Source organism: Agromyces arachidis (assembly GCF_052805135.1).
In genome coordinates, this window is record NZ_JBRBDK010000010.1 from 1 (window position 1) to 56982 (window position 56982).

General features: G+C 72.6%; 49 protein-coding genes (1 of these 49 only partly in view). 29 read left to right on the top strand and 20 right to left on the bottom strand.

Annotated features, from left to right (window positions below; all coding sequences use genetic code 11):
* The first annotated feature begins 377 nt into the window (after positions 1–377).
* Together ACUY4T_RS12645 and ACUY4T_RS12650 are read left to right on the top strand one after the other, a co-directional pair.
* Positions 378–896 carry a hypothetical protein gene (locus ACUY4T_RS12645; protein WP_446019316.1) on the top strand — a complete coding sequence of 173 codons (519 nt, stop codon included), beginning with the start codon at positions 378–380 and terminating at the stop codon, positions 894–896.
* Positions 897–941: 45 nt separating this feature from the next.
* Complete coding sequence (locus ACUY4T_RS12650; protein WP_446019317.1) at positions 942–4310, top strand: nSTAND1 domain-containing NTPase; 3369 nt, start codon at positions 942–944, stop codon at positions 4308–4310.
* 52 nt (positions 4311–4362) lie between these two features.
* Here ACUY4T_RS12650 and ACUY4T_RS12655 read toward each other — a convergent pair whose 3' ends face one another.
* The 3 genes from ACUY4T_RS12655 to ACUY4T_RS12665 form a co-directional block, all read right to left on the bottom strand.
* On the bottom strand, positions 4363–5868 hold the full coding sequence (locus ACUY4T_RS12655) for an alanine/glycine:cation symporter family protein (protein ID WP_446019318.1): 1506 nt from the start codon (positions 5866–5868) through the stop codon (positions 4363–4365).
* A gap of 69 nt (positions 5869–5937) precedes the next feature.
* Complete coding sequence (locus ACUY4T_RS12660; RefSeq protein WP_446019319.1) at positions 5938–7077, bottom strand: glycosyltransferase; 1140 nt, start codon at positions 7075–7077, stop codon at positions 5938–5940.
* Positions 7078–7088: 11 nt separating this feature from the next.
* Entirely contained in the window at positions 7089–7691 is a 603-nt protein-coding gene (locus ACUY4T_RS12665) for a TetR/AcrR family transcriptional regulator (protein ID WP_446019320.1), read from the bottom strand.
* Between the two features lie 161 nt (positions 7692–7852).
* On the opposite strand from ACUY4T_RS12665, the gene nusA reads away from it, so the two are divergent.
* The 4 genes from nusA to rbfA all read left to right on the top strand — a co-directional run bounded on the left by nusA (position 7853) and on the right by rbfA (position 12569).
* The gene (gene nusA, locus ACUY4T_RS12670; protein WP_446019321.1) at positions 7853–8851 is read left to right on the top strand and encodes a transcription termination factor NusA; all 999 of its coding nucleotides are present in this window, start codon (positions 7853–7855) and stop codon (positions 8849–8851) included.
* A 54-nt stretch (positions 8852–8905) separates the two neighbouring features.
* The gene (locus ACUY4T_RS12675) at positions 8906–9151 is read left to right on the top strand and encodes a YlxR family protein (RefSeq protein ID WP_446019322.1); all 246 of its coding nucleotides are present in this window, start codon (positions 8906–8908) and stop codon (positions 9149–9151) included.
* Between the two features lie 88 nt (positions 9152–9239).
* On the top strand, positions 9240–12014 hold the full coding sequence (gene infB / locus ACUY4T_RS12680; protein WP_446019323.1) for a translation initiation factor IF-2: 2775 nt from the start codon (positions 9240–9242) through the stop codon (positions 12012–12014).
* 78 nt (positions 12015–12092) lie between these two features.
* Entirely contained in the window at positions 12093–12569 is a 477-nt protein-coding gene (rbfA, locus tag ACUY4T_RS12685) for a 30S ribosome-binding factor RbfA (protein ID WP_446019324.1), read from the top strand.
* A gap of 5 nt (positions 12570–12574) precedes the next feature.
* Here rbfA and ACUY4T_RS12690 read toward each other — a convergent pair whose 3' ends face one another.
* The gene (locus ACUY4T_RS12690; protein ID WP_446019325.1) at positions 12575–13510 is read right to left on the bottom strand and encodes a LysR family transcriptional regulator; all 936 of its coding nucleotides are present in this window, start codon (positions 13508–13510) and stop codon (positions 12575–12577) included.
* Between the two features lie 128 nt (positions 13511–13638).
* Between ACUY4T_RS12690 and ACUY4T_RS12695 the strand changes: the two genes are divergently transcribed.
* The 3 genes from ACUY4T_RS12695 (at position 13639) to ACUY4T_RS12705 (ending at position 18248) form a co-directional block, all read left to right on the top strand.
* Positions 13639–15003, top strand: a complete 1365-nt coding sequence (locus tag ACUY4T_RS12695) for an MFS transporter (protein ID WP_446019326.1) — start codon at positions 13639–13641, stop codon at positions 15001–15003.
* Positions 15004–15132: 129 nt separating this feature from the next.
* The gene (locus tag ACUY4T_RS12700) at positions 15133–16848 is read left to right on the top strand and encodes an NAD(P)/FAD-dependent oxidoreductase (RefSeq protein WP_446019327.1); all 1716 of its coding nucleotides are present in this window, start codon (positions 15133–15135) and stop codon (positions 16846–16848) included.
* The gene (locus ACUY4T_RS12705) at positions 16845–18248 is read left to right on the top strand and encodes an adenylate/guanylate cyclase domain-containing protein (protein ID WP_446019328.1); all 1404 of its coding nucleotides are present in this window, start codon (positions 16845–16847) and stop codon (positions 18246–18248) included. Before ACUY4T_RS12700 ends, ACUY4T_RS12705 begins: the two co-directional genes overlap by 4 nt.
* A 25-nt stretch (positions 18249–18273) precedes the next feature.
* On the opposite strand, the gene ACUY4T_RS12710 is transcribed toward ACUY4T_RS12705, so the two are convergent.
* A complete protein-coding gene (locus ACUY4T_RS12710) occupies positions 18274–19179 on the bottom strand; it encodes an iron-sulfur binding domain-containing protein (protein ID WP_446019329.1) in 906 nt (301 codons plus the stop codon).
* 4 nt (positions 19180–19183) lie between these two features.
* Positions 19184–20194 (bottom strand): ketopantoate reductase family protein, encoded by a 1011-nt coding sequence (locus tag ACUY4T_RS12715; protein ID WP_446019330.1) that lies wholly within the window; start codon positions 20192–20194, stop codon positions 19184–19186.
* A gap of 55 nt (positions 20195–20249) precedes the next feature.
* Between ACUY4T_RS12715 and truB the strand changes: the two genes are divergently transcribed.
* The 4 genes from truB to ACUY4T_RS12735 are packed head-to-tail and all read left to right on the top strand — an operon-like array spanning position 20250 to position 22967.
* Positions 20250–21146: a tRNA pseudouridine(55) synthase TruB gene (gene truB, locus ACUY4T_RS12720; RefSeq protein WP_446019331.1), complete on the top strand. Its 897-nt coding sequence runs from the start codon at positions 20250–20252 to the stop codon at positions 21144–21146.
* Entirely contained in the window at positions 21143–21511 is a 369-nt protein-coding gene (locus ACUY4T_RS12725; protein WP_446019332.1) for a hypothetical protein, read from the top strand. The genes truB and ACUY4T_RS12725 overlap by 4 nt, the downstream gene beginning before the upstream one ends.
* Positions 21512–21537: 26 nt before the next feature.
* On the top strand, positions 21538–22041 hold the full coding sequence (locus tag ACUY4T_RS12730) for a hypothetical protein (protein ID WP_446019333.1): 504 nt from the start codon (positions 21538–21540) through the stop codon (positions 22039–22041).
* On the top strand, positions 22038–22967 hold the full coding sequence (locus ACUY4T_RS12735) for a bifunctional riboflavin kinase/FAD synthetase (RefSeq protein ID WP_446019334.1): 930 nt from the start codon (positions 22038–22040) through the stop codon (positions 22965–22967). Before ACUY4T_RS12730 ends, ACUY4T_RS12735 begins: the two co-directional genes overlap by 4 nt.
* A gap of 19 nt (positions 22968–22986) precedes the next feature.
* On the opposite strand, the gene ACUY4T_RS12740 is transcribed toward ACUY4T_RS12735, so the two are convergent.
* Positions 22987–23670 (bottom strand): hypothetical protein, encoded by a 684-nt coding sequence (locus tag ACUY4T_RS12740; RefSeq protein ID WP_446019335.1) that lies wholly within the window; start codon positions 23668–23670, stop codon positions 22987–22989.
* Positions 23671–23755: 85 nt separating this feature from the next.
* Positions 23756–25219 (bottom strand): DHA2 family efflux MFS transporter permease subunit, encoded by a 1464-nt coding sequence (locus tag ACUY4T_RS12745; protein ID WP_446019336.1) that lies wholly within the window; start codon positions 25217–25219, stop codon positions 23756–23758.
* 76 nt (positions 25220–25295) lie between these two features.
* Between ACUY4T_RS12745 and ACUY4T_RS12750 the strand changes: the two genes are divergently transcribed.
* A complete protein-coding gene (locus ACUY4T_RS12750) occupies positions 25296–25883 on the top strand; it encodes a TetR/AcrR family transcriptional regulator (protein WP_446019337.1) in 588 nt (195 codons plus the stop codon).
* A gap of 18 nt (positions 25884–25901) precedes the next feature.
* On the opposite strand, the gene ACUY4T_RS12755 is transcribed toward ACUY4T_RS12750, so the two are convergent.
* On the bottom strand, positions 25902–26489 hold the full coding sequence (locus ACUY4T_RS12755; protein ID WP_446019338.1) for a GNAT family N-acetyltransferase: 588 nt from the start codon (positions 26487–26489) through the stop codon (positions 25902–25904).
* Between the two features lie 116 nt (positions 26490–26605).
* Between ACUY4T_RS12755 and ACUY4T_RS12760 the strand changes: the two genes are divergently transcribed.
* The 6 genes from ACUY4T_RS12760 (at position 26606) to ACUY4T_RS12785 (ending at position 33664) form a co-directional block, all read left to right on the top strand.
* A complete protein-coding gene (locus ACUY4T_RS12760) occupies positions 26606–27550 on the top strand; it encodes a sugar-binding transcriptional regulator (protein WP_446019339.1) in 945 nt (314 codons plus the stop codon).
* Positions 27551–27591: 41 nt separating this feature from the next.
* Positions 27592–28599: a deoxyribose-phosphate aldolase gene (gene deoC / locus ACUY4T_RS12765; RefSeq protein ID WP_446019340.1), complete on the top strand. Its 1008-nt coding sequence runs from the start codon at positions 27592–27594 to the stop codon at positions 28597–28599.
* Positions 28600–28616: 17 nt separating this feature from the next.
* A complete protein-coding gene (locus ACUY4T_RS12770) occupies positions 28617–30173 on the top strand; it encodes an aldehyde dehydrogenase family protein (protein ID WP_446019341.1) in 1557 nt (518 codons plus the stop codon).
* The gene (locus ACUY4T_RS12775; protein WP_446019342.1) at positions 30170–31030 is read left to right on the top strand and encodes an aldehyde dehydrogenase family protein; all 861 of its coding nucleotides are present in this window, start codon (positions 30170–30172) and stop codon (positions 31028–31030) included. The genes ACUY4T_RS12770 and ACUY4T_RS12775 overlap by 4 nt, the downstream gene beginning before the upstream one ends.
* A 67-nt stretch (positions 31031–31097) precedes the next feature.
* Positions 31098–32627: an SDR family oxidoreductase gene (locus tag ACUY4T_RS12780; RefSeq protein WP_446019343.1), complete on the top strand. Its 1530-nt coding sequence runs from the start codon at positions 31098–31100 to the stop codon at positions 32625–32627.
* A gap of 65 nt (positions 32628–32692) precedes the next feature.
* Positions 32693–33664: a glycerophosphodiester phosphodiesterase gene (locus ACUY4T_RS12785; RefSeq protein WP_446019344.1), complete on the top strand. Its 972-nt coding sequence runs from the start codon at positions 32693–32695 to the stop codon at positions 33662–33664.
* A gap of 13 nt (positions 33665–33677) precedes the next feature.
* Here ACUY4T_RS12785 and ACUY4T_RS12790 read toward each other — a convergent pair whose 3' ends face one another.
* Positions 33678–34226 carry an O-acetyl-ADP-ribose deacetylase gene (locus ACUY4T_RS12790; protein WP_446019345.1) on the bottom strand — a complete coding sequence of 183 codons (549 nt, stop codon included), beginning with the start codon at positions 34224–34226 and terminating at the stop codon, positions 33678–33680.
* A 3-nt stretch (positions 34227–34229) separates the two neighbouring features.
* Positions 34230–34508, bottom strand: coding sequence for a metal-sensitive transcriptional regulator (locus tag ACUY4T_RS12795; protein ID WP_446019346.1), 279 nt, complete (start codon positions 34506–34508; stop codon positions 34230–34232).
* A gap of 114 nt (positions 34509–34622) precedes the next feature.
* Here ACUY4T_RS12795 and ACUY4T_RS12800 point away from each other — a divergent pair, with 114 nt between their 5' ends.
* On the top strand, positions 34623–36539 hold the full coding sequence (locus tag ACUY4T_RS12800) for a DUF2207 family protein (RefSeq protein WP_446019347.1): 1917 nt from the start codon (positions 34623–34625) through the stop codon (positions 36537–36539).
* Positions 36540–36563: 24 nt separating this feature from the next.
* Here the strand turns inward: ACUY4T_RS12800 and ACUY4T_RS12805 are convergent, their stop codons facing one another.
* A complete protein-coding gene (locus ACUY4T_RS12805; RefSeq protein ID WP_446019348.1) occupies positions 36564–36776 on the bottom strand; it encodes a hypothetical protein in 213 nt (70 codons plus the stop codon).
* A 302-nt stretch (positions 36777–37078) separates the two neighbouring features.
* On the opposite strand from ACUY4T_RS12805, the gene ACUY4T_RS12810 reads away from it, so the two are divergent.
* From ACUY4T_RS12810 to ACUY4T_RS12825, 4 genes are all read left to right on the top strand, one after another.
* On the top strand, positions 37079–39202 hold the full coding sequence (locus ACUY4T_RS12810) for a DEAD/DEAH box helicase (protein ID WP_446019349.1): 2124 nt from the start codon (positions 37079–37081) through the stop codon (positions 39200–39202).
* 132 nt (positions 39203–39334) lie between these two features.
* Positions 39335–40366 (top strand): 6-phosphofructokinase, encoded by a 1032-nt coding sequence (locus tag ACUY4T_RS12815; RefSeq protein WP_446019350.1) that lies wholly within the window; start codon positions 39335–39337, stop codon positions 40364–40366.
* Between the two features lie 4 nt (positions 40367–40370).
* Entirely contained in the window at positions 40371–40868 is a 498-nt protein-coding gene (locus tag ACUY4T_RS12820; RefSeq protein ID WP_446019351.1) for an 8-oxo-dGTP diphosphatase, read from the top strand.
* A gap of 129 nt (positions 40869–40997) precedes the next feature.
* Positions 40998–42473, top strand: coding sequence for an NCS2 family permease (locus ACUY4T_RS12825; RefSeq protein ID WP_446019352.1), 1476 nt, complete (start codon positions 40998–41000; stop codon positions 42471–42473).
* A gap of 75 nt (positions 42474–42548) precedes the next feature.
* Here the strand turns inward: ACUY4T_RS12825 and ACUY4T_RS12830 are convergent, their stop codons facing one another.
* Complete coding sequence (locus ACUY4T_RS12830; protein WP_446019353.1) at positions 42549–43895, bottom strand: uracil-xanthine permease family protein; 1347 nt, start codon at positions 43893–43895, stop codon at positions 42549–42551.
* Between the two features lie 154 nt (positions 43896–44049).
* On the opposite strand from ACUY4T_RS12830, the gene ACUY4T_RS12835 reads away from it, so the two are divergent.
* Both ACUY4T_RS12835 and ACUY4T_RS12840 read left to right on the top strand, forming a co-directional pair.
* Positions 44050–44421 (top strand): DUF4190 domain-containing protein, encoded by a 372-nt coding sequence (locus tag ACUY4T_RS12835; protein ID WP_446019354.1) that lies wholly within the window; start codon positions 44050–44052, stop codon positions 44419–44421.
* A 104-nt stretch (positions 44422–44525) separates the two neighbouring features.
* Positions 44526–45902, top strand: coding sequence for an adenylate/guanylate cyclase domain-containing protein (locus tag ACUY4T_RS12840; protein WP_446019355.1), 1377 nt, complete (start codon positions 44526–44528; stop codon positions 45900–45902).
* Between the two features lie 7 nt (positions 45903–45909).
* On the opposite strand, the gene ACUY4T_RS12845 is transcribed toward ACUY4T_RS12840, so the two are convergent.
* The 5 genes from ACUY4T_RS12845 to ACUY4T_RS12865 are packed head-to-tail and all read right to left on the bottom strand — an operon-like array spanning position 45910 to position 51014.
* Positions 45910–46707, bottom strand: coding sequence for a FadR/GntR family transcriptional regulator (locus ACUY4T_RS12845; RefSeq protein ID WP_446019356.1), 798 nt, complete (start codon positions 46705–46707; stop codon positions 45910–45912).
* Between the two features lie 9 nt (positions 46708–46716).
* The gene (locus tag ACUY4T_RS12850; RefSeq protein ID WP_446019357.1) at positions 46717–47508 is read right to left on the bottom strand and encodes a 3-oxoacyl-ACP reductase; all 792 of its coding nucleotides are present in this window, start codon (positions 47506–47508) and stop codon (positions 46717–46719) included.
* 14 nt (positions 47509–47522) lie between these two features.
* On the bottom strand, positions 47523–48884 hold the full coding sequence (locus tag ACUY4T_RS12855; protein ID WP_446019358.1) for an aldehyde dehydrogenase family protein: 1362 nt from the start codon (positions 48882–48884) through the stop codon (positions 47523–47525).
* A complete protein-coding gene (locus tag ACUY4T_RS12860; protein WP_446019359.1) occupies positions 48881–49666 on the bottom strand; it encodes a gamma-glutamyl-gamma-aminobutyrate hydrolase family protein in 786 nt (261 codons plus the stop codon). The genes ACUY4T_RS12855 and ACUY4T_RS12860 overlap by 4 nt, the downstream gene beginning before the upstream one ends.
* Complete coding sequence (locus ACUY4T_RS12865) at positions 49647–51014, bottom strand: glutamine synthetase family protein (protein ID WP_446019360.1); 1368 nt, start codon at positions 51012–51014, stop codon at positions 49647–49649. The genes ACUY4T_RS12860 and ACUY4T_RS12865 overlap by 20 nt, the downstream gene beginning before the upstream one ends.
* A gap of 222 nt (positions 51015–51236) precedes the next feature.
* Here ACUY4T_RS12865 and ACUY4T_RS12870 point away from each other — a divergent pair, with 222 nt between their 5' ends.
* Together ACUY4T_RS12870 and ACUY4T_RS12875 are read left to right on the top strand one after the other, a co-directional pair.
* Positions 51237–52808, top strand: coding sequence for an amino acid permease (locus tag ACUY4T_RS12870; RefSeq protein WP_446019361.1), 1572 nt, complete (start codon positions 51237–51239; stop codon positions 52806–52808).
* A 144-nt stretch (positions 52809–52952) separates the two neighbouring features.
* Entirely contained in the window at positions 52953–54485 is a 1533-nt protein-coding gene (locus tag ACUY4T_RS12875; RefSeq protein ID WP_446019362.1) for an aspartate ammonia-lyase, read from the top strand.
* Between the two features lie 18 nt (positions 54486–54503).
* On the opposite strand, the gene ACUY4T_RS12880 is transcribed toward ACUY4T_RS12875, so the two are convergent.
* Both ACUY4T_RS12880 and ACUY4T_RS12885 read right to left on the bottom strand, forming a co-directional pair.
* Complete coding sequence (locus ACUY4T_RS12880; RefSeq protein ID WP_446019363.1) at positions 54504–55379, bottom strand: fumarylacetoacetate hydrolase family protein; 876 nt, start codon at positions 55377–55379, stop codon at positions 54504–54506.
* 112 nt (positions 55380–55491) lie between these two features.
* On the bottom strand, positions 55492–56982 hold the 3' portion of the coding sequence (locus tag ACUY4T_RS12885; protein ID WP_446019364.1) for a DNA-3-methyladenine glycosylase 2 family protein. 51 nt of this gene lie beyond the right edge of the window; the window shows 1491 of its 1542 coding nt (coding positions 52–1542); its start codon lies off the right edge, out of view — the gene reads right to left on this strand; its stop codon occupies positions 55492–55494.

The following is a 56982-nucleotide window of genomic DNA, read 5'->3' on the forward strand; positions in this document are numbered from 1 at the left end:
CAGAGGTGGTCCACAACCCAATCATCGGACGCTCGCGCCGCGGTATTCGGAGCGGAGCTTTCGTAACCACCCCCCCTGCCGCCGCCTCCCGTCCAATCCTCCGGGGGGTGTTGCACCTGTCCCATTCCTTCTTCTCCCCCCCCCCCTCCTTTTTCCTTCCTCTCGTTCCTTCCCTTCTCCCTCCGTGTTGGGGGGGGGGTGTCCCCACCCCCCCCCCCCCCCCCCCGGCGCGCGCCGGATATTCGCTCGACCCGCACGGATAGCGAACGGATAGTGCCCTCCGGGAGCCTCGGAACCTGAGGCGGGGAACGCGCCGCGCTCCCCGCCGAGGGCGACGATCATCCGCCGCCCGCTGCGGAGTTCGAGAGGTGGAGAGAATGATGTTCGAAGCGACCACTGATCGCCGGGCCGTGCATCGCGGCATCGCCGGAGCCGCGATGGCGGCCGCGCTGCTGCTCGTCGGGTGCGCCTCGGGGGATGACCGCGACCAGCCCACGACGACTGCCGCCGCCGGGTCCGAGCCCGCCGGGGAGGCGGCGTGGGACGACCCGATCTGGGAGGCGTACGGCGAGGAGGGCGAGAACGTCGAGGAGATCGACGGCGTCGCCGAGGACTTCCCCGCGCAGTTCCCGCTCCCGGACGGGGAACTCGTCTACTCCGGCGTGGCTCCCGGGGTCTGGGACATGATCTTCGAGACCGACGACCCCGAGCCGCAGGCGGCGCAGTTGGCCGAACGGATCGGCGAGATCGTCCCGCAGGTCTGGAACGGCGACCTCCGTGGCGGCGATGAGGGCGAGAGCTGGGGCTTCGTCGACGACGACTTCGTCGTCGCGCTCGAGATGCGACCCGGCCCCAACCCGCCTCCGATGGTCGCGATCACCGTCCTCGAGCGATGACCTCGGCCCGTTGACGCGCTGGGCGGACAGGCCGACACTGCCATCATGACCGTGTGCGTGCTCGGTCCCCTCGACACCGGCGGGCCGGCGCTCAGCCCGAGGGAGCGGATCATCCTGTCCGCCCTGGTCGTGCGGCGCGCGCGGCCGGTGTCGCCGGACGAGCTGGCCGACGCGTGCTGGGGTGAGCGGCTCCCGAAGACCTGGACGCAACAGGTCCACAACGCGATCGCGAGGATCCGCTCGCGCCTCGGCAGGGACGCCGTGATCACGGTCGGAGGCGGCTACCGGCTGGGCGTCCCGGATGGCGCCGTCGACGCCGTGACGTTCGAACACGAGGTGGCGCGGGCGCGACGCTTCGGGCTGGAGGGCGCCCCTGATCGTGCCGCCGCGGCCTATCGCCGCGCACTCGACCTGTGGCGAGGCGATCCGTACCAGGACGTCGCCGAGTGGCCTCCCGCGCGCGCCGAGGCGATGCGCCTCGCCGAGATCCACGCCGACGTCGAGGAGGAACTGCTCGACGCTCGGCTCCGTCTCGGTGAAGCCGCGGAGGTCATCCCCGACGCCGAGCGGATGGTGCGGGAGGCGCCGTTGCGCGAGCACCGCTGGGCCGTGCTCGCCCTCGCGAACTACCGGGCCGGGCGCCAGGCAGAGGCGATCGGGGTCCTCCGCTCCGCACGCGGGCGTATCGTGGAGGAGCTGGGGCTCAACCTCGGCGACGAGCTGCGCGGCCTGGAGGTCGACATCCTCCGCCACGATCCCGCACTCGACCCGGATGCCGTGCCCCCGGGCGGGCGTCCGGCCGGCTCGGACGAGTCGTGCCCGTACCGCGGCCTCGCCCCGTACGACGTCGACGATGCCGCGATGTTCTTCGGACGCGATCCCGACATCAGGACGATCCTCGCCCGCATCCGACCCGGAGCGGTCGTCACGCTCGTGGGGCCGAGCGGGTCGGGCAAGTCCTCGGTGCTGCGTGCCGGCGTGGTGCCGCGGCTGCGCGACCAGGGCCGGCGCGTGGTCATCATCACCCCCGACGAGCCGGGCCTCGCAGAGCTCCGCGACGTGGTGTCGGGCGGTCCCGCGACGCTCGCGATGGATCAGTCGGAGGAGCTGCTCGAACTGCCGGACGACGAACTGCGCGAGCTCGGAGCGGAACTGCGCGCGTGGCTCGACGCCGGCGGAAGCATGGTCCTCACGCTCCGGTCGGACTTCCTGGATCGCGCCAGTGCGCTCCCGGTGATCGGCACCGCGCTCGGTCAGGACGTCTACGCGCTCGCGCCGCTGGACGCGGACGGACTCCGCCTCGCGTGCACGGGGCCTGCCGAGGCCGCGGGACTCTCGCTCGAGGCCGGATTGGTCGAGGTCATCCTTCGCGACGCCGGGAACCGATCCGGCATCCTTCCGGCGCTCTCCCACGCGCTCGCGGCGACGTGGGGGCGTCGCGACGGTGCGACCCTCACGGTCGAGGGGTACGTCGCCGCCGGAGGGATCGCCGGTGCGATCGCCCGTTCCGCCGAGCAGGTCTACGATGCCCTCGGCACGGAGGGCCGATCGGTCTGCCGCTCGCTCATGATGCGACTGGTCGAGCGCACGCCCGAGGGTGCGACCGTCCGTCGCCGGATGCCGCTGGGACTGCTCACCGACGGCGCCGCGCGACGCGCCGTCGCCGAGTCCCTGGTCGCGGCCCGACTCGTCACCATCGACCGCGACTCCGCGATCATCGCCCACGAGGCCGTCGGGCGGGCTTGGCCGAGGCTGGACGCCTGGCTCGACGAGGATGCGGGCGACGCACGGATGCTGCGTCGGACCGAGGCGGCCGCGGCCGCCTGGGATGCCGCAGGGCGACCCGACGACGAGCTCATGCGCGGAGCGAGCCTGCAGGCGACCGTCGAATGGCGGGAGCGCGCCGCTCCCGGGCTCACGAGCGTGGAGTCCGACTACGTCGCGGCGTCGCTCGCCGCGCACCGCGACGAGGTCCGGGACCTGGAGGCGCGTGCGGAACGGGAGCGGGTCATCAACCGCAGGCTGCGCCTCGCACTCCTGGTGGCCGCGGTCCTCGCGGTGGTGGCGGTCGTCGCCTCCGGCGTGGCGGTCGTCCGGAGTGCTGACGCGGAAGCTGCGGCGGAGGAGGCGCGCATCGAGGCACTGACGTCCGCGGCGTCCAGCACGGCAACCGGCCGGGAGACCGCGGCGCTCCTGGCCGTGGAGGTCCACCGGCGCTGGCCAGACGATCCGCGCGCGCGTACGGCCCTCGACGCGGCCCTCGGGCAGGCCGGCGGGCTGGTGCGCACGGTTCGGTTCCCCGATGCCGCGGACCTCGCCGCCGCGGTCGTGCCCGGGACCCGGACGATGCTCGTCGTCGTCGATCCGGACTCCGACGGCGATCCGGACGGCCCCGCACCCGACGCGAGGATCATCGACCTCACCACAGGCGAGGTCGTGCGCGAGCTCGACCCGGAGCTGCCGGCGCTCACGGCCGACGAGATCCGCGTCCCGGCTCGAACGGGCGCGCCGCATCGCGAGGTGATCGTCAGCGCGGACGGGGCGACGGCGCTGATCCACACGCGACGTTCGTCGTCGGCAGCGCCGGGATCCTGCTGCGAGAGCCATCTCGTCGGGGTTCGCCTGCGGGAGAGCGGCTTCGCCCTCGACGCGATCACGTTCGACCGGGAGATCGCCCAGCGTCCGGTGTTCTCGCCCGACGGCCGCACCGCATACCTCCTGTTCCGGGATGCGGTCGATCCGGCGGTGATCGACCTCAGGACCGGGCGTGTGGTCGGTGCTCCCGATGGGAGGGCGTCATCCGGCGACGAGGTCGCGCTGCAGCGCATCGACGTCGTCGACGGCCGTGTGTACGGCGGCGCTCGCGATCACCTCCGCGTCTACGACGCGGACACGCTGGCCCTCGTCGATGCCATCGACCTGCCCGTCGGGAGCAGCTCCGCATCCATGACCACTCGGCTCGTCGCGTCCGATCGGGCGGGCGGGCTGCTCGCGATGTCCTCCGCGCGTGCTGCGCGCATCGGCCTCCCGGCCGGCGACGTGATCTGGGTGCGGGCGGATCTGCACTGCTCGACGCTGCTCGTCACGGCGTCGTCGGAACTCCTGTGCGCCGCCTCCGATGGCATCTGGACGCGCAGCCTCGAGACGGGGGAGGCGCTCCGCCGCATCCTCGAGCCGCTTCCCTCGCACCGGTCGACCATGGAGTGGGTCGGGAGCGCGTCCGAGGTCGTGACGGTGACCGGTGATCCCGCCATGCTCCAGCGATGGCGGCCGAGCGGCGAGTTCGCCGTCCGCGACCTCGAGGGATTGCGCGACGCGGCGTGCGCGGTCGCGTCGCGCCAACTGACTGCTGCGGAGTGGACGGACCACTTCGGCGACGAGCCCTACCGCCCCACCTGCCCCGACCTTCCGTGACATCCCGCTCGGTCATGCTGAGCAATATCCGGCGCCGGGGGCGGGTCGGGACTCAGTCCTCGTGGTGCAGGTGGTCGCGGTGCTTCTCGGCCTGGTGCTTCGCCGTCGGCACGTCGATCGGGCCGGTGACCGAACGCTCGTCGACCCAGCACTCGATGCCCGTGACATCCGGGAGCAGGTCTCGCGTGAAGACGGGATCGCGACCCTGCCGGCGCTGGTGCGTGTAGTCGCGGAGCAGGCGGAACGCGATGCCGGAGAGCAGGGCGATCGCGACGAGGTTCACGAGCGCCATGAGGCCCATGACCCCGTCGGCGGTGTTCCAGACCAGGTCGGATGCGGCCACCGAGCCGACGAAGATCGCGACGACGACGAGCGAACGGTAGGTCGTGAGCAGCCACGGCTTGGGCGAGATGAACTCGATGTTGGACTCGCCGTAGTAGTAGTTGCCGAGGATCGAGCTGAACGCGAGCAGGAAGACGACGATCGTGAGCAGGATGCTCGCCCACGGCCCGAGGTTCGCCACCATGGCGTCCTGCGTGAGCCCGATGCCGCGCTCGGCGTTCGCGAGGTCGGGGTTCGACACGAGGATGATGAACGCGGTGATCGTGCAGACCAGGAAGGTGTCGAAGTAGACGCCGAGGGTCTGCACGAGGCCCTGCTTCACCGGGTGCGTGACGGCCGCGCTCGCGCCGGCGTTCGGCGCCGAGCCGAGGCCGGCCTCGTTCGAGAACATGCCGCGCTTGACGCCCGTGAGGATGATCGTGCCGAGCGTCGCGCCGACGACCTCGTTGAACCCGAACGCCTCGGTGAAGATCGAGGCGAACACCTCGGGCAGCCGGGTGATGTTCATCGCCACGATGACGAGCCCGACGAGCAGGTAGATGAGCGCCATGAGCGGCACGACCGCCTGGGTGACGTGCGCGATGCGGCGGACGCCGCCGAAGACGACCAGACCGGTGAGCACGGCCAGCGTCGCGCCCGCGACCCACGCGATCCAGGCCGCGCCGCCCTCCGGCGCGACCGCGCCCGTCAGCGAGGCGCTGATCGTGTTCGCCTGCAGCGACGAGAACGCGAACGGGAAGCAGACGATGAGGATCACCGCGAAGAGGATGCCGGCCCAGCGCGCCTTCAGGCCGCGCTCGATGTAGTACGCGGGTCCGCCGCGGAAGCCGTCCTTGTCGCGCACCTTGAAGAGCTGGCCGAGGCTGGACTCGACGAACGCGGAGGCGCCGCCGATGAAGGCCATGAGCCACATCCAGAAGATCGCGCCCGGCCCGCCGATCGCGATCGCGGTGCCGACGCCGGCGATGTTGCCCACGCCGACGCGCGACGCCGCGGAGATCGTGAACGCCTGGAACGCGGACACCGACTGCGGCTCGCCCGACTCGTCGCGCGGTGTCTTGTCGGTGAGGGTCCGGAACATCTCGGGGATGAGGCGGAACTGCACGACGCCGGATCGCACCGTGAAGTAGAGGCCGAGCAGCACCACGACGGGCAGCACGATCCAGGTCCAGAGCGTGTCGCCCGCGGCGAGCACGAGATCGTTGAACGGATCCATGTGCTCAGCATGCCAGCGATGGCGTCGAACGGTGCGGCGGATCCCGGCGTCCGCGCGCCGCGGCCGCGCTCAGTCTCGACCGGCCCGGTCGACCGAGCGGGCGCGGACGAGCCGCTCGATCGCGTCGGCGGCGGCGCCGGCGGCATCCGTCGCCCGCAGCCGGGCGCCCAGCGTGCTCGCGGCCGCGCGCGTGCGCGAATCGGCGAGGAGCGCGGTCACGGCGGCGGCGATGCGCTCGGTCGGGGCCGTGCGGGGGAGCGCGGCGCCGACGCCCGCTCGCTCGACGGCTCGAGCGACCATCGGCTGGTCGAGCAGCGGGTGCATCGGCAGGATCAGCACGGGCAGGCCGTGCGCGAGCGCGCGGAACGCGGTCGAGTGGCCGCCGTGCCCGATGACGATGGATGCCTCGGGGAAGACCTCGCCGTGATCGACGCGCTCGCGCAGGTCGACGTTCGGCGGGAGCCGCAGGTCGCGGTCCGGGCGCAGGCCGCCGAGCGTGATCATGCCGCGGACCGGCAGCGAGCCGAGCGCCGACGCGACGCGCTGGTACACGTCGGTCTGGCCCGGGAACCACGTCGTGCTGAGGCTCACGACGACCAGCGGCGGGAGCGCGGGATCCGGCGCGGCGGGCACGCCCGTCTCGAGCGCGCCGACCCACTCGGCCGCCCGGGACGACGCCGTGCGGCGCGCGGATGCCGGGTCCAGGGCGACGTCGGAGACGACGATGCGGCCGGCGGCACGGGCCCACTCCGTGAGCGGGTCGGCACCGCGCAGGCGGGAGGCGAGCCCGACGGGCCCGCGTCGGTACGACCGGTCCCAGTACTCCAGGAACGTGTGGAAGAGCACGGCCGTCGCGGCCCCGGCGGACTGCGCGCCGCGGACCGAGGAAGACATGAGGCAATCGACGATCGCGGCGGTGGCACCGGATGCCGCGACCGCGTCGCCCACCTCGCGCTCGAGGTCGCGGTCGGCGGCGAGGCGGACGGCCTGCCCGACCGCGGTGGGGACCGAGCGGCGGACGCTCGAGTCGTAGAACGACGCCGACTCGAGCGGACGGAAGGCGTGGCCGGCGCGGGCGACGGCGTCGGCCTGCCGGGGGTGCCCGAGCACTTCGACGTCGTTCCCGCGGCGGACCAGCTCGGTGGCGATGCGCAGCGCGGGCGGGGTGTTGCCGCCCGCGTCGACGGTGACGACGGCGATGGTGGACATGGCGGCTCCCTTCAGCCGGTGCGGGCGTCGAGCCGGTCGACGACCGACCCGACGAGCGCGATCATGCGGGCGAGCGTCTCGTCGCGGGAACGCCCGGCGTCGCGCCGCCAGAGCTTCCAGGCGTAGACGTCGGTGGCGGCCACGAGCAGGTCGACGGCCTCCTCGCGTCGCGGCGGTGCGAGGAGGCCGAGCTCGCGCGCGAAGGCCCGGACGACCCAGTCGCGGTGGAGACGGCGTCCGAGGTCCGTGACGCGCGCGGCCAGCGGCTCCCACCCCTCCTGCCCGAGCAGCAGGAGCACGCCGTCGCCGCGTGCCTCGTAGTGGTCGATGAGCGCGGCGATCGTCGCCGGCACGTCGTCGGGATCGACGGCCCGCTCGGCGAGCACCTCGGGCGTCGTCCGGTCGAGGACGGCGGCGAAGAGCTCGTCGCGCGAGCCGAAGGTCCGGAGCACGGTCTGCACGGAGACGCCGGCGCGCTCGGCGACCGCCGGCAGCGTGCATGCGGCGAGCGGGCGCTCGGCCGCCAGTGCGACGAGGGCGTCGAGGATGCGGCGGCGCGTCTGCTCCACCTGCTCGGCGCGAGCGCGCATCGTGTACGTCCTCGTAGTTTTCATGACAACAACCATTAACGTTGAATCCTCATTCCGTGTCAATGGGCATTCACGTCGAATTGCCGATGGCGGGCGCGATGACTTCGGTCGCCGCGGCATCCGCTAACCTTGAGTGTTCCGCCCGGGTGGGGAGCGGACCTGAGAGCTGAATAGAGGAGGCCGGAATGGACATCGACCTCAGCGTGCTCCGCATGATGGAGCGCGAGAAGGAGATCCCGTTCGACGAACTGGTGCAGATCATCGAGCAGGCGATCCTGATGGCCTACCTCAAGCACACCAACCCCGCCCAGCACGGGCACGCGAACCCGAAGGGCGCCCGCGCCCACCTCGACCGCAAGACCGGGCACGTGTCGATCTACGTCCCCGAGTACGACGAGGAGGGGAACGTCATCGGCGAAGCCGAGGACTCCCCGAGCGACTTCGGCCGCATCGCGGCGTTCGCCGCCAAGCAGGTCATCAACCAGCGCCTCCGCGACCTCGCCGACGACGCCGTGCTCGGCGAGTTCCGCGGGCGCGAGGGCGACATCGTGGCCGGCGTCATCCAGCAGGGCCCGAACCCGCGGATGGTGCACATCGACCTCGGCACCGTCGAGGCGATCCTGCCCCCTGAGGAGCAGGTGCCGGGCGAGGAGTACCCGCACGGCCAGCGCATCCGCGTGTACGTCACGAGCGTGGCGAAGGGGGCGAAGGGGCCGTCGATCACCGTCTCGCGGACGCACCCGGCGCTCGTCCGCAAGCTGTTCGCCCTCGAGGTCCCCGAGATCGCCTCCGGCGTCGTCGAGATCGTCTCGCTCGCGCGCGAGGCCGGTCACCGCACGAAGATCGCCGTGCGCGCGACCCAGCCGGGCGTCAACGCCAAGGGCGCCTGCATCGGCGAGCTCGGGCAGCGTGTGCGGGCCGTGACGGCCGAGCTCGGCAGCGAGAAGATCGACATCGTCGACTGGAACGACGACCTCGCCACCTTCGTCGCCTCGGCGCTCTCGCCCGCGAAGGTGACGAACGCGTACGTCATCGACGAGGGCACCCGCGCGGTGCGCGCGCTCGTGCCCGACTACCAGCTCTCGCTCGCGATCGGCAAGGAGGGGCAGAACGCCCGCCTCGCCGCCAAGCTCACCGGTGCGAAGATCGACATCCAGCCGGACTCGATCCTCGACCAGGCGTGACGCACGGCCCCGTCGCCCGGGCCTGTCCGGAGACGCACAGGCCGGAGGTGTAGGATGGATCCCGTCAGAACGTGCATCGGATGCCGTTCACGCGCTCCGCGAGCCTCACTCCTGAGGGTCGTCGCCCAGCAATCCCGAGTCGTCGCCGATCCATCGGCGGTGCTTCCCGGGCGCGGCGCGTGGCTCCATCCGACGCTCGAGTGCCTCCGACTCGCCCAGCGGCGACGCGCCTTCGGGCGTGCGCTCCGCGTGAGCGGCGAGCTGGACACATCCGATGTAGAGAACAGGCTGAACGGCTAATGGACAACTCATGAGCGGCTCGAAATGAGACCCGTCCGCCATTGATGGTCCGCCCCTGTCCCGGGGTCGGACCCGGAACAGGAGAGAAGTGGCTGCCAAACCACGCGTACACGAGATCGCCAGCGAGCTCGGCGTCGACAGCAAGGTCGCGCTCGAGAAGCTGAAGGAGATGGGCGAATACGTCAAGGGCCCGTCGTCCTCGATCGAACCCCCCGTCGCACGTCGCCTCCGGGCCGCCCTCGAGGGCGCCGGCGCGGCGAGCAAGCCCGCAGCGGGGCCCAAGCCCGCCGCGGCCAAGCCGGGTCCCAAGCCCGGCCCGAAGCCGGCGGCAGCGCCGGCTCCCGAGGCGCCCAAGGCCGAGGCTCCGCTGTCGGTCGCCGAGCGCCAGGCGGCGGCCGAGAAGGCCGCGGCCGACAAGGCGGCCGCGGAGAAGGCCGCGGCGAAGGCCCCTGCCGAGAAGCCGGCCGAGGACGGCTCGTCCGACGCCGCGAAGTCCGGGCCCAAGCCCGCCGACGTCGCGCGCCCCGGCGCCCCCAAGCCCGGGCAGAACATCCCCCGCCCGGCGCCGCGCCCCGGCGCGCCCCGCCCCGGCAACAACCCCTTCTCGAGCTCGCAGGGCATGGGCCAGCGGCAGGGTCAGCCCCGCCCGGGCAACAACCCGTTCTCGAGCTCGCAGGGCATGGGCCAGCGCCCGACGCCCGGCAACATCCCGCGGCCCCAGCCGCCGCGTCCCGGTGCCCCGCGTCCCGGTGCTCCGCGTCCCGGCGGCGCCGGTCGCCCCGGCGGCGGCGGCTTCCAGCGTCCCGGCGGCGGCGGCGGTGCCCGTCCCGGCGGCGGCGGCGGCTTCCGTCCGGGCGGCGCGCCCGGCGGCGGCTTCGGCGGCCCCCGGCCCGCGGGCGGCGGCGGTCGCGGTCGCGGCCCCGGCGGCGGCACGGCCGGCGCGTTCGGTCGTGGCGGCGGCAAGAGCAAGGCCCGCAAGTCGAAGCGGACGAAGCGGCAGGAATTCGAGATGCGGGAGGCCCCGTCGCTCGGCGGCGTGAGCGTCCCGCGCGGCGACGGCAACACCGTCATCCGCCTGCGCCGCGGCGCGTCGATCTCCGACTTCGCCGACAAGATCGACGCGAACCCCGGTTCGCTCGTCACGGTGCTCTTCCACCTCGGTGAGATGGCGACCGCGACGGAGTCGCTCGACGAGGCCACCTTCGAGGTGCTCGGCGCCGAGCTCGGCTACAAGATCCAGGTCGTCTCCCCGGAGGACGAGGACCGCGAGCTGCTCGAGGGCTTCGACATCGACCTCGACCAGGAGCTCGAGGACGAGAGCGACGAGGACCTCATGCCGCGTCCGCCGGTCGTGACCGTCATGGGTCACGTCGACCACGGTAAGACGCGACTGCTCGACGCCGTCCGCAACGCGAACGTCGTCGCGGGCGAGGCCGGCGGCATCACTCAGCACATCGGTGCGTACCAGGTGCACACCCAGCACGATGGGCTGGACCGCGCGATCACCTTCATCGACACCCCGGGTCACGAGGCGTTCACCGCCATGCGTGCCCGAGGCGCCCAGGTGACCGACATCGCGATCCTCGTGGTCGCGGCCGACGACGGCATCATGCCGCAGACGGTCGAGGCGCTGAACCACGCCCAGTCGGCCAACGTGCCGATCGTGGTCGCCGTGAACAAGATCGACAAGCCCGACGCCAACCCGGCCAAGGTGCGCCAGCAGCTCACCGAGTTCGGCCTCGTCGCCGAGGAGTACGGCGGCGACGTGATGTTCGTCGACGTCTCGGCGCGCGAGAACATCGGCATCCAGAATCTGCTGGACGCGGTGCTCCTCACCGCCGACGCCGGGCTCGACCTGCGCGCGAACCCCGACAAGGACGCCCGAGGCGTGGCCATCGAGGCCAAGCTCGACAAGGGCCGCGGCGCCGTCGCGACCGTGCTCATCCAGTCGGGCACGCTCAAGGTCGGCGACGCGATCGTCGCCGGCACGGCCTACGGCCGCGTCCGCGCGATGAGCGACGAGAACGGCGAGCCCGTGACCGCCGCGACGCCGTCGCGGCCGGTCCAGGTGCAGGGCCTCTCGAGCGTCCCGCGCGCCGGTGACACCTTCCTCGTCACCGAGGAGGACCGCACCGCACGCCAGATCGCCGAGAAGCGCGAGGCCGCCGAGCGGAACGCCCAGCTGGCCAAGGCCCGCAAGCGCATCTCGCTCGAGGACTTCACGCGTGCGCTGGAGGAGGGCAAGGTCGAGGCGCTCAACCTCATCATCAAGGGCGACGTGTCGGGTGCCGTGGAGGCGCTCGAGGAGTCGCTGATGAAGATCGAGGTCGACGACTCGGTCCAGCTCCGCATCCTCCACCGCGGCGTGGGCGCCGTCACCGAGAGCGACATCGACCTCGCCACGATCGACAACGCGATCGTGATCGGGTTCAACGTCCGCCCCGACGTGAAGGCGCGCGAGCGCGCCGCCCGCGAGGGCGTCGACGTGCGCTTCTACAACGTCATCTACAACGCGATCGACGACATCGAGAACTCGCTGAAGGGCATGCTCAAGCCCGAGTTCGAAGAGGTGCAGTCGGGTGTCGCCGAGATCCGCGAGGTGTTCCGCTCCTCGAAGTTCGGCAACATCGCCGGTGTCATCGTGCGGTCGGGGACGATCACGCGCAACGCCAAGGCTCGCGTCATCCGCGACGGCGTCGTGGTCGGCGACAACCTGGCCATCGAGTCGCTGCGTCGGTTCAAGGACGACGTCACGGAGGTCCGTACGGACTTCGAGGCCGGAATCGGCCTCGGCAAGTACAACGACATCCAGGTCGGCGACGAGATCGAGACGACCGAGATGCGCGAGAAGCCGCGGGCCTAGCCGCCTCCGGTACGGGGCTCCGCTCGTCCATGATGAGCGGAGCCCCGCCTCCCTCCACACCACGAAAGGCAGGCAGCCATGGCAGATCCGCAACGGGCCCGCAAACTGGCCGACCGCATCAAGGAGATCGTCGCCAAGCGACTCGACAAGGGCCTGCGCGACCCGCGGCTCGGGTTCGTCACGATCACCGACGTCCGGGTGACGGGTGACCTGCAGCACGCGAGCATCTTCTACACGGTGTACGGCACCGAGGAGGAGCGCCGCGACTCGGCGCTCGCCCTCAAGGCCGCCACCGGGATGCTCCGCAGCGAGGTCGGCCGCAACATCACGGCACGGCTCACGCCGACCCTCGAGTTCATCGCCGACGCCATCCCCGAGAACGCCGAGCACATCGAGGAGCTCCTCCGGGAGGCCCGCAAGCGCGACGCCGACACGTCGACCCTCGCCGCGTCCGCGCAGTACGCCGGCGACGCCGACCCGTACGTGACGCCCCGCGATCTCGATGACGCCGACGACGACGAGCAGGAACCGCGCGGCGCAGGCGCAGCCGGCTGATCGATTCAGCTCTCCGCACCGGTCGAGGCCGCCGTGCGCCCGAGGAGGGCGTCGGCGGCCTCCGCCATCCGGGCTCGGAGCGCCGCGATGAACGCGAGCGCGGTCGGCTGGCGCAGGGCCTCGGGCCGGCACACGAGCCAGTACGGCAGGCGCTCCTCGACCCGGTCCGGGAACAGCCGCACGAGGTCGTCGTGCGCATCCGCGAGGAACGCGGGAAGCAGCCCGAAGCCGGCGCCCGCGCGCGTGGCATCGACGTGCACGTACACGTTGGTGCTGGAGACCGCGTCGACCATGCCGCGCGTCGAACGCCGCGCCTCGTCGAGGGCGTCGACCTGCAGCATCGATTCGATGAAGTACACGAGCGGCTCGCCGACGAGTTCGGCGGGACTCCCGGGGACGCCGCGTCGCGCCAGGAACGACCGGCTCGCGTACAGGCCGAGCACGTAGTCGCCGAGGTGGATGGCCTCCGCACGCTGCACGTGGGGTCGGCCGACGACGACCTCGAGGTCGACGCCCACGCGCTGCTGGGCGGCGCGGCGCTGCGCCGTGACGACCTCCAGCGAGACATCCGGATGCCGCTCGCGGAGCGCCGCCATCGCCGGTGCGGCGATGAACCCGCTGAACCCGTCGGTCGCCGACAGGCGCACGATGCCGGCGAGCGCGGGGGCGCCGTCGGGGGAGAGGCGCCGCATCGCGCGTTCGACGTCCTCGGCCGCCGCGATCGCGTGATCCCCGAGGGGTGTGAGCACCCATCCCGCCGCGCCGCGGGCGAGCACCCGCCCGCCGAGCGCCTGCTCGAGCGCCTCGATGCGCCGGGCGATCGTGGTGTGGTTCAGCCCGAGCCGATCGGCGGCGCCCGTGTAGCGCCCCTCGCGGGCGACCGCGAGCAGGACGATGAGGTCGTCTGCGCTCGGTGCGCGGCGTGGAGGCGTGGGCGGCACGATCTGCAGTTTCGCACATCTTGGTCGCAGATCTCGGCATTGGAATGCAGAACACTGCACGACAAACTCGGGCGTTGACGCGAGCGCGTCCGACGTCCCCACGTCGATTCCATGCAAAGGAGCATCGAATGACCCAGGCACCCGACCGGGTGACGACCGAAGCCGCCCCCACCTCCGGGCTCCGCCGCGTCGTCACCGCCTCGATGGCCGGCACCGTCGTCGAGTGGTACGAGTTCTTCCTCTACGCCTCGGCCGCGACCCTCGTGTTCGGCACGGTCTTCTTCCCGCCGTCCGACGACCCGTACGCCGGCATCATCGCCGCGTTCCTCACCTACGCGGTCGGCTTCATCGCCCGGCCGCTCGGCGGGATCGTCTTCGGGCACCTCGGCGACAAGTACGGCCGCAAGACGCTGCTGCAGTTCAGCATCATCCTGATCGGCGTCGCGACCTTCCTCATCGGCTGCCTGCCGACCTATGCGCAGATCGGACTCGCCGCACCGGCGCTGCTGGTCCTGCTCCGGTTCCTCCAGGGCTTCGCGCTCGGCGGCGAATGGGGCGGCGCCGTCCTCCTCGTGGCCGAGCACAGCCCGTCGGAGCGCCGCGGATTCTGGGCGAGCTGGCCGCAGGCCGCCGTGCCGGTCGGCAACCTGCTCGCGACCCTCGTGCTCTTCGTGCTGAGCTCGACGCTCTCCGACGAGGCGTTCCTCGGCTGGGGCTGGCGCGTCGCGTTCTGGCTCTCCGCCGTGATCGTGCTCATCGGCTGGTACATCCGCACCAAGGTCACCGACGCGCCGATCTTCCTCGAGATGCAGGCCGAGCGCGAGGAAGCCAAGGCCACCAGCTACGGCGTGCTCGAGGTCATCAAGCGCTACCCCCGCGGCGTCCTCACCGCGATGGGCCTGCGCGTCGCGGAGAACATCCTCTACTACGTCGTCGTCACGTTCTCGATCGTCTACCTCACGCAGGTCGTGAAGGAGGGCACCGCGAACACGCTGCTCATCCTGGTCGCCGCGCACGTCGTGCACTTCGTGGCGATCCCGATCGCGGGCAACCTCTCCGACCGCTTCGGCCGGAAGCCCGTGTACGCGGCAGGCGCCGTCCTCGGCGCGACCTGGGGGTTCTTCGCCTTCCCGCTGATGAACACCGGGAACCCGGTCATCATCTGGGCCGCCATCGCCCTCGGCCTCGTGTTCCACGCGCTCATGTACGCGGCGCAGCCGGCGATCATGGCCGAGATGTTCCCGACCCGCATGCGCTACTCGGGGGTCTCGCTCGGCTACCAGGTCACCTCGATCTTCGCGGGTTCGCTCGCCCCGATCATCGCCACGGCCCTCCTCGGGCAGTACGGGTCGAGCGTGCCGATCGCGATCTACGTCGCGGTCGCATGCGCGATCACGCTCGTGGCGGTCGTCGCGGCCCGCGAGACGCGCGGCCTCGACCTCCGCGAGCTCGACCGGGCCGATCGGGAGAAGGTGCTCGCCGGATCCGACTGACGGTCCCCGGCGACTTGGCGGACGGATGCCGCGCGCCGGCCCCGCGGCATCCGTCCGACCCTGTCGCGCCCCGGCGGCGCGGCGGTACACTGCCTCCGTTCGCTGCCCGGTGCAGTCGAGGGAGGGCGCATGCCGGTCGTCGCACCACCCGTCATCCTCGTGGTCGCCCGCGACCCGGACGTCCGCTCGGCGATCGTCGCCGAACTCGCGCGCAGGTACGGCTCGGATTACCGCATCGACGAGGTCCCCGACGAGCACGCCGCGGCCGACCGGATGCGGGCGCTGGCCGACGAGGCCGGGCAGCTCGCACTCGTCCTGGCCGACCGCGCGGGCGACGTGGGCGGGCGCAGCGTCTTCGCGGTCGCGCGTTCGTGGTTCCCCGACGTGCGGCGCGGCCGGCTCATCGAATGGGGACAGTGGGGTGATCCGGGAGTGCGGGAGGAGATCCTCGCGCTCATGGCGGCGGGCGAGCTCGAGTACTACGTGATCCGGCCCTGGCACTCGCCCGACGAGTACTTCCACCGCACCATCACCGAGTTCCTGCTCGAATGGGAGCGTTCGATCGGCGTGCGGCCGCGCGAGGTCACCGTGATCGGCCGTTCCGGGCTCGCGCGGACCCATGAGCTGCGGAGCCTGCTCGCGCGCGGCGGCGTGCCGCACGACTGGCTGGAACCGACGGACCCGCGGGCGGGGGAACGGCTCGAGCGCGCGGGCATCCGGGAGGTGCCCGAGGTGCCGGTCGTGGTGATGCTCGACGGCCGGGCGCTCGTCGATCCGGGCAACGCCGAGCTCGCCGCCGCCTACGGGCTCGACACGTCGGTGGATGCGGACGGCACGGCCGACCTCGTCGTGGTCGGCGCCGGCCCTGCGGGCCTCGCCGCCGCGGTCTACGCCGCGTCGGAGGGGCTGGACGTGCTCGTGGTGGAACGCGAGTCGATCGGCGGCCAGGCGGGCTCCAGCTCGCTGATCCGGAACTACCTCGGGTTCTCGCGCGGCATCTCCGGGTCGGAGCTCGCGCAGCGCGCCTACCAGCAGGCATGGGTGTTCGGTGCGCGGTTCGCGCACGCGCGCGAGGTCGTCGGACTCGAACGCGAGGGCGACGGGTTCACGGTGCGCATCGCGCCCGACCTCTCCGTGCGATGCCGCAGCGTCGTGCTCGCGACGGGCGTGTCGTACCGGCGGCTCGGCGTGCCCGAGCTCGAGGGGTTCGAGGGAGCCGGCGTGTTCTACGGCGCATCCGCGATCGAGGCGCAGGGCATGGCCGGCAAGCGGGTGTTCGTGGTGGGCGGGGGCAACTCCGCGGGTCAGGCGGCGCTGCACCTGGCCCGCTACGCGGAATCCGTCACGCTGCTCGTGCGGGGCACCTCGCTCGCAGCCAGCATGTCGCAGTACCTCATCGACCAGCTCGCCGCGCAGGGGGTGGCGGTGCGTTCGCGCGTCGAGGTCGTCGGTGGCGGCGGCGAGGGCGCCCTCGAGCGCGTCGTCCTGCGCGACCGCGACACCGGCGACACGACCGAGGAGGCGTGCGGCGGCCTGTTCGTGCTCATCGGGGCCGCACCGCGCACCGGGTGGCTGCCGCCCGACGTGCTGCGCGATCGCTGGGGCTACGTGCTCACGGGCGCCGACGTCATCGAGGAGGGCGGCCGGCGCGCCTGGCCGCTCGAACGCGAGCCCGCCCCCCACGAGACGAGCCTGCCGGGGGTGTTCGCCGTCGGCGACGCGCGGCGCGGATCGGTCAAGCGCGTCGCCTCCGCGGTCGGTGAGGGGTCGGTCGTGGTGTCGTCCGTGCACAGCCATCTCGCCACTGCCGCGGAGGCCGGCCGGGAGGGGGACGCGCCGCGATGACGCGCATCGCGCCGGGCATCGGGCCGGTGGCGCCGCCGCCGTCGCCGGCTCGCGTCGCGCTCGTCGTCGCGATCCTCGCCGTGCCGTTGCTCGGGCTCTGGCTGCTCGTCGCGCGGCCGGCCCTCGACCTCGAGTGGGAGCACCAGCCCGCGCACTTCTGGATCGTCCTCGCGGCCGGGGCGATCAACGCGGCACTCGCGTGGGCGGTCGGGTCGGCGGCGCGGCTGCGGCGCGACGCGCGCCTCGTCCTGGTGTCGCTCTCCTTCTTCGCCGCGGCGGGGTTCCTGGCGCTGCACGCGCTCGCCACTCCGGGCGTGCTGCTCGAGGGGTCGAACACGGGCTTCGCCCTCGCGACCCCCGTCGGGCTCACGGTCGCCGCGGCGTTCGCGGCGTGGTCGAGCTTCGACCTCGACGGAGCGCGCGGCTCGCGAGTCGTCCGGCTCGCGCCGTGGCTCGTGGGCGGGCTCGTCGCGCTCATGCTCGCCTGGGCCGCCGTGTCGCTCCTGCGTCTCGGCCCGCTCGACGACGCGGCGCCTCCCGAGCGGATGACGGTGCCCTTCACCGTGCTCGCGGCGGCCGGGCTCGCGGGGTACGGCGTCGCGGTCGTCCGCTACCTGCGGATGCCGCGGCATGCCGCCTCGCCGCTGCCGCTCGCGTTCGCGGCGGCGTTCACGCTGCTCGCCGAGGCGGAGGTCGCGGTCGTGCTGGGCCGCAACTGGCACCTGTCCTGGTGGGAATGGCACGTGCTGATGCTCGCCGCCTTCGTCATCATCGCGGTGGCGGCCCAGCGGTCGTGGCGGGAGGAGCGCTGGGCCGGCCTCTACACGCGGGACACCGCGGCGGGCGAACGCGACGTCTCGGTGCTGTTCGCCGACCTCGCCGGCTTCACGCGCTTCTCGGAGTCGCACTACCCCGCCGAGGTCACGGCCATGCTGAACACCTACTTCACCGACGCGATCCCGCCGCTCGTCGAGCGGTTCGGCGGTCGGGTCGACCGGCTGATCGGCGATGCCGTGATGGCGGTGTTCGAGACGGATGCCGCGTCCGGCGCGTCGCATGCGCACCGCGCCGCCAGCGCCGCCCTCGCCCTGCAGCAGGCCACCGGCGCGGTCGCCGCCGAGCATCCCGACTGGCCGCGCTTCCGGGTCGGCGTGAACTCGGGGACCGCGAACGTCGGGATCCTCGGCACCGGCGGCGGACGCACCTACACGGTCATCGGCGACACCGTGAACGTGGCGTCGCGCATCGAGCATCGCGCCCCCGTCGGAGGCGTCGCGATCGCCGAGGCGACCCGCACGCGCCTCGGTGCCGCGGCGGTGACGGAGCCGCTGGGGGCGCTGCGGGTCGACGGGCGCGAGGCCGCGGTCGAGGCGCACCTGCTCGTGGCGCTCACCGGCTGAGCGGCCGCGTTCCGGCGTCGCGCCCTCAGGCGTGCGGCAGCGCGTACCCGTCGCGGGAGTCGACCGCGAGTCCGTCGGCGACGAGCCCGTCGAGCGCACGACGGAACCGGTCGGGATCCTCCGGCAGCACCGTCGCCAACTCGCGCGCGGGCACCGGCCGATGCGCCGCGCGCAGCTCGCGCATCACGAGGCCCCGCGCCTCGCGGTCGCTGCCCGCGAACCGAGCCTGCCGGGCACGGCGCGGGCCGTCGTACGCCGGGTAGCCGGCCGCGCGCCAGGCGCACGCACGGGCGATGGGGCATTCCTCGCATCGCGGTGCACGGGCCGTGCAGACAGTCGCGCCGAGCTCCATCGCGCCGGCGTTGAAGCGGCGGGCCGCTTCGCGATCGGCGGGCAGCAGGCGCGCCATGGCGGCGAGGTCGCGGCCGGTGGCGGGCGGTCCCGCCTCGGCGAGTCCGTCGACGGCGCGGGCGATCACCCGACGCGTGTTCGTGTCGACCACCGGATGCCGCTCGCCGAACGCGAACGCCGCGATCGCCCGCGCCGTGTAGGGACCGACGCCCTGGAGCGCGAGCAGCGCGTCGAGGTCGCGCGGCACCTCGCCGCCGTGCCGCTCCACGATCTCGGTCGCCGCGCGATGCAGCCACAGCGCGCGTCGCGGGTAGCCCAGCCGGTCCCAGGCGCGGACCGCCTCGGCCGGGGGCTCCGCAGCGAGGTCCGCGGGCGTCGGCCATCGTTCGATCCACTCCTGCCAACGGGGCTGCACGCGCGAGACCTGCGTCTGCTGCAGCATGAACTCGCTCACGAGCACCGCCCACGGCGACACGTCGGCGGCACGCCACGGCAGCGGCCGCGCGGCCTCGGCGAACCAGTCGATCACGGCCGGTGCGAGGTCGGTGCCGTGGTCGGCGGACGGGTCGGGCTGCGTCATCCGCTCAACCCGAACGCAGCGGCCCGGCGAGGATCGCGGTCACGCGCTCGTCCGGAAGCGGCGCGCCGGTGCGCTCCACCTCGTGCACGAGCGCCACGAGCGCCCGGTTCACGGGCGCGTCCGTTCCCGCAGCCTCGGCCTCGCGGACCACGGCGCCGTTGAGGAAGTCGACCTCGGTCGACTGGCCGCGTCGCAGGCTCTGCTGCGTCGACCCGAGGTTGGGCACGTTCCCCATCCGCACCCGCATCGACCAGGGGAGCACCTGCCCGATCCGGAGCGGCAGGCGGGCGAAGAGGCGCAGCCGCCGGTCGCCGAGGCCCTGCAGCGAGCCGAAGCGGATGCCGCGGGCCGCGCCCACGCGGACCGTCTCGCGCATCGACGCCGCCACCACCAGGCGCAGGGCCGGATCGTCCACGACCTCCTGCACGCTGCGACCGACGATCGCCGGCACCGCGTTCAGCATGTTGACGACGAGCTTCGTCCACTGCGCGCCGCGGAAGTTCGCGATCGCGACCATCGGCGCGGCCTCCGAGAGCACGGCTGCGACGTGGCGGACCTCGTCGTCGGGCTCGCCGGAGCCGCGACCCACGTAGCTCGCGGCGGTCGTGGTCACCCGCACCGCGCCGGGCTCGGTGTAGTTCGCGGCGATGATCGACAGCATCCCGAGGCACGACGAACGCGGCAGCATCCGCTCGGCCGTCGCGACGCCCTCGAGGCCGTTCTGCACCACCACGACGGTGACCCCGTCGACGAGGTCGGCGTTGGCCGCGAGCGCCGATTCGGCGTCCTGCGCCTTCGTGCACACCAGGACGAGGTCGGGGCGTACCGACAGCCGCTCCCCGGCTGCCGGGTGCACGTGCGCGTCGCCGTACCCGCCCGACAGCCGGATGCCTCCCGAACGGATCGCCTCGAGCCCCGCGCCGCGGGCGGTCACCTCCACGTCGTGGCCCGCCCGCGCCAGCAGTGCCGCGAAGGTCCCGCCGAGCGCGCCGGCGCCGATGATGCCGATCCTCACCGGTCCAGCGTAGGACGCGCGGAGGCGGCATCCGCGCGCTGTTAGCCTGTACGGCGTGAACAGCGGCATCCTCCTCGTCGACAAGCCGCAGGGGATGACCAGCCACGACGTCGTCGCCCGCATCCGCCGTCTCGCGGGAACGCGCAAGGTCGGGCACGCCGGCACCCTCGATCCCATGGCGACCGGGCTGCTCGTCATCGGCGTCGACTCCGCGACGCGCCTCCTGCACCACCTCGTCGGCCTCGACAAGGAGTACGTCGCGACCGTGCGGCTCGGGTGGGGCACGACGACCGACGACGCCGAGGGCGAGTCGCTGCCCGCGTCGTCCGCCGAGGCCGTCTCCGCGATCACGCGCGACGCCGTCGCCCGGCGGATGGGCGAGCTCACGGGCGTGATCGAGCAGGTGCCGAGCGCGGTGAGCGCCGTGAAGGTCGACGGCAAGCGGGCGTACCAGCGCGTGCGCGACGGCGAGCAGGTGGAGCTGAAGGCGCGCACGGTCACCGTCTCGGCGTTCGACCTGCTCGACCTGCGCCAGGGCGACGGATGGCTCGACCTCGACGTGCGCGTCGCCTGCTCGTCGGGCACGTACGTGCGGGCCCTCGCACGCGACCTGGGTGCCGCGCTCGGCGTCGGCGGGCACCTCACCGCCCTGCGCCGCACCCGCATCGGGCGTTTCGACGTGGCCGAGGCGGGCGAGCTCGACGGCTTCGACGTCGCCGCGCGGCGGCTCACCTCCGCGGATGCCGCCCGGCGGGTCCTCCCCGTCGTCGTCGTCGACGCCGACGCCACCCGAGACCTCCGTCACGGGAAGCGCATCGCCGCACCCGACGACGTCCCCGGGTCGGGGCCCCTGGCCGCGGTCGGGCCGGGCGACGTCCTCGTCGCGATCGTCGAGCGTCGCGGACCCCAGCTGAAGGTCGTGACCGGGTTCCCCGCCGAGGAGGGCGCATGATCGAGTGGTTCGCCTACGTCCAGGTCGCCGTGGCGGTGATCGGCGGATCGCTGTGCGTGGTGCTCGGACTCGCGAAGCGCGTGCCGAACGACCTCGTCCTCGGCGCGCTCGCGGTCGTCGAGGTCCTCCTGGTGGCCCAGGTGGTCGTCGCGATCGTCGCACCGGCGGTCGGCAACCCGCCGACGGGGAGCCTGCTCGAGTTCTGGGTCTACCTCGTCAGCGCCCTGCTGCTCCCGCCCGCCGCGGCGCTCTGGGCCCTGCTCGACCGCACCAGGTGGGCCACGGTGGTCTGCGGGGTGGCCGCGCTCGCCGTGGCCGTCATGGTGTACCGGATGCTGCAGATCTGGACGGTGCAGCAGGCCTGATGTTCCGTCTGGGAGAATCGACGCACATGAGCGACGCACGCACCGAACCCGAGCCCGCCGCGACGCCGGGCCGCCTGAGCGGCATCGGCCGCGTCCTCGTGGCGGTGTACGCGGTGCTCGCGCTCGCCGCGACAGGGCGCAGCTTCGTGCAGATCGTCCAGCGGTTCGACGAGGCGCCGCTCGCCTATTCGCTCTCGGCGCTCGCCGCCGTCGTGTACATCGTGGCGACGGTGGCGCTGCTGCGACGGGGCCGCGGCTGGTACCGGGTCGCGTGGGGGACCATCGTGTTCGAGTTCGCCGGGGTCGTGATCGTGGGCGCGCTGAGCGTGATGCGTCCCGACCTGTTCCCGGCCGACACCGTGTGGTCGTGGTTCGGGCGAGGCTACCTGTTCATCCCGCTGGTGCTGCCGCTGCTCGGGATGTGGTGGCTCGCCACGCATCCGCCGGAGGTCGGTGCGGAGCCCGCCGGCCGTGCGACCTCGGCTGACGCGCGTGCCGCCGAGGCCCCGGGCGGGGAGGACCGCTCGTGAGGACCTTCGACGGCCTCGGCGCCGTTCCGCCCGGATTCGGGCCGTCGGCGGTGACCATCGGCAAGTTCGACGGCGTGCACCAGGGCCATCGCGCGGTCATCGCCGCGCTCCGGGCGATCGCCGAGGAGCGGGGCCTTGCCGCCGTGGCGATCACCTTCGACCGGCACCCGGCGGCGTTCCACGCCCCGGACCGCTGCCCTCCGCAGCTGATCAGCACGCGTCAGAAGCTGGAGCTGCTCGCCACGACCGGCCTGGACGCCACGGTGCTGCTGCACTACGACGCCGCGCTCGCCGCGCACACCGCCGACGCGTTCGCGCGGCGCTACCTCGCGGACGCCCTGCAGGCTCGCGTGCTGCTCGTCGGGCACGACTTCCGGTACGGCGCCGGCAACGAGGGGGACGTCGACCTCCTCCGGCGGCAGGGCGGGGAGCTCGGCTTCGAGGTGGTGGTCGTCGACGACGTGGTGCCCGAGGGCGGTCGACGGGTGTCGTCGACGTGGATCCGCGAACTGCTCGAGGCCGGCGAGGTCGAGCACGCGGCCGAGCTGCTCGGGCACGTGCCGACCGTGAGCGGCCTGGTGGTGCACGGGTTCAAGCGCGGCCGCGAGCTCGGATACCCGACCGCGAACCTCGCACCCGACGCGGAGGGGTTCATCCCGGGCGACGGCGTGTACGCCGGCTGGCTCATCGACGGGGGCGTGCGGTATCCGGCGGCCATCTCCGTCGGCAACAACCCGACGTTCGAGGGCGTCGCGCAGCGGCAGGTCGAGGCCTACGTGCTCGACCGCGACCTCGACCTGTACGACCACGTGATCGGCATCGAGTTCGCCCACCGCGTCCGCGGGATGGAGAAGTTCGACGGCATCGACGCGCTGATCGCCCAGATGGGGCGCGACGTGGAGCGCGTGCGCGAGCTCGTGGCCTGATCCCGGAGGGCGCAGGGGCCTAGGCCCCGCGCCCCGCGCCGGGCGCCTCGTCGTCCCGGGGCGGGTGCGGCGCGACGTCGCCGATGCCGAGGAGGAACCGCAGCAGCCCCGCCGCGGTGTCGACCAGCGGCGTGCCGTGGCCGAACTCCCACCCGGCATCCGTCGCCCGCAGGCGGTGGCCGGAGATCACCGCGCGGATCTCGGTCGGCGCGGCGGCCGCGCGGCGCAGCGCCACCGCGCCCGACGCGCGCGCCGAGATCGGCACGGCGACGTTGATCGCGTCGCCGATGAGCAGGGCGGCGACGACGGCGTCGTCGAGCTCGGCGATCGCGGTCGGCTTCGGGCGCTCGCGGATGACGTCGGCCCGTGCCGCGATCGCGGCCGCGCCCTCCTCGGGGCCGCCCAGGCGGGCGAGCTCGGCGAGCCGCCGCGCCTCGCCGCCCCGCGCGATCCGTCCGGCCGCGTCGAGCGCGCGTCGGGTGCGCGTGCGGCCGAAGTCCGCGACGAGCTCGGACGCCACATCGGCGACGCTCCAGCCGGGGCGCGCGGTGGGGGAGGCCCAGGCGTCGTCGTCGCACGCGCCGAGGACGGCGGACAGTGCCGTGAGCACCTCGGTCGTCTCGGCGCGACGGTCGGCGGTCACGCCGGACTCGTCGACGTCGGGGCGCCGGCTGAGCGGGAGGTAGCGCGAGAGGTCGGCCACGCGACCAGCCTAGACTCGCCCGCGCCGGATGCCGCGTCGGGCGTCGGGGCGGGGCTGCCGTTCGAGCGCCTCGCCCCGACGCCGATCATGCAGCTGCGCCGGCGCCGACCGGAGCCGGCTGCCCGGCCGTGGATGCCCGGCCGTCGGCTGCCGGCGCGTTCGCCTCGCCCTCGCGCATCGCGCGCCCGTCGGGCAGGAGGAAGGCGAGCATGAACGCGGCAGCGAGCACGGCGGCGCCCGTCGCGATGGCCGGGACGGCCGCGTCGACGTAGTCGACGGGGGTGAGTCGACCGCCCGCGCCGGTGAAGACCGCCGTGAGGACGGCGATGCCGAGCGCCCCGCCCACCTCGCGCAGGGTCGAGTTGGTGCCGGTGGCCTTCGCGTGGTGCCGTTCCGGCATGCGCGCGAGGACCGCGGTCGCCATCGGGGCGAACACCAGGCCCATGCCGATGCCGGCGAGCACGAACGGCGGGATCAGCGAACCGTACGCGACGTCGGCGGACAGGATCGCCGCCATCCAGAACAGGGCGGCGGACTGTGCTCCGAGGCCGACGACCATGAGGGCCCGCGTGCCGACCCGGGGTGCGATGAATCCCGCGATCGGCGCGGCGACCATCGGTGCGATGGTCCACGGCGTGGTCATCAGCCCCGCTTCGAGGGGGGTGCGGCCCTGGACCACCTGCAGGAACTGCACGAGCAGGAAGATGGAGCCGAACATCCCGAAGCTGAAGGTCAGGCCGACGGCGTTCGCGACGCTGAAGCTGCGGTCGCGGAAGAGCGACAGCGGCAGCACCGGCGAGGGCGTCCGCGCCTCCCACGCCGTGAATGCGACGAGCAGGACCGCGCCGACGCCGAGGGAGGCGACGACCTCGGCGCTCGTCCAACCCGCCTCGTTGCCGCGCACGATCCCGAAGACGAGGCCGAGCACGCCGAGGCCGGCGAGCGCGACGCCCGGGAGGTCGAGTGGTCGGCGCTCGCCGCGAGCGTCGCGCAGGACGGTGAGGGCGAGGGGGATCGCGACCAGGCCGATCGGGACGTTGATCCAGAAGATCGACTGCCAGTTCCAGCCCTCGATGATCAGTCCGCCGACGAGCGGGCCGAGCGCCACGCCGAGCCCGGAGACGCCGCCCCAGATGCCGATCGCGGCCGGCCGGAGCCTCGTCGGCACCGCGCCGGCGAGGAGCGTCAGGGAGAGCGGCATGATCGCCGCGGCACCGAGCCCCTGGACGGCGCGCGCGCCGATGACCATCCACGGCTCCGTGCTGAGTGCCGTGAGGATGCTCGCGACGCTGAACACCGCGATGCCCGCGACGAAGACCGTGCGACGTCCGACGCGGTCGCCGAGCGCCGCCGTCGGCAGGATGAAGGTCGCGAACGCCAGCGTGAACGCGTTGAGGAACCACTGCAGTTCCTCGATGGTCGCACCGAGGTCGACGGCCATGACGGGCAGCGCGTTGGTGATGACGAGGTTGTCGAGGGTCGCCATGAACATCGGAAGCGACGTGGCGACGAGGACGAGCCAGACGGGGGCCCTTCGGACGGTTGACATGGGATCTCCTGCTCGGACATGAAGTAATCGAATGATTACAAGAGCAATGTAGTAATCGACTGATAACATGTCAAGCATGGCCACCCGAACCGAGCGCATTCCCGCCGAGCAGCGGCGCGAGCAGATCCTGGACGCCGCGATCGCCGTGTTCGGCGAGCACGGGTACGCCGGAGCGACGACCGACCGGGTGGCGCGCGCCGCCGGGATCAGCCAGCCCTACGTGGTCCGGCTCTTCGGCACCAAGGAGCAGCTCTTCATCGCCACGCTGCGGCACACGCTCGATCGACTGCTCGCGACCTTCCGGGCTGCGCTGGCCGACGACGACGGATCGAGCGCCGAGCATCGGCTCGGCGAGGCCTACCTCCGCCTCGTCGAGGACCGCGGCCTCCTGCTCACGCTCCTGCACGGGTACCTGATGGGCGGCGACCCCGCGATCGGCCCGGTCGCGCGCGACGGGTTCCTCCAGGTGTTCAGGCTGCTCCGGGACGAGGCCCGGTTCGCGCCCGACCAGATCCACCGGTTCCTGGCCGACGGGATGCTCATCAACACGCTGCTCGCCACCGGCATCGGCCTGGACGCCGCGAGCGATGGAGACGCCGCCGACCTCATGGCGTGCACCTTCGGCGATCGAGTCGGCGAGGTGCTGGCGCGCGCCTCCGCGTGACCGTCCGAGGTCGGCCGATCAGGCGGTCGTCCCGGGTCGCCACAGCATGACGACGTCGTGGTCGGAGCGGCGCAGCTCGGTGAAGCCCTTGCGCGAGTAGAGGTGCCGCGCGCGATTGCCCGTCTCGACGCTCAGGCTCACGCCGGGCAGGCCCCGGTCGGCGGCGCGTTCGAGCACCGCGTCGACCAGGCGGCCGCCGAGGCCCGCGCCGCGTTCGTCGGAGCGGACCCAGATCGAGAACTCGGGAACGTCGTCGGACACGTAGCCGTACCCCGGATCGTCCGCCGTGAGCCCCACGAGCCACGCCACCCCGATCGGATCCCGACCGCGCATGGCCACGATGCCGAGGTCGTCCCCGGCGGGGAACCCCGTGAAGTAGTGGGAGAAGCGCCGCTCCGACATCACGTCGCCCATCGTGAAGCGCTCGCTCACCCAGTTGACGTTCTCCAGGGTCGCGCGTGCGAGCAGTGCCCGGTCCTCCGGGCCCGCATCACGCAGGCTCACGGCCCCGCGGGTCCCCGACGAGCGCCCGCCGGCGCCGGTCGCCCCTGCGGCCCCGAGCGGCGCTCCGTCGGCTGCGGTCTCGGGGGAGTCGGGGCTGTGCATCGGACCAGCATAGGGGCGCGCCACTCGACACGACCTGCTCATATGAGCAGGATGGCCCGCGCTTGTTGCCGCGCGCGCGGTGCGGCCGTACGCTGGAGGGCGGCGGAAGGAGACGAATGGACGAGACCGACGAACTCCTCTCGATCCGTGCGGCCGAGCTCTACTACGAAGAGAACAAGACCCAGGACGAGATCGGCCAGGCCCTCCGGCTCACGCGCTGGAAGGTCGGGCGCCTGCTCGCCCAGGCCAAGCAGCGGGGATTCATCCGCATCGAGATCCTGCATCCCCGCGCCCGGCGCCTGCCGATCGAACGACGGCTGCGCGAGGAACGCGGCCTCGACGACGCGATCGTGGTCTCGTCGGCCGGTGTGAACTCGCCCGACGAGCTGCAGGCGCGCACCGCCCAGGCGGCCGCCGACTACCTCACCGCGCTCCGCCCCGTCCCGCGCACCCTCGGCGTCAGCTGGGGGCGCACGCTGTTCGAGATCTCCCAGCACCTCCGCAACGGGTGGGCGACGGGCGTGAACGTCGTGCAGATCAACGGGGGCGTCAGCCTCAACCGACGCGCGGGCACGGCTGCGGCCACCGCCGTGGCGATCGCGCAGAAGGGCGGCGGGAACGCCACGCTCCTGCCGAGCCCGGCCATCCTCGAGCACCTCGCGACCAAGCAGGCCATCGAGTCCGACCGGGTCGTGGCCGGAGTCATCGATCTCGCGCGCTCGGCCGACGCGTACCTCTTCAGCGCCGGCCCGGCCGACCACACCTCGGTCCACATCGAGAGCGGCTACCTCACGGGTCCCGACGTCGACCTCCTCGTGCAGAAGGGCGCCGTCGGCGATGTCGTGGGGCGCTACATCGACGCCGACGGCAACATCGTCGACCCCGCGCTCGACGCGCGCACGGTCGGGCTGACGCTCGAGGAGCTCCGTGAGGGACGCCTCCGCATCGCCGTGATCGCCGGCCGGTCCAAGCACCCCGTCGCCGACGCGGTCGTCCGGTCGGGCCTCTGCTCGGTCCTCGTCACCGACGAGGCGACCGCGCTCCACCTCCTCGACGGATGAGCCGCGCAGCGGCATCCGTCACGACTGAAAGCCAGGAACACATGTCAGGCACCTCACTGGTCACCGCCCGGGAGCGCGCGCTCGCCGTGCTCGGCGGCGAGCCCGACGACGCGACCCTCCGTCGGTACCTCCACGGCATCCCCGGGGTCGACGCGGTCGGCCTCGAGCAACGCGCCGCGGCCCTCGGCACCCGTTCGATCAAGACGAGCTCCAAGAAGTGGGCCCTCGACAAGATCATCTCGCTCATCGACCTCACCACGCTCGAGGGCGCCGACACCCCCGGCAAGGTGCGCTCGCTCGTGGCGAAGGCCATGGTGCCCGACCCGACGGATCCGACGACGCCGCGCGTCGCCGCCGTCTGCGTCTACGGCGACATGGTCCCGCACGCGACCGAGGCGCTCGGGTCCCTGCACGGCGACCCCGACGACGGCCGCATCGCGGTCGCCGCGGTCGCCACCGCCTTCCCGTCGGGCCGCTCGTCGCTCGAGATCAAGCTCGCCGACACCGCCGAGGCGGTCGCCAACGGCGCCGACGAGATCGACATGGTCATCGACCGCGGGGCGTTCCTCGCCGGCCGGTACGGGCTCGTCTTCGACCAGATCGCCGCGGTGAAGGAGGCGTGCCGTCGCCCCGACGGCACGAGCGCGTCGCTCAAGGTGATCCTCGAGACCGGCGAGCTCGTGACCTACGACAACGTCCGCCGCGCCTCGTGGCTCTCGATCCTGGCCGGCGGCGACTTCATCAAGACCTCCACCGGTAAGGTGCAGCCGGCCGCGACCCTGCCGGTCACGCTCCTGATGCTCGAGGTCGTGCGCGACTGGCACCGGATGACGGGCCAGCGCATCGGCGTGAAGCCCGCGGGCGGCATCCGCGCGTCGAAGGACGCGATCAAGTACCTCGTCACCGTCGCCGAGACGGTGGGCGAGGAATGGCTGCAGCCGCACCTGTTCCGGTTCGGCGCGTCGAGCCTCCTGAACGACGTGCTCCTGCAGCGCCAGAAGATGACGACCGGCCACTACTCCGGCCCCGACTACGTCACGATCGACTGAGACGAGAACACCGCATCATGAGCTTCCTCGAATACGCACCCGCCCCCGAGTCGCGGGCGATCCTGTCGCTCCGCGACAGCTACGGCCTCTTCATCGACGGCGAGTTCGTCGACGGCCGCGGCACCCCGTTCACGACGTCGTCGCCCGCGACGGAGGAGCGCATCGCGACCATCGCGAACGCGAACGCCGCCGACGTCGACGCCGCGGTCGCCGCCGCGCGCCGCGCCTACGACCGCACCTGGTCGCGCATGTCGGGCCGCGATCGCGGCAAGTACCTCTTCCGGATCGCGCGCCTCGTCCAGGAGCGCGCCCGAGAGCTGGCCGTGGCCGAGTCGCTCGACAACGGCAAGCCGATCAAGGAATCGCGCGACGTCGACGTGCCGCTGGTCGCCGCCTGGTTCTTCTACTACGCCGGCTGGGCCGACAAGCTCGACCACGCGGGCCTCGGGGCGAACCCCCGCGCGCTCGGCGTCGCCGCGCAGGTCATCCCGTGGAACTTCCCGCTGCTGATGCTGGCCTGGAAGATCGCCCCGGCGCTCGCCGCGGGCAACACGGTGGTGCTGAAGCCCGCCGAGACGACCCCGCTCACGGCACTGCTGTTCGCCGAGATCGTCCAGCAGGCGGACCTCCCGCCCGGCGTGGTGAACATCGTCACGGGCGCCGGCGACACCGGTGCGGCGCTCGTCGCGCACGACGGCGTCGACAAGGTCGCCTTCACGGGCTCGACCGCGGTGGGCCGCGCGATCGCCAAGCAGGTGGCCGGCACGAGCAAGAAGGTCACGCTCGAGCTCGGCGGCAAGGCCGCCAACATCGTCTTCGACGACGCGCCGATCGACCAGGCGGTCGAGGGCATCGTCAACGGCATCTTCTTCAACCAGGGTCACGTGTGCTGCGCCGGCAGCCGCCTGCTCGTGCAGGAGTCGATCCACGACGAGGTCGTGGATCGCCTGAAGGACCGCCTGTCGACGCTGCGCCTCGGCGACCCGCTCGACAAGAACACCGACATCGGTGCGATCAACTCGGCCGAGCAGCTCGAGCGCATCAACGAGCTGTCCCAGGCCGGCGTCGACGAGGGCGCCGACCGCTGGAGCGCGCCGTGCGAGATCCCCGAGAACGGGTTCTGGTACGCGCCGACGATCTTCACCAACGTGCAGACCTCGAACCGGATCGCCCGCGAGGAGATCTTCGGCCCGGTGCTCTCGGTGCTCACCTTCCGCACGCCGCAGGAGGCCATCGCCAAGGCGAACAACACGCCCTACGGGCTGTCGGCCGGGATCTGGACCGACAAGGGCAGCCGCATCCTCGCGGTCGCCGACCAGCTCCGCGCCGGCGTGATCTGGGCCAACACGTTCAACCGCTTCGACCCGGCGAGCCCCTTCGGCGGGTACAAGGAGTCCGGCTACGGCCGCGAGGGCGGCCGTCACGGTCTCGGCGCCTACCTCGCTCCCGCGACGACGGCCACGGCCGGCCGCGCTGCGCCGCGGGCCGTCGAAGCCGCCGCACAGGCGGAGGAGAAGCCCGCCCGTCGCACCCGCCGAACGACCAAGCCCGCGAAGAAGGGAGCCGCGAAGTGAGCCGCCTCGCCGTGCCCAAGACCTACAAGCTGTTCATCGGCGGGGCGTTCCCCCGCAGCGAGTCGGGCCGCACCTACGAGGTGCGGAGCGCCGACGGCGCCTTCCTCGCCAACGCGGCGAAGGCGTCCCGCAAGGACGCCCGCGACGCGGTCGTCGCCGCGCGCGGCGCCGTGGGCGGGTGGGCGGGAGCCACCGCCTACAACCGCGGCCAGGTGCTCTACCGCATCGCCGAGCTCCTCGAGGGGCGGCGGGCGCAGTTCATCGCCGAGATCGAGGAGGCCGAGGGGGCGACCCGCGCCCAGGCGGCCGCCCAGGTCGACGAGGCCATCGACCGCTGGGTCTGGTATGCCGGCTGGGCCGACAAGTTCGCCCAGGTCGCGGGCAACGCCAACCCCGTCGCCGGACCGTACTTCAACATCTCGGTGCCCGAGCCGACCGGCGTCGTGGCGATCGTCGCCCCGCAGGACTCGTCGCTCGTCGGCCTCGTCTCCGCGGTGGCGCCGGCGCTCGTCGCGGGCAACGCGGTCGTGGTCGTGGCGAGCGAGGCCTACCCGCTCTCGGCCATCTCGCTCGCCGAGGTGCTGGCCACGAGCGACGTGCCGAAGGGTGTGGTGAACGTGCTCACCGGTTCCCCCGCCGAGATCGCGCCCTGGCTCGCGAGCCACGCCGACGTGAACGCGATCGACCTGGTCGGCGCCGGCGAGCTCGACTGGATCGACCTCGAGATCGCGGCGGCCGACACGCTGAAGCGCGTGCTCCGCCCCGAGGGCGGAGTGGATGCCGCGGCGCCCGCGCTCGACCGGATCGCCGCGTTCACCGAGACGAAGACGGTGTGGCACACCAAGAGCCTGCGCTGAGCGCTCGTTCGGAGGATTCACAGCCATGGCCCGGCCCCACCCGCATCGCGCGGGCTAGGGTCGGGCCATGCGCATCCTGGTGACCGGAGCGACGGGGTACATCGGCGGACGGCTCGTGCCCCGCCTCATCGACGAGGGCCACGAGGTCCGCGTCCTCGTGCGCCGGCCGGAGCGGTTGCGCGACGTGCCCTGGGCGGCCGGGGTCGACGTCGTGGACGGCGACCTGACGGATCGGTCGGCGGTCGACCGAGCCACCCGCGACATCGACGTCGTGTACTACCTCGTGCACTCGATGGGCGGCCGCGGCGACTTCGAGGACACCGAACTCCGGATCGCGCGCAACGTCGCCGCGGCGTCGAAGGCGAACGGCGTGCGACGCATCGTGTACCTCGGCGGCCTGCACCCCGCCGACGGAACCCTCTCGCGGCACCTGCGCTCCCGCGTCCGGGTCGGGGAGATCCTCCTCGGCTCCGGTGTCCCGACGATCGTCCTGCAGGCCGGCGTGATCATCGGCTCGGGCTCCACGTCGTTCGAGATGATCCGGCACCTCACCGAGGTGCTGCCGTACATGCCCGCCCCGCGGTGGGTGCGCAACTTCATCCAGCCGATCGCGGTGCGCGACGTGCTCTTCTACCTGATCCGCGCCGCGGACGTGCCGCCGGAGGTGAACCGCGCGTTCGACATCGGCGGCCCGGACGTGCTCAGGTACGGCCAGCTCATGAACGGCTACGCCGTCGAGGCGGGCCTGCGGCAGCGGCCCATCGCGGCGCTGCCGGTCCTCACCCCGTGGCTCGCGGGCCAGTGGGTGAACCTCGTCACGCCGATCCCGAGGCAGCTCGCGGTCCCCATCATCGAGTCCCTCCAGTTCGACTGCGTGATGCGCGAGCACGACATCGACGCCGTGATCCCGCCCCCGCCCGAGGGGCTCGTCGGCTACCGTCGCTCGGTCCGTCTGGCTCTCGAGAAGGAGCGGGCGGGCGAGGTGGAGACCAGCTGGCGCAACTCGGAGGTCGAGGGCGCGCCGAGCGACCCGCTGCCGAGCGACCCGGACTGGTCGGGCCACACGGTCTACGTCGACGAACGCGAGCGTCATGCCGACGCCACGGTCGACGACCTCTGGTCGGTCATCGAGGGGGTCGGCGGTGAGAACGGGTGGTACTCCTTCCCGCTCGCCTGGGCCGTGCGCGGCTGGATCGACAAGCTCTTCGGCGGTGTCGGCCTGCGGCGCGGCCGGCGGGACCCCGACACGCTCCACCCGGGCGACGCCGTGGACTTCTGGCGCGTCGAGGCGCTCGAGCGCCCGGCGTTCCTCCGCCTGCGCGCCGAGATGCGGGTGCCCGGCCGCGCCTGGCTCGAGATGTCGGCCGCGCCCGAGGGGCGGGGGTCGCGGTACCGCCAGCGGGCGGTGTTCTTCCCGAAGGGGCTCGCGGGGCGTCTCTACTGGTGGTCGATCGTCCCGATCCACGGCGTGGTGTTCGCCGGCATGGCCAACCGGATCACCGCGGAGGCGGAGGCCCTGCGGCGGGAACGCCCGTCGGCCGGTGGGGAGCCCGCCGACGAGGCGACACGTCAGCGGGAGACGGTAACGAAACGGTAACGGCGTTGCTAGAGTGACCGGCACGGCACGCGCAACGGTGCGCGGGGCCGAGGAAGGTCACCCCAGTGCGCCACGCCCCCCACGCGCTCGATGCCCCCGCCGCGCCCGCCGATCCGCGTCGATCCGACCCGAGGCCGTCCCGCCGCCTGCCGATCCCGGTGCGACCGCCGCGGCGCGGCATCCGGATCTCACTCGCCGCCGCGGGCATCGCCGCGACCGCGTCGCTGCTGTGGACCGCCGCCACCCCCGGAGACGTCTACGCGATCGACGTCTTCGGCGCCTTGCGCCAGCCGGGGGAGGCCGCCGTGATCATCGGCCACCGAGGCGACCGCTCCCTCGCGCCCGAGAACACGATGCCCTCGCTCGAACTGGCCATGGACGGGCTGGCGTACGTCGAGACCGACGTCCGGCTCAGCCGGGACGGCGTCCCGGTGCTCTTCCACGACACCGACCTCGAACGCGTCGCCGGTCGCAGCGGCCGAGTGGAGGACCTCGCGCTCGCCGAGCTCGAGCGGCTCGACGTGGGTGCGTGGTACGGCGACGAGTTCGCCGGACTCTCGATCCCCACGCTGGACGCCTTCCTCGCCGCCCTCGCCGAACGCGACGACGCCCGCGCCCTCGTCGAGCTCAAGGCGGCCTGGTCGCCCGACGAGGTGCGGCGGGTGCTCGACCTGGTGGAGCTGCACGGACTGCGCGGCAGGGTGGTCCTGCAGAGCTTCAGCATCGAGACGCTGCAGTCCATCCGGCAGGTCGCGCCGACCACGCCGCGGATCATGCTCATCCGCGAACTGCCCGGCGATCCCGTGCCGCTTGCCGAGCGGCTGGGCGTCCTCGGCTTCGGCACCACCGCGGCATCCGTCACCGCGGCACCGGATGCGGTCGACGCGGCGCACGCCGCGGGCATCGCCGTGCTCTGCTACACGCTGAACACGCAGGACACCTGGGCGCAGGTGCGGGAACTCGGCGTCGACGGCATCATCACCGACCAGCCGAGCGACCTCGACGCGTGGATCGCGACGACCGCGCCCGGCACCTGAGCGACGGCCGGGCTCAGCCGGCGACCGCCCGGACGCCCAGGCGGGCGGCGGCGGCCGCGAACCGGTCGTGCATGGCGTCGGAGAACAGCACGAAGCGGATCAGCGACGGTGCGGCGTGGGCTCCCGCGGCCGTCTCCAGCGCGACCTCCGCGGCGTCGTCCGGTGGCCAGCCGTAGACGCCGGCCGAGATCGCGGGGAACGCCACCGACGCGGCGCCGAGCCCCGCGGCCACTCCCAGCGCGTTCCGGTACGCGGCCCCGAGGAGCTCCCGGCGCCGGCGCGCCTCGGGGCCGTCGCCCGGCCAGACCGGGCCGACCGCGTGGATCACCCAGCGCGCGGGGAGCCTGCCCGCCGTCGTGGCCACCGCCTCCCCGGTGGGCAGCCCGTCGGGGAGCGACGACGCGCGCAGTGCGCGGCACTCGGCGAGGATGTCGGGCCCGCCGGCCCGGTGGATCGCGCCGTCCACGCCGCCGCCGCCGAGCAGCGACGAGTTCGCGGCGTTCACGATGGCGTCGACGCGCTCCAGCGTGAGGTCGCCGGTGACGAGCTCGATGCGCGCCATCCGTCAGCTGCGGTTGTTCGAGAGCTCGAAGATGCGGACCAGTTCGGCCACCGCCTCCTCGCGCCGGTCGCCGCCCTCCTCGTACATGTGCGACACGTGGGTGCGCAGGTGGTTCTCGACGAGGAGCTTGTTCAGCGACCCGAGCGACTTCTGCACCGCGAGCGACAGCGTGATGATGTCGACGCAGTAGTCCTCGTTCTCGATCATCTTCTCGATGCCGCGCAGCTGGCCCTCGATGATCTTCGTCCGGTGCAGGGCGCGCTTCTTGATGTCGTCGATCACCCTGCAAGGATACGCCCGCGCCGCGATACCCCCGCCCGTATCCACCCTCGCGCGTCGCGCACGGCGCCCCGCGAAACGGATGACGCGCGACCCGGGGTTCGCTACCGTGATCCCATGGTCGTGACCTCGCACGGGCGACGGGCGCGGCGACGCGCGGTCGCCGCGCTCGCGGCGCTCGTCGGCGTCGTCGTCCTCGCCGGTGCCGCGCCCGCCGCCGTCGCGTCGTCCGCCGCCGAGGCGGGGGAGCGCGTCCGGGCCGCGCCGCCGGCGGTGCAGGCCGTGCCGGCCGACGTGAACGACTTCACGTTCGCCCGGTTCGACGCGATCTACGAGCTCGACCGCGACGCCGAGCGCCGATCCGAACTGCTCACGACCGAGACGCTCGTCGCGGTGTTCCCCGAGTACGACCAGAACCGCGGCATCCGGCGCGCGATCCCGCGAACGTACGACGGCCACCCGACCGACATCCGCATCCTCTCGGTGACCGACGAGACGGGCGCGGCCCGCGGCTTCGAGGTGGAGCGGAGCGAGGACGGCGTGTTCGAGCTCGTCACGATCGCGGCCGACGACTTCGTGCACGGCGAGCAGACGTACGTGATCGAGTACCACCAGCGCAACGTCACGTTCGACCCCGACGACGCGACGATCCAGGAGTTCTACTGGGACGTCAACGGCACCGGCTGGGCGCAGCCGTTCGGCGTGGTGCGCGGCGAGCTCCGGCTCGGCTCGGGGCTCGCCGACGCCCTGACAGGTGATGCGGCCTGCTACCGGGGGTACCAGGGTTCCGCCACGCCCTGCGAGGAACTGCAGGTCGACCCGGCGGCCGAGGCCGCGCTCATCGCGCAGGCCACCGCGCTCGGGCCCTACGAGAACCTGACCCTGGCGATCGGCTTCGCACCCGGCACCTTCGAGCCGCGCGACGAGAGCTTCACCTCGTCACCCGCCGCGATGGGGTCGGCGGCGGCGGCGCTGACCGCGCTCACGCTCGCGATCCTCGCCGGCGTCTTCCGCGCGACGCGCTGGCGCGACCATCCCGGCCGCGGGATCATCGTCGCCGAGTACGAGCCGCCGGAGCGTCCCTCGCTCATGGAGGCCGCCGACCTCGTCCGGGCGCCCGGGAAGGGGATCACGGCCACGATCCTCGCCGAGGCGGTCGCCGGCCGGGTGCGGGTGGTCGAGACGGGCCGCCGGCGGTACGCGGTCGAGCTCGTGGGATCCTTCGACGGGGCCGACCGCGATGCCGCACGCGTCCTCTCGGCGCTGTTCGGACCGATCCCGATCCTCGGGGCGCGCCGCGACCTCAAGTCGCGCGATTCGAGCCTCGGCGTGTCGCTCGCGGGCCTGCGGTCCGGGGTGCACTCGCGGGTCGTCAGGGAGGGACTGCGGCACCGGACCGATCGACGGCTCCGCGCGCTGCTCGCCGTGCTCGCCATCGCGGCCTCGGCGCTGGCCGGCCTGCTCGGCATCATGGCCCTGGACGCGAACATGGGCGGAGGCTGGCCCTGGCTGACGATCCTCGGATCGGGGGTCGCGGCGTTCATCGCGGTGGCGCTGGTGGTCGGCGTGCGGCCGCTCACCGAACGGGGCCGCGCGCTCCGCGACCACCTCGAGGGACTCCGCGAGTACATCCGCCTCGCCGAGGCGGATCGCCTCCGGATGCTGCAGAGCCCGAGCGGCGCCGAACGGGTGCCCGCCTCGCAGCCGGCGACCGCGACGACGGCGGCGGCCGCCGACCCCGACGCGGTGCTGCGCATCACCGAGCGGCTCCTGCCCTACGCCGTGCTCTTCGGGCAGGAGCGCGAGTGGAGCGACGAACTGGCGCACCTGTACGCCCAGCGCGGCGAGGAGCCCCGCTGGTACTCGGGGCGCAGCGGGTTCGACGCGGCCGTGTTCGCCGCCGGCATCAACTCGTTCTCGAGCGCCTCGAGCTCCAGCTGGTCGGGCTCGTCGTCGAGTTCGTCGTCGAGCGGATCCGGCGGGGGCGGATCCAGCGGCGGCGGCGGAGGCGGAGGCGGTGGCGGCGGCGTCTGACCGGGGTCGGGCGTCACGCCGGTGCTACTCGTCCGTCTCGGCGGCGCGCTCCTCGGGGAGGACCACCCGGCGCTCCTCGTCGATGCCGACGACGTCGTCGCCCGCATCGTCGCCGACCGGACGGCCGTCGGCATCGACCTCGGCGGTCGCGGACTCCGCCGGGATCTCGCCGTCCTGCGCCACCTCGAACTCGTGGTCCTCGGCGAAGGCTCCGCCGATCCCAGTCGTCTCGTCCATGCGACGAGCCTAGCCCCGCCCGCCATCCGCCCGACAGGCCGGAAGGCCCGCCGTCGACGGGGATCCGAACCGCGCGGCCGGGCGCCGTTGGCGCGGCGGGCGTCGCACCGCGTACAATGGCCCAGGCGCCCGACGAATCCGTTCTTCGGTCCGACGGCTGGGGGAACTCGCCCCGCCCTGCTCGGCTCCCGGATTCGGCGCACCGCGACGACGGCCTCGACGATCGATCCCGTCGCGGCGGTGCCGGCCACCGATGGGTGGCAGGGGAGCCCGTTCGCATCGGGCCCAGACAGGGGAGGACCATGGCCCAGACGAGGCAGCGGCAGCGCACGCGCTCGCGTGACGACGACGCGCCCATCATCCCGATCCTCGCGCGCAAGGTGCGCGAGGTCGAGCAGAAGGCACAGAAGAACAAGCTGGGGCCCACCAACCGCACCAAGTTCCAGGTGATCGCGCTCCTCATGCGCGAGGAGCGCGCGCGGGTGAAGGGCGACGCCGAGATCGGCGACGGTGCGCGCGCCGAGCTGCTGAAGCGCCTCGACGGCATCGCCCAGATCCTCGCGAAGACGGCGGCCCGGGACACGAGCCTCATCACGCTGCTCGAGCCCGACGCGTCGATCTCGACGGTCGCGCAGCGGTTCCGCCGCGACTGGCTGCTCGAGTCCGGCGCCGAGCTCAGCGAGGACGAGCTGATCATCGTCCGCGAGCCCGAGGCCAAGCCGGAACTCGCGCAGAACCAGGTCATCCCGCCGTCCGTGAAGTCGCGCCAGCTGGCCAGCCCCTTCCTCGCTCCGGACTTCTCCAGGGCGGCGCAGTCGACGGTCCCCGTGCGGCGCCTCGCGAACTGGGAACTGCTCGGGCCGCTGTTCAAGTCCTTCGAGGCGGGATCGGGCGGACAGGCCGCCTCGATGGACCTCCCCGAGGCGCCCCGCGTCGACCGGCTGGCGCCCCGCGGGCTCGAGCTCATGCCGCACCAGGCGCGATTCATCGAGGCCGCCCGCCAGGGTCACCGCCGCTTCCTGCTCGCCGACGAGCCCGGACTCGGCAAGACCGCCCAGTCGGTGCTCGCGGCCTCGGTCGCCGGCGCCTACCCGCTTCTGGCCGTCGTCCCGAACGTCGTCAAGATGAACTGGGCGCGCGAGGTGGAGCGCTGGACTCCGCATCGGCGCGCGACGGTCATCCACGGCGACGGCGACAGCGTCGACGCGTTCGCCGACGTCATCGTCGTGAACTACGACGTGCTCGACCGCCACATGGCGTGGCTGTCGACGATGGGCTTCCGCGGCATGGTCGTCGACGAGGCGCACTTCATCAAGAACCTGCAGTCGCAGCGCTCCCGCAACGTCCTGGCGCTCGCCGACCGGATCCGCCGCAACGTCCCGGGCGGCGACCCGCTGCTCCTGGCCCTCACCGGCACCCCCCTCATCAACGACGTCGACGACTTCCGCGCGATCTGGCAGTTCCTCGGATGGATCGACGGCGACCGGCCGTCGCCGGAGCTGCTCGGCCGCCTCGAGGAGACCGGGCTGACGCCCGCCGACCACGGTTTCTACGCCGAGGCCCGCCGTATCGTGATCGACCTCGGCATCGTGCGGCGCCGCAAGGTCGACGTGGCCGCAGACCTGCCCGACAAGCGCATCGCCGACCTCCCCGTGGAGCTCGACGACGAGCTGGGCCGGTCCATCCGTGCCGCCGAGCGCGAACTCGGCAACCGCCTCGCGAGCCGGTTCCGTGCGCTCGTCGAGTCGCGCAAGCTCCGCGTGGGCGACCTCGACGAGCTCGATCGCGACCAGTTCATCCGTGCGGTCGCCCTGTCCGAGCTGGAGGAGTCGAAGTCGGCGAAGTCCGGCGAGAACGTGTTCACCATGGTGCGTCGCATCGGGCAGGCGAAGGCCGGCCTCGCGGCGGACTACGCCGCGCAGCTCGCGCGGTCGGCCGGCAAGGTCGTGTTCTTCGCCAAGCACATCGACGTCATGGACCAGGCCGAGGCGTCGTTCGCGGCCCGCGAGCTGCGCTCCGTCTCGATCCGCGGCGACCAGAGCGCCGTGGCGCGCCAGCAGGCGATCGACGCGTTCAACTCCGACCCCGACGTCTCGGTCGCGGTGTGCTCGCTCACGGCGGCGGGCGTCGGCGTGAACCTCCAGTCGGCGTCGAACGTCGTGCTCGCCGAGCTCAGCTGGACCGCGGCCGAGCAGACGCAGGCCATCGACCGCGTGCACCGCATCGGCCAGGACGAGCCGGTGACCGCGTGGCGCATCATCGCCGCGCACACGGTCGACGCGCGCATCGCCGAGCTGATCGACCAGAAGCAGGGGCTGGCGCTGCGCGCCCTCGACGGGCTCGACGTCGAGCCCGGTTCGGCCGACTCGGTCCAGCTCGACGCGTTGCAGCACCTGCTCCGCCAGGCGCTCGACGGCGCCCTGTAGCGGTCGGGCCCGCGGCATCCGTCGTCGTCACGACGTGAACGGATGCCGCGGGCCCGACTAGACTCCGACACGTTCGCGCCTCGACGATGCGGCCCCCCGCGAACGATCCACCTCACGAGGAGTCAACCAGGCATGAAGATCGGCATTCTCACGAGCGGCGGCGACTGCCCCGGCCTCAACGCGGTCATCCGGGGCGCCGTGCTGAAGGGCGTCATCTCGCACGAGGCGGAGTTCGTCGGGTTCCGCTGGGGCTGGCGCGGCGTCGTCGAGCGCGACATCATGCCCATCACCCGCCACGACGTGCGCGGGCTCTCCAAGCAGGGCGGCACCATCCTCGGCTCGAGCCGCACGAACCCCTTCGAGGGCGAGCGGGGTGGACCGGAGAACATCCGGCGGATGCTCGACGAGGAGGGTATCGACGCGATCGTCGCGATCGGCGGCGAGGGCACGCTCACCGCGGCCCGCCGCCTGTGGGACGAGGGCGGCATCCCCGTGATCGGCGTCCCCAAGACCATCGACAACGACCTCGCCGCGACCGACTACTCGTTCGGCTTCGACACGGCCGTCGAGATCGCGACCGAGGCGATCGACCGCCTGCGCACCACGGCCGAGTCGCACAACCGCGCGATCGTGCTCGAGGTCATGGGCCGCCACGTCGGCTGGATCGCCCTGCACTCGGGCATGGCGGGCGGCGCGCACGCGATCCTCATCCCCGAGCAGCCCATGGGCATCGACGAGATCTGCGAGTACGTCGAGTCCGTGCGCGACCGCGGCCGGGCTCCGCTGATCGTGGTCGCCGAGGGCTTCAAGCTCGACACGATGGAGGAGGCGCACTCGCACCTGGGCCTCGACGCGTTCAACCGGCCGCGCCTGGGCGGCATCGCCGAGAAGCTCGCGCCGATGATCGAGGAGCGCACCGGCATCGAATCGCGGCACACCGTCCTCGGCCACATCCAGCGCGGCGGCGCCCCGTCGGCGTACGACCGCGTCCTCGCGACGCGCCTCGGCATGGCCGCGGCCGACGCCGCGCTCGACCGCGCCTGGGGCAGCATGGTCACCCTCCGCGGCACCGACATCAAGCGCGTGACGATCGCCGAGGCGACGGGCGGACTGAACCTGGTCCCGCAGTCGCGCTACGACGAGGCGAAGATCCTCTTCGGCTGAGTCGATGGCCGACCGTCGGATGCCGCTGCCGCAGGTCTGCGTCTGCTACCTGCTGCGCGAGGCCGGCGGGCGCACGCAGGTGCTGCTCGGGCGCAAGAAGCACGGACTCGGTCGCGGCTACTTCGTGGGACTCGGCGGCAAGCTCGAACCGGGGGAGACCGCGGTCGAGGCGGCCGTGCGCGAGGTCCACGAGGAGTCGGGTGTCACGGTCCGCGCGGCGGACCTCGAGGCGCGGGGCCTCCTGACCTACCTCTTCCCGCACCGCGAGGCGTGGAGCCAGGAGTCGAGCGTCTTCGTCACGCGATCGTTCGCCGGGGTGCCCGCCTCGTCCGACGAGCTCGATCCCGAGTGGTTCGACCTCGACCGGGTGCCGCTCGACGAGATGTGGGACGACGCCCGCCACTGGCTGCCGGGCGTGCTCGCGGGCGGCAGGGTGCGCCGCACGTTCGAGTTCGGCCCGGACCTCGCCACGGTGGTGCGCCACCGGGACCACGTCGCATAGGATCATCGGGTCTCGGCGCCCGTCGACGTCCCGAGACCACAGCCGGGACGTCGCCGTCCCGTTCCACCTCCGCCCGACCGGGCGGACGGCAGTCGAGGTGCGATCACGCGCCTCCGAACCGGGGAAGACATGACCGCGACCGAGACCGAGAACCGACCCGAGCCCGCGCCCGAACCGCGACCGCGGCGGGCCATCGACCGCTACTTCGAGATCACCGAGCGCGGATCGACCATCCCCGCCGAGGTGCGCGGCGGCGTCGTGACGTTCGTGACGATGGCGTACATCGTCATCCTGAACCCGATCATCCTGTCGGGCGGCACGGACGTCGACGGCAACGGGCTCGACTTCGCGCAGGTCGCCGCCGTCACGGGCCTCACGGCCGGCGTGATGACGATCCTGTTCGGGGTCGTCGCGCGCCTGCCCTTCGCCTTCGCCGCCGGGCTCGGCATCAACTCCTTCCTCGCGGTGTCGGTGGTCGGCCAGGTGACCTGGCCGGAGGCCATGGGCCTCGTGCTCATCAACGGCCTGATCATCGTGCTGCTCGCGGCGACGGGCCTGCGCCGGCTCATCTTCGAGGCCGTCCCGATGCAGCTCAAGCTCGCGATCACGGTCGGGATCGGCCTGTTCATCGCGTTCATCGGCTTCGTGGACGCGGGCTTCGTCACGGCGACCGGCGCCGGGTCCCCGCCGGTCGGCCTCGGCGTCGACGGCTCCGTGTCGACCATCCCGACGCTGGTGTTCGTGCTCACCCTGCTCGCGACCGGGGTGCTCGTGGCCCTCCGCGTGAAGGGCGGCATCCTCATCGGCCTGCTCTCGGGCACCCTGCTCGCCGTGGTCCTCGAGGCGATCCTCGACCTCGGCCCGAAGTTCGGCGCCGACGGGCAGGTGAACGCGCAGGGCTGGGGCCTGTCGGTCCCCGAGCTCCCCGCGCAGTGGGTGAGCCTGCCCGACCTGTCCCTCATCGGCCAGGTCAGCTTCGGCAGCTTCGAGCGGATCGGCGTGCTCGCGGCGCTCATGCTCGTCTTCACGCTGGTCTTCACCAACTTCTTCGACGCCCTCGGCACGATGACGGGACTGTCGAAGGAGGCGGGCCTCGCCGACGAGAAGGGCGAGTTCCCGCGCCTCCGGTCGGCGCTGATCGTCGAGGGCGTCGGCGCCGTGGCGGGCGGGTTCACGTCGAGCTCGTCGAACACGGTCTTCATCGAGTCGGGGTCGGGCATCGGCGAGGGTGCGCGCACGGGGCTCGCGAACCTCGTGACCGGCGTGCTCTTCCTGCTCGCGATGTTCCTCACCCCGCTCACCTCGATGGTGCCGTCCGAGGTCGCGGCCGCAGCGCTCGTCATCGTCGGTGCGCTGATGATGTCGCAGATCCGCGGGATCGACCTCAGCGAGTTCAGCGTGCTCCTGCCGGTGTTCCTCACGATCACGGTCATGCCGCTCACCTACTCGATCGCGAACGGCATCGGCGCGGGCTTCATCAGCTGGGTCGTCGTGCGTGCGCTCTCCGGCAAGGCCCGCGAGATCAGCCCGCTGCTGTGGATCGTCGCGGTCGGCTTCGTGATCTACTTCACCCGCGGACCGGTCGAGTCGCTCATCGCCGGCTGAGTTCGGCGCCTCCGCGACGGCGGATGCCACGGGGCCGGCCCGTGGCATCCGCCGTTCGTCGTCTCGACCGTCGCGTCAGCCGCGCTCGCCGGGCGAGGGTGCCGCGCTCGCGCCCGGGACCGGCCGCTCGGCCGGCGCAGCCGTGCCGCGGAGCCGTGCGATGCCGTTCATCACGTAGTAGATCCCGATCGCCGCGATCGTGCCGAGGGCGATGCCGTTGAACGTCACCTCGCCGGCATTGAACGTGAAGTCGGCGATCCCGATGACCAGCGCCGTCGCGGCGGTGAACTGGTTCACGGGGTTCGTGAAGTCGACGCGGTTGTCGACCCAGATCTTCACGCCGATGACGCCGATCAGGCCGTACAGGGCCGTCGTCACGCCGCCGAGCACGCCCGGCGGGACCGTGTTGATCAGCGCGCCGACCTTCGGGGAGAGGCCGAGCAGCACGGCGAACGAGCCGGCCACCCAGTAGGCGGCGGTCGAGTACACCCGCGTCGCCGCCATCACGCCGATGTTCTCGCCGTAGGTGGTCGTCCCGGACCCGCCGAAGAAGCCCGCCAGCGTCGTGGCGAGGCCGTCGGCGAGCAGCGCGCGTCCGGTGGACGCGTTGACCCGCGCATCCGTCATCTGCGCGACGCCCCGGATGTGGCCGACGTTCTCGGCCACGAGGACGAGCACGACGGGCAGGAAGGCGGGCAGGACGCCCCAGATCGCGGCATCCGAGAGCGGGTTCGCCGGCAGGTGGAACGCCGGCAGGCCGATCCAGGCCGCCTCGCCGACCGCGGCGAAGTCGACCTCGCCCTGCGCCACGGCGACCGCGTAGCCGACGAGCACGCCGAGGAGGATCGACATGCGGCCGAGGATGCCGCGGAACGCGACGCTCGCGACGAGCACCGCGGCGAGGGTCACGAGCGCCGTGAGCGGCGCCTGCTGGAAGTTCGCCTTCGCGACCGGCGCGAGGTTGAGGCCGATGAGGGCGACGATCGCGCCCGCCACGACGGGCGGCATGAGCGCGTCGATCCAGCCGGACCCGGCGAACTGCACGACCAGGCCGACCAGCGCGAGGAGCACGCCGACCACGACGATCCCGAACAGCGCGGCGCCCATCGGATCGGCCACGCCGTCGGCGGCCATCGCCGCGGTGATCGGTGCGATGAACGCGAACGACGAGCCGAGGTAGCTGGGCACCCGGTTGCCGGTGACGAGCAGGAAGAGGATGGTGCCGACGCCGGAGAAGAACAGCGTCGTCGCGGGCGGGAAGCCCGTGATGATCGGCACGAGGAAGGTCGCGCCGAACATGGCGACCACGTGCTGGGCGCCGAGTCCGACGGTTCGCGGCCAGGACAGGCGCTCGCCGGGCGCGACGACCTCGCCCGGCGCGACGTGCGCGCCGTCGCCGTGGACGGTCCAGGGCAGGGGCATGGGACTCCGATCGGGTAGGGGGTGGGCTCGACGGATGCTACCGGCTGGCGGCCGGGGGCGTCAGCCGCCCGGCGGATCCGGGGGTTCGCCCCATACTGCGCCCGCCGTCGGCTCCGTAGCGTGGGGCCATCACCTCGGACAGGAGAACCCCGCGATGACCACCGCAACCGATCCCACCACCGACCACGCCGCCGCCCCGGCGGCTCCGCCGGCGCCGCCCGCCCTGGACGCCGAGGCGTCGTACGCTCTGGCGGTCGCGCCGGCCGCCGACGAGCAGCGCGGCTTCGCGATCTCGAGCCTCGTGCTGGGCCTCGTCTCGATCGTGGCCGGCTTCACCTTCGTCGTCCCGGTCGCCGGCCTCGTGCTGGGCATCCTCGCGCTGAAGCGCGAGCCCTCGGCGCGCACGATGGCGATCTGGGGCATCGTGCTGAACGGCGTGATGCTGGCCGGCATCGTGATCGCGGGCCTGGTCACGGCCGCGGTCGGGGTGTTCCTGCTGCCCTTCGTGCCGTTCGCGTTCATCTGAGCCGCGTCCGCACGACGACGCCCCGGTCCTGCGACCGGGGCGTCGCCGTGCGCCGACCGCCCTCGGCCGGCCCCTCGGGCGTAGTCTGGCGGCGGAGGGGCGGGATGGAGCTCGAACGAGGCAGGCGGATCCGCGCGGCACGGCCCGAGGAACCGGGCTACGCCGCGACGGAGGACGGCTACGTCGCGTACCGCGTGTTCGGGACCGGCCCGCGCGACCTGCTCGTCATCGGCAACTGGGCGAGCAACGTCGAGGTGCTCGCCGAGCATCCCTCCATGGCGCGGTACCTCGACCGGCTCTCGCGGTTCGCGCGCGTCATCTGCTTCGACAAGCGGGGTGCCGGCCTCTCCGATCCGGTGCCGCTGAACGCGCTGCCGACCCTCGAGCACTGGATCGACGACGCGCGCGCCGTGCTCGACGCCGTCGGCTCGGAGAGCGCCGCCCTCCTCGGCGACGCCGAGGGCGGGCCGATGGCGATGACGTTCGCGGCGACCCACCCGGAGCGCACCCGGGCACTCGTCCTCGTGAACACCTTCGCCCGGATGCTCCGCGACGACGACTACCCGATCGGCATGCCGGAGGAGGCCTCGGAGCGACTGCTCGTGGAATGGGAACGAGGATGGGGCCGCGGCGACGTCGTGCTGCCCCTCTCGGCCCCGGGCGTCGCCGACGATCCGCAGATGCAGCGCTGGGCCGGCCGCTACATGCGGCTGTCGGCGTCGCCGGCCGCGGCGACGCGGATCTACCGGTGGGTGCTCCACCTCGACGTGCGATCGGTGCTGCCCAGCATCAACGTGCCGACGCTCGTCCTCCACCGCGCCGGCAACCGGCACTATCGGGCGGCGATGGGGCGCTACCTCGCCGAGCACATCCCCGGTGCGACCTACGTCGAGCTGCCGGGCGCCGACTGGTACCCGCCCTTCGTCGATGCCGATCCGGTCCTGGACCGCATCGAGGAGTTCCTCACCGGCGACCGCCCGGAGCCGAGCGACGATCGCGTGCTGGCCACGGTCCTCTTCACCGACATCGTCGGATCGACCGACTCGGCGGCGCGGATGGGCGACCGCCGGTGGGTCGAGTTGAAGGAGGCCCACGATGCCCTCGTGCGGGCCCAGCTCGCCAGGTACCGGGGCCGGGAGATCGCGACCACGGGAGACGGGTTCCTCGCGATCTTCGACGGGCCGGCGCGCGCGGTGCGGTGCGCCGCGGAGATCGCGGCGGTCGTCCGCACGCTCGGCCTCGACATCCGCGCCGGCCTGCACAGCGGCGAGGTCGAGCTGCACGGCGGCGAGGTCGCGGGCATCGCGGTCCACATCGCCGCCAGGGTCATGGCGCTCGCGGGTACGGGGCGGGTCGTGGTCTCCGGGACGGTGAAGGACCTCGTGGTCGGCTCGCCGATCCGGTTCGAGAGCCTCGGCGAGCACGCGCTGAAGGGCGTTCCGGGCCGATGGCGGCTGTTCGAGGTGGAAGCGGTCGACTGACCCGAGGTCAGCCGTAGAAGCCGCGGAGCAGCGCCTCGGTGCCTTCGAGGTGCTCGGCCATCGCACGCGCCGCATCGTCGCCGGAGCCGCGCAGGATGGCTTCGACGATGGCACGGTGCTGGTCGTCGGAGTGCACGATGTTCGGGGTGAGCAGCGGAATGCCGTCCAGGAACGCGTTCACGCGCATGCGCACGTCGGCCATGAGCGGGATCACGCCGGGCGCGCCCAGCAGTTCGGCGATGAGCAGGTGGAACCGGGAGTCGGCGACGCGGTAGTGCTCGGGTCCGGCATCGTGGCAGTCCCGATACGCCTGCCAGAGACGCTCCCGGTCGGATGCCGCGAGCGGACGTTGCGCAGCGCGGCGTGCCGAGCCCACCTCGATGACCGCGCGCATCGTGAGCGTGTCCTCGAGTTCGGCGGCGAGCGCCTCCGGCTCCGCCGGCGGTCCGGGTGAGTGCGGCGTCGTATGCGCCGGGAGCGGATCGGCGACGAACGTGCCGCCGTACCTGCCTCGCCGCGACACCACCCACCCGGCGTCCGCGAGCGACCCGATCGCCTCGCGGAGCGTGTCGCGACTGACCTCGAGGGTGGCGGCGAGTTCGCGCTCGGGCGGCAGGCGCTCCCCGGGGCCGATGAGCCCGAGGCGGATCGACTGGAGGAGCCGCTGGACGGTCTCCTCGAACGCGTTCGCGGGTCGTGCCGGCGTCAGGAGCAGGCCGGCGCTCAGCAGCGACCCGGGCTCGACCGGCGCGGTCGGCGGCACCGCGGCATCCGCCGCCGTCTCGCCGTCCGCGCCGTTGGTCATGCTCCGAGCCTAGAGCGGGGTGACGTAGGCCGAGCTGATGCCGCCGTCGACGAGGAAGGTCGAGCCGGTGATGAACGAGGCGTCGTCGCTCGCGAGGAACGCGACCGCGGCCGCGAGTTCCTCGGGTTCGGCGAACCGACCGACGGGGACGTGCACGAGCCGGCGCTGGGCGCGCTCGGGATCCGCGGCGAACAGCTCGCGCAGCAGCGGCGTGTTGACCGGGCCGGGGCACAGCGCGTTCACGCGGATGCCCTGGCGGGCGAACTGCACGCCGAGTTCGCGGCTCATGGCCAGCACGCCGCCCTTCGAGGCGGTGTACGAGATCTGCGACGTCGCCGAGCCCAGCACCGCGACGAAGGACGCCGTGTTGATGATCGAGCCGCGGCCCTGCGCGACCATGTGCCGGAGCGCCGCACGCGAGCAGAGGTAGACGGACTTCAGGTTGACGTCCTGCACCTTCTGCCACGCCGGCAGCTCGGTGGTCTCGATCGAGTCGTCGTCGGGCGGGGAGATCCCGGCGTTGTTGAACGCGATGTCCACCGAGCCGTGGACTCGGGCGGCCTCGTCGAACAGGTGGTCCACCTGGGCCTGGTCGGTCACGTCGACCTGCACGAACAGGCCGCCGACTGCGGATGCCGCGGCCTCGCCGGTCGTCGCGTCGAGGTCGCCGATCACGACGCGGGCGCCCTCGGCGGCGAGGCGCTTCGCGGTCGCGAGCCCGATGCCCGACGCCCCGCCGGTGACGACGGCGACGCGTCCCGCGAGCCGCTGGGTGAGGTCGATCGGGGTGAGGTCTGCCATGGTGCTCCTTTGGGTCAGGCCGGGTCGACGGCGAAGAAGACGTTCTTGGTCTCGGTGAAGGCCAGCGGCGCGTCCGGCCCGAGCTCCCGCCCCAGGCCGGACTGCTTGAATCCGCCGAACGGCGTGGCGTAGCGGACCGACGAGTGCGAGTTCACCGACAGGTTGCCCGACTCGATCGCCCGGGCGACCCGGATGCCGCGACCGAGGTCGCGCGTCCAGATCGAGCCCGAGAGGCCGTACTCGCTCGCATTGGCGAATGAGATCGCATCGGCCTCGTCGTCGAAGGGGAACACCGAGACCACGGGCCCGAAGATCTCCTCGCGGGCGGCCCGCGAGCCGCGAGCCGGGGTGAGCACGGTCGGCGGGTACCAGAAGCCCGGGCCGTCGGGTGCCGTGCCGCGGAAGGCGACGTCCGCGTCATCCGGCACGTACTCGGCGACCCGCTCGAGGTGGGCGCGCGCGACGAGGGGCCCCATCTCCGTGGCCTCGTCGGCGGGATCGCCCACCCGCACCCCTTGCACGGCCGGCTCGAGCAGCTCCATGAACTTCTCGTACGCCGAGCGCTCCACGAGGATGCGGCTGCGGGCGCAGCAGTCCTGGCCGGCGTTCTCGAACACGCCGTACGGCGCCGTCGCCGCGGCGAGCTCGAGGTCGGCGTCGGCGAACACGATGTTCGCGCTCTTGCCCCCGAGCTCCAGCGTCACGCGCTTCACCTGCTCGGCGCAGCCGGCCATGATCCGCTTGCCGACCTCGGTCGACCCGGTGAAGACGACCTTCCGGACCGTCTCGTTCGTGACGAACCGCTCGCCGACGATCGCACCGCGGCCGGGGACCACCTGGAACAGCCCTTCGGGCAGCCCCGCCTCGAGTGCGAGCTCGGCCAGGCGCAGGCTCGTCAGCGGCGTCCACTCCGCGGGCTTGAGCACGACGGCGTTGCCGGCTGCGAGTGCCGGCGCGAACCCCCACGACGCGATCGTCATCGGGAAGTTCCACGGAGTGATGACGCCGACGACGCCGAGCGGTTCGTGGAAGGTGACGTCGAGCCCGCCCGCGACGGGGATCTGGCGGCCCGACATCCGCTCGGGCGCAGCCGCGTAGTACTCGAGCACGTCGCGCACGTGCCCCGCTTCCCACCGGGCCTGGCCGACGGGGTGCCCCGAATTGCGGACCTCGAGGTCGGCGAGCTCTTCGACTGCGCCGTCGACGGCGTCGGCGAAGCGTCGGAGCACACGGGCGCGATCGGCGGGCGCGACGCCCGCCCAGTCGCGTTGCGCCCGGGCGGCGGCGGCGATCGCGGCGTCCGTCTGCTCGACGGTGGCGGCCTCGACGGTGGTGACGACCGTCTCGTCGGCCGGATTGACGATGGTGTGGGTCACGCGGGGATCCTCCTCGTGCGATGTGCGCGTGCGGCCTCGACGATGCCGGCGAAGAGGCGGCGATCGGCGGCGTTCTCCTCGGGGTGCCACTGGACGGCCACGCCGAACGCGGCCCCGGGGACCTCGACCGCCTCGATGACGCCCTCGTCGGTGCGAGCCGTGACGACGAGGCCGTCGGCGACGCGGTCGATCGCCTGGTGGTGGTACACGTGGACGTCGATCTCGCCGCGCGGCTCGTCGACCTCGCCGAGTACCGCGTCGAGGCGGCTGCCGCGCTCGACGACGACCCGCTTGGCACCGAACACGGCCGGTGCGGGTTGGTAGTCCTCGTGGCCGACGACGTCGGGCAGGTGCTGCACGAGCGTGCCCCCGAGGGCGACGTTCAGCATCTGCGCGCCGCGGCAGATCCCGAGGAACGGCACGTCCCGTTCGATGGCCGCGGTCAGCAGCGCGTCCTCCCATTCGTCACGGTCGACGCGCGGCGCGCCGGTGCGCTCGTGCGGCGACTGGCCGTACCGGCGGGGGTCGACGTCCGCGCCGCCCGACACGATGAGCCCGTCGACGGCGTCGAGGACGCGTCGTGCGATGTCGGGCGTGACCGGCTGCGGCGGCAGCAGCACGGCGATGCCGCCGGCATCCGTCACGGCGTCGAGGTACACCTTGGGCAGGAAGGATGCGGGGAGGTCCCAGACGCCGGTCCGCGACCGCTCGAGGTAGGTCGTGACGCCGATGACCGGCGCGGGCGGCGCACCCGGGCCCGACTCAGAAGCGCTCGAAGCCACGGACCCGCTCCCAGTCGGTGACCGCCGCGTCATAGGCGGCGAGCTCGACGCGCGCGTTGTTGAGGTAGTGCTCCACGACTTCGTCGCCGAACGCCTCGCGTGCGAGCTCGGAGGCGCCGAAGAGCTCCGCGGACTCGCGAAGCGTCGACGGCACACGGGCCACGTCGCTCTCGTACGCGTTGCCCGAGAAGACGTCGCCGGGATCGATCTCGCGGTCGATGCCGTGCAGGCCCGCGGCGATCAGCGCGGCCACCGCGAGGTACTGGTTGACGTCGCCGCCGGGCACGCGGTTCTCCACGCGCATGCCGAGGCCGTGACCCACGACGCGCAGGGCGCAGGTGCGGTTGTCCAGGCCCCACGCGATCGCCGTGGGGGCGAAGCTGCCGGCGACGTAGCGCTTGTACGAGTTCACGTTCGGCGCCGAGAACAGCGTGAGCTCGCGCATCGCGGCGATCTGGCCGCCGAGGAAGTGCTTGAACATGGTCGACATGCCGAGTTCGTCGTCCGGGTCGCTGAAGACGGCGTCGCCGGAGTCGCTCCGCAGCGAGATGTGGATGTGGCAGCTGTTGCCCTCCCGCTCGTTGAACTTCGCCATGAACGTGAGCGCCTTGCCGTGCCGGTCGGCGATCTCCTTGGCCCCGTTCTTGTAGATCGAATGGTTGTCGCAGGTGCCGAGCGCGTCGGTGTACCGGAACGCGATCTCCTGCTGCCCGAGGTTGCATTCGCCCTTGACGCCCTCGCAGTACATGCCCGCGCCGTCCATCGAGTTGCGGATGTCGCGCAGCAGCGGCTCCATGCGCGTCGAGGCGAGCAGCGCGTAGTCGATGTTGTAGTCGCTCGCCGGGGTGAGGTCGCGGTAGCCCTTGCGCCAGGCGTCGCGGTAGGAGTCGTCGAACACGATGAACTCCAGCTCCGTGCCGACGTAGGCCGTCAGGCCGCGCTCGCCCAGGCGCTCGAGCTGGCGCTGCAGGATGCGGCGGGGCGAGGCCTCGACGGGACGGCCGTCGAGCCACTGCAGGTCGGCGGTCACGAGCGCGCTCGCCTCGAGCCAGGGGGCCATGCGCAGCGTCGTGAGGTCGGGCACCAGGGCCATGTCGCCGTAGCCGCGCTCCCAGCTGGACATCTCGTAGCCGTCGACGGTGTTCATCTCGACATCGACCGCGAGCAGGTAGTTGCAGGCCTCGGCGCCGTGGAGCGCGACCTCCTCGAGGAACAGGCGGGCGGACACCCGCTTGCCGACGAGCCGGCCCTGCATGTCCGTGAAGGCCACGATCACCGTGTCCACGTGTCCGTCACCGATCGCGGAGCGCAGCCCGTCGAGCGTGAGGTATCCGGTGGGTGCGGCCATGTCGGCGCCTCCTCGCGTGTGAATGGTCGGGTTCGCCGCCCATTACATCACGGCGGCGCACCAGTGCCTAGGTGGACTCCGCCGACCTCCGTGGATGCATCGAGGACCGGTCCATGAAAAAGGTCTGTACGAGCGACCATTGCGGCCCTATCATGTGGCGCACAGCATCGCACCCCGCGCCCGCCCCCCAGAGGCCCGCGCGATGACGGACAGGAGCGCCACATGGCGAAAGACACCCTCAAGGTCTCGGGCGTGACCTACACGACCGCCGACCAGGGATACTTCGAGAAGCGCAAGCTCACCCGGACGGCGGGGGTGTGGGGCCTCTGGGGCCTCGCCGTCGCCGCGGTCATCTCGGGCGACTTCTCCGGATGGAACTTCGGCATCGACTTCGCCGGGTTCGGGGGCATGCTCATCGCCTTCGCGATCCTCGTGGTCATGTACTACGGCCTGATCTTCTCCATCGGCGAGATGGCGTCGGCCATGCCGCACACCGGCGGCGCGTATTCGTTCTCCCGCGCGGCGATGGGTCCGTGGGGCGGATTCGTCACGGGGCTCGCCGAGACGATCGAGTACGTCGCGACCACCGCGGTCATCGTGTTCTTCTCGGCGTCCTATGCCGACGCGATCACGAGCGAGCTGCTCGGCTTCTCGATGCCGGGCTGGGTCTGGTGGATCATCCTCTACGCGGTGTTCATCGGCATCAACGCGGCCGGCGCCAGCATCTCGTTCAAGTTCGCCATCGTCGTGTCGATCATCTCCATCGCGATCCTCCTCGTCTTCAGCGTGATGGCGCTGTTCTCGGGGCAGTTCTCGTGGGACAACCTCTTCGACATCGAGCCCGACGCCGGGCAGACCGCCTTCCTGCCGCACGGCGTGCTCCCGATCCTGTTCGCGCTGCCGTTCGCGATGTGGTTCTTCCTCGGGATCGAGGAACTGCCGCTCGCAGCCGAGGAGTCGCACGACCCCGTTCGCGACATCCCTCGCGCGGGCATCATCGCCCGTGCCACGCTCATCGTCACCGGGCTCCTGGTGCTCTTCCTCAACACCGGCGTGGTCGGTGCCGAGGCGACCGGCACCGCCGGCGAGCCGCTCCTCGACGGCTTCCGGGTGATCGTCGGCGACGGCCTCGCCGCCGTGCTCGCGCTGTTCGCCCTGATCGGCCTCCTCGCCTCGTTGCAGGGCATCATGTTCGCGTACGGACGGAACATGTACTCGCTGTCGCGGGCAGGCTACTACCCGAAGTTCCTCTCGCTCACGGGCAAGCGCCAGACGCCCTGGGTGGCGCTCGTCGCCGGTGCCGTGATCGGGTTCGCGGCGCTCGTCGTCCTCGACCTCCTGGCCCGCGTCGACGCCGAGGGCGCGGGTGCCGTCGCAGGTGCCATCGTGCTCAACATCGCGGTGTGGGGCGCCGTGCTGGCGTACATCCTGCAGATGATCTCCTACGTGATCCTCCGCCGGAAGTACCCGAACGCGAAGCGTCCGTACCGCAGCCCGTGGGGAGTCCCCGGCGCGATCACCGCGGCGGCGATCTCCGGCCTCATCTTCCTCGGGTTCCTGCTGAATCCGACCTTCGTTCCCGCGATCATCGCGATCGCGATCGTCTACGCGATCATGCTGATCGGGTTCGGCGTCTACGGTCGCAACCACCTCGTGCTCTCGCCCGAGGAGGAGTACGCGGTCTCCGGCGGCCTGCACGGCGACCCGCAGGCCGAGGGGTACGGGGGCAAGGTGGAGGAGGAGATCCTCGCCATGGACGGCGTGGACGAGTCCGGGGGCGACTCGGCACGCTGACCCCGTCGGCGGGCGGCGCAGGAAACCTGCGCCGCCCGGCCGGGGACGCACGGAAGCACCGCAGCGGCGGCGAACAGCGCCGACGGGGCCGCGAGTAGGCTCGACACGAACCCGGCGCGGCGATCCCGCGCATCCGAAGAGGCGATGGAGCCAAACGTGTCGACGATCCGACCATCCCACCCGACCGCCGTGAGCGAATCCGCGGAGGACCCGGCGCTCGCTGCGAACCACCTCGGCCCGACCCGCACCGAGACCGACTCGCTCGGCTCGGTCGAGGTGCCCGCCGATGCGTACTGGGGCGTGCACACGATGCGCGCGCTCGAGAACTTCCCGATCTCGAAGCGGCCCATCTCGGTCTACCCCGAGCTCGTCGTCGCGCTGGCGCAGGTCAAGCAGGCGGCCGCGCGCGCGAACAAGGAGCTCGGGGCGCTCGAGCCGCAGAAGCAGGCCTGGATCGACGAGGCCTGCCAGCGGATCATCGACGGCGAGTTCCACGACCAGTTCGTGGTGGGCGTGATCCAGGGCGGCGCGGGCACGTCGACGAACATGAACGCGAACGAGGTCATCACCAACGTCGCGCTCGAGATCGGCGGCTACGCCCGGGCGCGCTACGACGTCCTGCACCCGATCGACGACGTCAACCGCAGCCAGTCGACGAACGACACGTACCCCACGGCGCTGAAGCTGGCGATGACGGCGTCGCTGACCACGATGCTCATCCAGCTCGACCAGCTGCGGATCTCCTTCGGTCGCAAGGGCCGCGAGTTCCACGACGTCCTCAAGGTCGGGCGCACGCAGCTCCAGGACGCGGTGCCGATGACGCTCGGGCAGGAGTTCCACTCGTTCGCCACGACGCTCGGCGAGGACATCGCGCGGCTCCGCGAGACCATCAAGCTCCTGTCCGAGGTGAACCTGGGCGCGACGGCGATCGGCACGGGGATCACGGCCGACCCCGGGTACGCGGCGGCCGTCGTGCGCCACCTGAGCGAGATCACCGGGCAGCACCTCGAGACGGCGCCCGACCTGGTCGAGGCGACGAGCGACACGGGCGTCTTCATGACGTTCTCGAGCGCGCTCAAGCGCAGCGCGATCAAGCTGTCGAAGATCTGCAACGACCTCCGCCTGCTCTCATCGGGCCCGCAGGCGGGCCTCGGCGAGATCAACCTCCCGCCGAAGCAGGCGGGCTCGAGCATCATGCCCGGCAAGGTGAACCCGGTGATCCCCGAGGCGGTCAGCCAGGTCGCCTACGCGGTGGCGGGTGCCGACGTGACGGTCATGATGGCCGCCGAGAACGGCCAGCTGCAGCTCAACGCGTTCGAACCGGTCATCGCCCATGCGCTCCTGCAGTCGATCACCTGGATGCGCCAGGCCTGCTGGACGCTGCGGGTGAACTGCGTCGACGGCATCACGCCCAACACCGAGCGGCTCGAGGCGCAGGTCGCCTCCAGCGTCGGCGTGATCACGGCGCTCATCCCGTTCATCGGCTACACCGAGGCCGCGAAGCTCGCCAAGCAGGCCCTCGCGACGGGACGGCCGGTCGCCGACCTCGTCGTCGAGGCGGGACTGATGACGCGCGACGACGTGACGCGGCAGCTCTCGCCCTCGCGGCTCTCGGGCGTGCACCCGATCACGCAGGCCATCGGGGTCGTCGAGCGCAAGGGCGAGCCCAGCGACTGAGGCGCCGGGTCGGCTCGCTCACACCACGCGGCAGTGAGTGGTGAGCGAGCCGATGCCCTCGATCGTCACCGTGACGGTCGAGCCGTCCTTCAGGAACACCTGCGGGTTCCGGCTGTAGCCGGCGCCGCCGGGGCTGCCGGTCGAGATCAGCGTGCCCGGCGGGAGCGTCGCGGTCTTGGACAGGTACGAGATGATCTCGGCGACGCTGCGCACCATCTCGTTGGTCGACGCGTCCTGGAGGATGTGCCCGTCGAGGTTCGTCGTGAGCCAGAGGTCCTGGGGATCGGCGACCTCGTCGGCCGTGACGACGACGGGCCCGGTCGGCGTGAAGCCGTCGAACGACTTGCATCGGGACCACTGGGCCTCGCTGAACTGGATGTCGCGGGCCGTGATGTCGTTGACGACGGTGTAGCCCCAGACGTGGTCGAGCGCGTCGACCGGCGACACGTTCCTCGCGGGCGTGCCGATGATGACGCCGAGCTCCGCCTCGTAGTCGACCTGGGTCGCCACGTCGCCGGCCCACTCCGTGGTCTGCCCGTGCCCGGTGAGGGAGTTCGGCCAGAGCGAGAAGATGGTCATCGCCGACTCGGACCGCAGCTTGAGCTCGGACGCGTGCGCGGCGTAGTTGGCCCCGATGGCGAGGACCTGCGCCGGCCGCAGCACGGCGGACGAATGGCGGAGGTCGGCGACGGGCGTCGTCGACGCTCCCGCGGCGACCGCGGTGTCGACGGCCGACCGGACGTGGTCGAGCGCCTCGGATCCGCGCTCGATCAGGTCCTGCAGGTCGCGAGGTGCGTCGGCGAGGATCTCGTCGAGGAAGAGCGCGTCGTCTCCGAGGACCGTCGCGAGTCGGGGGGTGGACTGGCCGTCGACTCGGAGGTGCGCGAACTTCACGGATCCAGCCTATCGACCGGTATCCCGGTACCGCTGTGCGGGATGTACAACGACCGGGACCGGATGCACCGTCATGTCGACAACCGCGGCCCGGACATTCCGTGCGACGCGATCAGTCGGATGCCGCCGCGCGCCAGAGGTGCATCGACGCGTAGCTGCGCCACGGCGCCCATCGTGCGCCGCGCGCCGTGAGGGCGCGGGCCTCGGAGGGGAGTCCGAGCCGGGCCGCCCCGTTGCGCAGCGCGAGGTCGGACACGAGCAGCTCGTCGGGTTCCCGCGTGACCCGCATCGCCAGGTAGCCGGCGGTCCAGGGGCCGATCCCCGGGACGGCGAGCAGGTCGGCGCGCAGTTCGTCGCGCTCCCGCTCGGGGGCGACGACGAGCTCGCCCGACGCGATCCGGCCGCACACGTCGACGATCGTGCGCACGCGTGCGGCGGGTCCGCGCAGCACCGAGGGGCCCTCGGCGGCGATCGCCTGCGGGGTGGGGAAGATGCGCCGCGGCCCGTCGAGGTCGACGACCTCCCCGAGCGCCTCGGCCAGGCGGCCCAGCGAGGTGCGGGCGGATGCGACGGACACCTGCTGGCCGACGAGTGCGCGCACCACGAGCTCGTGCGGGTCGAGGGCGCCCGGGAGCCGGATGCCCGGCACGGCCGCGACCGCCGGCGCGAGCGCGGGATCTGCCGAGAGGGCCTCGTCGATCGCCACGGCGTCGGCGTCGAGGTCGAACAGCCGGCGGACCCGGGCGACGAGGGGGGCGAGGTCGGAGAGCGCGGCGAGTCGCGCTTCGACGGCGAGCCCGACGGCCCCGGTCGCGCCGACCGCCGGGGCGAGGCGGATGAGCGACGGGCCGGAGGGCAGGGCCAGGGTGCGCTCGAACCCGTCCGGCCCGGACCGCTCGACGCCCGCGACCGCCCTGGCGGCGAGCCAGGCGAAGACGCCTGCCGCGTCGAAGGGCGGTCGGGCGGGCAGATGCAGCCGGACCACGCCCGCCTCCGGCGATGGGAGCGGGGCTTCGTCGGCCCGGTGCCGTCGCGAGCTCGCCCGGGTCCCGGTCGCGCGGAGCTCGATCGGGCTCCGCTCGTACACGGCGCGGATCGTGTCGTTGAACTGGCGGATGCTGCCGAAGCCGGACGCGAACGCGACGTCGGAGATCGGCATCGACGTCGAGACGAGCAGGGCGCGGGCGGTCTGCGCCCGGTGCGCCCGGGCGAGCGCGAGGGGCCCGGCGCCGAGCTCCGTGGAGAGCACCCGCGTGAGGTGGCGCGGGGTGTACCCGAGTCGTGCGGCGAGGCCCGGAACCCCGTCGCGCTCGACGACGCCGTCGGTGATCAGGCGCATGGCGCGAGCCGCGAGGTCGTCGCGGAGGTCCCACTCGGGCGAGCCCGGCACCGCGTCGGGCAGGCAGCGCTTGCAGGCGCGCAGCCCGGCCTCGTGCGCGGCGGCCGCGGTGCGGTAGAAGGTCACGTTCGAGGCCTTCGGCGGGGTGGCCGGGCAGCTCGGCCGGCAGTAGATGCCGGTCGAGTGCACACCGGTGATGAACTGGCCGTCGAACCGCGCATCGCGCGCGCGCATCGCGCGGTAGCGCTCGGCGAACGCCGGGTC

Bases quoted from the DNA above. Each gene is read 5' to 3' on its own strand.
- ACUY4T_RS12645 (WP_446019316.1), top strand. From the start codon at position 378: ATGATGTTCGAAGCGACCACTGATCGCCGGGCCGTGCATCGCGGCATC.
- ACUY4T_RS12650 (WP_446019317.1), top strand. From the start codon at position 942: ATGACCGTGTGCGTGCTCGGTCCCCTCGACACCGGCGGGCCGGCGCTC.
- ACUY4T_RS12655 (WP_446019318.1), bottom strand. From the start codon at position 5,868: ATGGATCCGTTCAACGATCTCGTGCTCGCCGCGGGCGACACGCTCTGG.
- ACUY4T_RS12660 (WP_446019319.1), bottom strand. From the start codon at position 7,077: ATGTCCACCATCGCCGTCGTCACCGTCGACGCGGGCGGCAACACCCCG.
- ACUY4T_RS12665 (WP_446019320.1), bottom strand. From the start codon at position 7,691: ATGAAAACTACGAGGACGTACACGATGCGCGCTCGCGCCGAGCAGGTG.
- nusA (WP_446019321.1), top strand. From the start codon at position 7,853: ATGGACATCGACCTCAGCGTGCTCCGCATGATGGAGCGCGAGAAGGAG.
- ACUY4T_RS12675 (WP_446019322.1), top strand. From the start codon at position 8,906: ATGGATCCCGTCAGAACGTGCATCGGATGCCGTTCACGCGCTCCGCGA.
- rbfA (WP_446019324.1), top strand. From the start codon at position 12,093: ATGGCAGATCCGCAACGGGCCCGCAAACTGGCCGACCGCATCAAGGAG.
- ACUY4T_RS12695 (WP_446019326.1), top strand. From the start codon at position 13,639: ATGACCCAGGCACCCGACCGGGTGACGACCGAAGCCGCCCCCACCTCC.
- ACUY4T_RS12700 (WP_446019327.1), top strand. From the start codon at position 15,133: ATGCCGGTCGTCGCACCACCCGTCATCCTCGTGGTCGCCCGCGACCCG.
- ACUY4T_RS12705 (WP_446019328.1), top strand. From the start codon at position 16,845: ATGACGCGCATCGCGCCGGGCATCGGGCCGGTGGCGCCGCCGCCGTCG.
- ACUY4T_RS12710 (WP_446019329.1), bottom strand. From the start codon at position 19,179: ATGACGCAGCCCGACCCGTCCGCCGACCACGGCACCGACCTCGCACCG.
- ACUY4T_RS12725 (WP_446019332.1), top strand. From the start codon at position 21,143: ATGATCGAGTGGTTCGCCTACGTCCAGGTCGCCGTGGCGGTGATCGGC.
- ACUY4T_RS12730 (WP_446019333.1), top strand. From the start codon at position 21,538: ATGAGCGACGCACGCACCGAACCCGAGCCCGCCGCGACGCCGGGCCGC.
- ACUY4T_RS12745 (WP_446019336.1), bottom strand. From the start codon at position 25,219: ATGTCAACCGTCCGAAGGGCCCCCGTCTGGCTCGTCCTCGTCGCCACG.
- ACUY4T_RS12750 (WP_446019337.1), top strand. From the start codon at position 25,296: ATGGCCACCCGAACCGAGCGCATTCCCGCCGAGCAGCGGCGCGAGCAG.
- ACUY4T_RS12755 (WP_446019338.1), bottom strand. From the start codon at position 26,489: ATGCACAGCCCCGACTCCCCCGAGACCGCAGCCGACGGAGCGCCGCTC.
- ACUY4T_RS12760 (WP_446019339.1), top strand. From the start codon at position 26,606: ATGGACGAGACCGACGAACTCCTCTCGATCCGTGCGGCCGAGCTCTAC.
- deoC (WP_446019340.1), top strand. From the start codon at position 27,592: ATGTCAGGCACCTCACTGGTCACCGCCCGGGAGCGCGCGCTCGCCGTG.
- ACUY4T_RS12770 (WP_446019341.1), top strand. From the start codon at position 28,617: ATGAGCTTCCTCGAATACGCACCCGCCCCCGAGTCGCGGGCGATCCTG.
- ACUY4T_RS12780 (WP_446019343.1), top strand. From the start codon at position 31,098: ATGCGCATCCTGGTGACCGGAGCGACGGGGTACATCGGCGGACGGCTC.
- ACUY4T_RS12790 (WP_446019345.1), bottom strand. From the start codon at position 34,226: ATGGCGCGCATCGAGCTCGTCACCGGCGACCTCACGCTGGAGCGCGTC.
- ACUY4T_RS12800 (WP_446019347.1), top strand. From the start codon at position 34,623: ATGGTCGTGACCTCGCACGGGCGACGGGCGCGGCGACGCGCGGTCGCC.
- ACUY4T_RS12805 (WP_446019348.1), bottom strand. From the start codon at position 36,776: ATGGACGAGACGACTGGGATCGGCGGAGCCTTCGCCGAGGACCACGAG.
- ACUY4T_RS12810 (WP_446019349.1), top strand. From the start codon at position 37,079: ATGGCCCAGACGAGGCAGCGGCAGCGCACGCGCTCGCGTGACGACGAC.
- ACUY4T_RS12815 (WP_446019350.1), top strand. From the start codon at position 39,335: ATGAAGATCGGCATTCTCACGAGCGGCGGCGACTGCCCCGGCCTCAAC.
- ACUY4T_RS12820 (WP_446019351.1), top strand. From the start codon at position 40,371: ATGGCCGACCGTCGGATGCCGCTGCCGCAGGTCTGCGTCTGCTACCTG.
- ACUY4T_RS12825 (WP_446019352.1), top strand. From the start codon at position 40,998: ATGACCGCGACCGAGACCGAGAACCGACCCGAGCCCGCGCCCGAACCG.
- ACUY4T_RS12830 (WP_446019353.1), bottom strand. From the start codon at position 43,895: ATGCCCCTGCCCTGGACCGTCCACGGCGACGGCGCGCACGTCGCGCCG.
- ACUY4T_RS12835 (WP_446019354.1), top strand. From the start codon at position 44,050: ATGACCACCGCAACCGATCCCACCACCGACCACGCCGCCGCCCCGGCG.
- ACUY4T_RS12840 (WP_446019355.1), top strand. From the start codon at position 44,526: ATGGAGCTCGAACGAGGCAGGCGGATCCGCGCGGCACGGCCCGAGGAA.
- ACUY4T_RS12845 (WP_446019356.1), bottom strand. From the start codon at position 46,707: ATGACCAACGGCGCGGACGGCGAGACGGCGGCGGATGCCGCGGTGCCG.
- ACUY4T_RS12850 (WP_446019357.1), bottom strand. From the start codon at position 47,508: ATGGCAGACCTCACCCCGATCGACCTCACCCAGCGGCTCGCGGGACGC.
- ACUY4T_RS12865 (WP_446019360.1), bottom strand. From the start codon at position 51,014: ATGGCCGCACCCACCGGATACCTCACGCTCGACGGGCTGCGCTCCGCG.
- ACUY4T_RS12870 (WP_446019361.1), top strand. From the start codon at position 51,237: ATGGCGAAAGACACCCTCAAGGTCTCGGGCGTGACCTACACGACCGCC.
- ACUY4T_RS12875 (WP_446019362.1), top strand. From the start codon at position 52,953: ATGGAGCCAAACGTGTCGACGATCCGACCATCCCACCCGACCGCCGTG.